Source organism: Ignavibacteriota bacterium (assembly GCA_016218045.1).
GTDB lineage: Bacteria > Bacteroidota > Ignavibacteria > SZUA-365 > SZUA-365 > JACRFB01.
Genome location: JACRFB010000045.1, coordinates 1 through 57,671 on the forward strand (window position 1 = coordinate 1; position 57,671 = coordinate 57,671).

A 57,671-nucleotide genomic window follows, 5' to 3' on the forward strand; every position below is an offset into this window, starting at 1 on the left:
CGGCTCTTCCATTTCTTCGGTCCGCCTGTGCGCGGTGTCTCAGAACGTTCACCACGTTCACCGCGGTAGCCGCCCGACGACGGTCGTGGTGAATCCTCGCGGCTCTTCCATTTCTTCGGTCCGCCTGTGCGCGGTGTCTCGCTGCGCTCGCCGCGCGGGCCTGCACCTTTTGGCCCGGCGGATTTTCTCGGAGCGGGTCTTTTACCGCGCTCTTTGTCTCCGCCTGTGCCGCCTCGTTGTTTCATCGGTTCCTCACTTCTTCGTCGGTATCTCGTCAGCCGCGCTGTATGCCGTCCTGATCGTCTCTTTGAACGGTTGTATCACCGCCACCATCCCGTTCATCGTTGTTTTTGGTCTCGCTTTCTTCATCGTCGTCATCATCTTCGTCATCGTCATCATCGTCATCATCGTCATCATCGTATTCGTCGTCGTCATCATCGTCATCATCATCGTCGTCGTCGTCATCGTCGTCGTCGTCTTCATCATCATCGTCGTCATCGTCATCGTCGTCATCATCGTCGCTGCTGTCATCATCGTCGTCGTCTTCATCATCGTCGTTGTCTTCATCGCCATGGATTACATCGACTGCATGGACTTCGCTGATGATGTCGTCGTCGGCATCGGCACCATCGACATCGTCTTCGTTGTTGTCATCGTCGTCGGTGTTGACTACATCTTCGGATAAACCGATCCCGAAATCCGATACGGAGAATTGCGTGTCGGGAATCACGGGTTCGTCTTCGAGGGTGCTGACGTGCTGCGTGTCGAAGATATGTTCCTCGTTGCCGCTGAGATGCTGGTAGTGATCGATCTCGTCGTCGGCGATTTCCTCGATGGATGGTGAAACGATGCCGTCTTCGTCGTGCATCAGATCGGCGATCTCGCGCGGCTTGGGTAGATCGTCGAGACTGCGCAGGCCGAAATGTTTGAGGAAGAATTTTGTGGTGCCATACAACAGGGGACGGCCGACACTGTTGTCGCGGCCCACGATGGCGATCAGATTGCGTTCAAGTAGCGACTTGATGACAAAGTCGGCGCTGACGCCGCGTATGGCTTCAATGGCGGGCTTGCTGATGGGCTGCTTGAACGCGATTATTGCGAGCGTCTCGAGCGCCGATTGTGTGAGGCGGCGCTTGCTGCGTTCGGCAAAGAGGCGGCCGACGTACAGGCCGAAGTCCGCCGAGGTCTGGAAGGTAAATCCGCCCGCGACCTCCACGATGCGGAAGGAGCGGCCCTGCGTCTGATACTCGCTGTTGAGCGATGCGGCGATGGCGGCGAGCACGTTCATTGTGAAGCGCGGCGCGCGGCGCCCGCGTCGGCGTCCGCGCGCGGGTGCGCCTGCATCGGCGTCGGCGGATTCGGGCTCGGGTGTGTCGGCACCGCGCTGCGGCGCGTCGCCAAAGAGTATGTCGCGGATCTGCTTGAATGTGATAGGCTCGTCGGAAGCGAATATCAGCGCCTCGACAGGCGAGCGGTATTCGTCAACAAGGGCGTTGATCGCCTCGGCGTCCACGTAGTCGGACTCTTCCGCATCGCTCGTGTCTGCGTCACTCGTCTCTGCGTCACCCGTCTCTGCGTCACCCGTATTGTCCGCCAATTCATCGTCGCTGTTCTCGACCGCCGTGTCGGCTGTTTCTGCGCTGCTGTCGAGATCCGCTTCCGATTTCAGATCGACCGCATCGGCGGAGTCGGTGGTCGCCGTTTCCACGTCGACGTCCGGAGTATCGACGGGCGTTTCGTCGTCGGATGAAGGCATCGCGTCAAGCATTTCGAAGCCGATATCCGCGGGTGTGTCCATCGACCCGTCGTCCGCGATCGGGTCCGCGTCGGCACGCGGTGTTTCGGATGCTGCGTCGGCGGTTGACGCGGTATCGTGATCCTGCATGTGTTCTGCCTCGGCGTGCGGTTGCTGTTCCGAGGTGGTGTCCTCTGACGTGGTGTGTGCCATTGAAGCCCGTGGAGAAGAAGCGTCAGCCGGCTGCGGCGACGCGGTGGATGACGAAGTCGTTGAAGTCGTCGTGGATCAGCACGCGCACGCGCTGTGCCTTGATGAGTTCGAGAAGCGCGATGAAGGTGACGACGATGTGCATCTTGTCACGCATGTCGTCGACGATCTCGAGAAAATTATATTCGTTGCGGCCCGCGAAGAAATCCATGAGGAAAATCCCCTGTTCCTCGATCGTGTACGGAATCGTGCGCACCTCGTGCACGATCTTCTTCGGGATGTTCTCGATCGCGCGCTGGAATGCGGTCACGAGGTGGTACAGCGTGACGTCGCGGAGAAACTGCCCGTCGTCCTCGGGGGCGCTGGTGCGGACGTCGAACTTGAACAGAGAACGGAAATACCGCTGGCGCTGCTCCATTTCCATCGACTGCAGGTGCTCGGCCGATTCCTTGAAGCGTTTGTACTCGATAAGGCGGCGCGTCAATTCCGCCCGCGGATCGATCTCCTCCTCTCCTTCCTCCATGGGCGACTGGGGAAGAAGCATACGCGCCTTGATCTGCATGAGCGTGGCGGCCATCACGATGAACTCGCCGGCAAGCTCGAGATCGAGCGCCTGCATCATCTGCACGTAGCTGAGAAACTCGCTCGTGATGTGCGCGATGGGGATGTCGTAAATGTCGAGCTCATCACGCTTGATGAAAAAGAGCAGGAGGTCGAGCGGCCCCTCAAAGTCGGGAACCTTGACGTTGTACACTGCCACGGATCACCCCAGCGACATGGCGCCGCGCACGGCATCCATCGTGGCTTCCGCCGCCGCACGGGCGCGCGTTTCGCCGTCGTGCAGAATGTCGACCACGAGATCGGTGTTGTTTTCGTATTGCGCCCGGCGCTCGCGATGCGGCGCGAGCCACGACGCGATGGAGGCGGAACAGCGCTGCTTGCATTCGACGCAACCCAGCGCGCCGGATTCACAGCCGGCACGGATCTCGCCGAGGGCTTCGGGCTGGAATTTCTGATGGTAGGTGAAGACGAGGCACACGTCGGGCCGGCCGGGATCGTTCTTGCGGAGTTTCTGCGGATCGGTCACGGCCTTGCGGAGCTTGCCTGTGATTTCTTCGGGCGTGTCGGCAAGCAGTATCGTATTGCCGAGCGATTTGCTCATTTTTTTATCGGCACCGTCGAGGCCCGGCAGCCGCTTGAAGACGGTGAGCTTGGGCTCCGGCTCGGGGAAGACCTCCGCAAATTCGCGGTTGAACCGGCGCGCGATCTCGCGCGTGATCTCGACGTTCGCGAGCTGGTCCTCGCCCACGGGCACGAGGTTCGCGCGGTAGAGAAGGATGTCCGCGGCCTGCAGCACGGGATAGCCGAGATGCCCGTACACGAGATTGTCACTCTCGATGTTCAGGTCCCGCACCTGTTCCTTCAGCGTCGGATTCCTCTCGAGACGATTTTTGGTGACAAGCATCGCAAAGAGAAGAAACAGCTCGGTGTGTTCCTTCACGCGGGATTGCCGGAATATCGGACTCTGCACGGGATCGATTCCGGCGGCCAGCCAGTCGATCACCATGTCGATGGTGTTCGGATAGATTGCCGCCGTGTCGAGATTGGTGGTCAGTGCGTGGTAATCGGCTATCAGATGGTAGTTCTGATACTCGCCCTGCAGTGCCACCCAGTTCTCGAGCGCACCCGTGTAATGACCGAGATGCAGCTTCCCGGTGGGACGCATCCCGCTCAGAATAATTTTCCTTGATCCTGTACTCATACCGCCCGGCCTTTGGAATCAGACATAGAAGCACAGTATACGAAGATTCCGCGAATGGAAGAAGCGCGGGCGGCGAGACGGGGTGGCGGCTAGACGCCGATGACGCTTATGCGCCTGCCCGGATTCGCGGCCTTTTCGATTTCATCGACAAACGCCGCCGCGTAATCCTCGACCGAAATGCTGCTCTCGCCCTTGTCGTTGGTCAGAAGCTGATCGCCGCCGCTGCGGTACCGGCCGCTGCGTGTGCCGGGAAGCACCATGATTGCCGGGCTGACCACGGTCCATGTCACGGGTGTTTCCGTCGCGCGGAACACTTCCAGCGCATCGGCCTGCGCCAGGGCCTCGGCCTTGTAATCCGCCGGAAATTGCGGTGTGTCGACCAGACGCATGCCTGGGGCGACCTCGAGACTTCCGGCGCCGCCCACCCAAACGAGGCGAGGCACGCCCGCCTGTCCGAGTCCGGCCAGCAGCGCCTGCGCGCTCGCAGGCACAACCTCGTGCTGCGCCGTGGCGCGTCCGCCTATCGCGGCCGCGGCGACTTCATGTCCGCGCGCTCCCGACGCAACGGATGCGGCATCGGCGCTGTCGCCGGCAGCGACGCTCAGACGCTCGTGCGTGAATGTGATTTTCGACGGGTCGCGTACGATCGCCGTCACCGAGTGTCCGCGCTCGAGTGCCTCGCGCAGTATCGTTCCGCCCACCCAGCCGCTTGCTCCAAACAATGCTATGTTCATGATGCCTGTATCCTCGGGAAAAATGGTGTTTGACAGACGCGACAGCATGGAAGCCCGGCGGACGCGGGGGAGCCGCGCAGCAAAGGAAATCGGATATCGCCTGTCGCAGTTGTGACGGGCAATGATACGTCCTTCCGCGGACTTCCCAAAATCCGCCGATCAGTGCCCGAGGAAGAGGTACGGTTTCCAGCGGTCGTCGAGCGCCGATACGGAATGGATGATAAAGGCGACGTGTGTCGGGCGGCGCGGCGTTGATCGCAGATGCAGGCCCGCTTTTTCGGGCGTGCGGTCGCCCTTCATGTTGTTGCAGCGCATGCAGGCGGCGACAAGGTTTTCCCAGGTGTCGGCCCCGCCCTGTGCACGCGGCACGATATGGTCGATCGTAATGGGCAGGGCGGTGGAGCCGCAGTACTGGCAGCGGTGCCCGTCGCGTCGCAGCACGTTTTTGCGCGAGAGGATGATGTTTTTGAACGGGACGCGTTTGTACTGACCGAGCCGGATCACGCTCGGAAAGGGGAACGAGGATGAGACGGAACGTATCACCTTGCCGTCGGCCGTGGCGACGATCTCGGCTTTTTCCAGATAGACAAGCACCACCGCCTTCTGCACACCGCAGACGCTGATGGGCTCGTAACTTTGATTCAGAACCAGGACGCGGCCGTGTATGCCCGTCCGTTCGTGCTGTGTGCCACCTTCGAAGACGGCCTCCTTTTTCGCAATGTTAGAAGCTATGCGCTTGTTTCGACAGATGCAAGGCCTGCGCCGGGCCCTTGGTAATTGCCCATCGGCTCGTTAAATTCTCCGAATTATGCACTGCTCCGCACAGCACATCTCCCCACACACGTACCTATGACACCCGAACTCACGCTGTCACGCCGCGCCGGCCTGATGCCGGCCTCCCCCATCCGCAAGCTCGTGCCACTCGGCGAAGCCGCAAAAAAACGCGGCACTATCGTGTATCACCTCAACATCGGGCAGCCCGATATCGAAACGCCACCCGAGTTTTTCGACGCTGTCCGCGCCTATCGCGAGAAAGTGATCGCCTACGGCAATTCGCAGGGCATGGCGATGTTCATCGACAGCATCGCACGGTACTACGACGGCATCGGTATTCCTCTCGAATCGAAGCAGATCCTCGTCACCACGGGCGGATCGGAGGCGATCACCTTCGCCATGATGGCCGTGGCCGAGCCGGGCGACGAGATCCTCGTCTTCGAACCTTTCTACACGAATTACAACGGCTTCGCCATCATGGGCGGCATCAATCTCGTGCCTCTGGCTACACAGGCAGAGGACGGCTATCACCTCCCGGCGGAGGACGAGATCGAACGCGCCATCACGCCGCGCACGCGCGCCATCATCGTCTGTAATCCGAATAATCCGACCGGCACGGTGCTCCGGCACGATGAAATCGACATGATCGCGCGTATCGCCGTCAAACACGGCCTCTATATATTGTCCGACGAAGTGTACCGCGAGTTCATCTACGAGGGTGAGACCAAGAGCATGCTCAGCGTGCCCGGACTCGAGCAGCACGTCGTGGTGATGGACAGTCTTTCGAAGCGCTACAGTCTCTGCGGCGGACGCATGGGCTGCATCATCAGCCGCAACCAGGCGCTGATGGATGTGTTTCTGCGCTTCGGCCAGGCCCGCCTCTGTACTGCCACGCTCGAGCAGATCGGTTCCGCCGCTCTCGTCGATGCCGGGGCGAAGTACTTCGATCCGATGATCGCCGAGTACCGCCTGCGCCGCGACGCCACGTACGATGAACTCATGGCCATCCCCGGCGTGGTCTGCCGTAAGCCGAGCGGCGCCTTCTACATCATGGCCCGGCTTCCGGTCGACGACGTCGACCGTTTCGCCGCATGGATGCTCACCGATTTTTCGCTCGACAACGCCACCACCATGATCGCGCCGGGAGCCGGCTTCTACGCGACGCCCGGACGCGGACGCGACGAGGCGCGTTTCGCCTATGTGCTCGACGCCGACTCGTGCCGCGCCGCCGTCCGCACCCTCGCGCGGGGCATCGAGGCCTACAACCGCGCCTGACGCGCACCTATCCTTCCAAAGGCAGTGAACGCATGATAACAGTCACCATCGACGGACGTACCATACAGACCGAACCCTCGAAAACCATCATCGAGGCGGCGTTTGAAAATGGCATTTATGTGCCGCACTTCTGCTGGCATCCCGCCATGTCCATTTCCGGCAACTGCCGCATGTGCCTTGTGGAAGTCGAAAAAATGCCCAAGCAGGTCATCGCCTGCTCGACACTCTGCATGGACGGCATGGTCGTGCACGTCAATTCCGACAAGGCCGTGAGCGCGCGCAACGCCGTGATGGAGTTCATTCTCATCAATCATCCCCTCGATTGTCCGATTTGTGACGAGGCGGGCGAGTGCAAGCTGCAGGATTATGCCTACCGCTTCAGCGCGGGCGAGAGCCGTTTCGACGAGGACAAGGTGCACAAGCGCAAGCGCGTCGAACTCGGCCCGCACGTCATGTTCGACGCCGAGCGCTGCATCTCGTGTTCGCGCTGCATCCGTTTCTGCGAGGACATCGTCAAGAATCCGCAGCTCACCTTCGTGCAGCGCGGCGACCGCGTCACCATCACCACGTTCCCCGGCAAGCAGCTCGACAATCCGTACTCGCTCAACGTCGTCGACGTGTGTCCCGTGGGCGCGTTGACAAGCCGCGATTTCCGTTTCAAGTCGCGCGTGTGGGACATGTCGCACACGCCCAGCGTCTGCCCTGGCTGCGCGCGCGGCTGCAGCATCGACGTGTGGGTGCGGCAGAACGAGATACTCCGCGTGACGCCGCGCGAGAATCAGGAAGTGAACGATTTCTGGATGTGTGATGAGGGCCGGCTCGAGAGCTGGCGTCATGTCAATGATGCGACACGATTCCGCCAGCCGCGTTTGCGTCGCGACGGTGAGCTGGTTGAAATCGGCTGGGACGAAGCGATCGCCGCGGTCGCGTCGGAATTGAAGAGCTACACAAAACATCAGATCGCGGTTCTCGGATCGGGGCACGACACGTGTGAGGACGCCTTCGTGCTCTCGCGTTTTGCGCGCGAGGTTCTGCACACGCCGTGGATCGACATGCTGCCGCACGTTGCGTCAGGCACGCAGGACGAATTTTTGATACGCGACGACAAATCACCGAATGCAGCGGGAGTCCGTCTCGCGGGCCTCGTCCCCGCCGATGCAGCGCACGGCCACGCGGCCATGCTTGAGGCCATCGCGAAAGGCGACATCAAAGCCGTCATCGTGACCGACCGCGCCGCGGCCGAAGTGCCCGGTCTGCTCGAGGCGCTGCGCGGCGCGGCGTATGTCGTGGCCGTGGTCAGTAACTCCTCCGAATTGTCCGACCGCGCCGACGCGGTGCTTGCCGCATCGGCCTTCGCCGAGAAGGGAGGCACCTTCGTGAATTTCGAACAGCAGATCCAGATACTGCATCCGGCCGTTGTGACCGCCGAACGCGAGCGATGGATGGGCGGATTCAGCGTCAGCCGGCTCGACGCCTTCGGCAGCGAGTTCGACCGCTGGGGCAAGATCTCGCGCCGCGACGCGCGTCCCGTGTGGCGTATTGCCGCAGCGCTTGCCCGCGTGCTCGGCGCGAAATGGAAATACGACAACGTCGACGACGTGTTCGAGGATTTTGCCGCCACCGTCCCGGCACTGAAGGGCCTGACGTACGATTCCATCGGTGCTTTCGGACTCCGCCTCTCGGGCGATGCCCCGCGGCATCTCCTCCCGTACACGTACAGCGACGTGACTCCCTAACTGCAGAAGAACGCATGGATGCTCTCGACATACTCCTGACTCTCATTAAAATCGTCGTGCTCTTCGGCGTCGTTCTTCTCACGGTGGCCGAACTCGTGTACACCGAACGCAAGATCAGCGCCTGGATACAGAACCGTATCGGACCGAACCGCGTGGGCTGGGCCGGGCTTCTGCAACCGTACGCCGATGTGGTGAAACTGCTGCTGAAGGAAGACATCGTTCCGACAGTCGCGAATCGTTTCATTCATACACTCGCACCTGTTATTTCCATCGGCGTCGCCTTCAGCACGCTTGCCGTGATCCCCATTGCGGGACACGCGATCACCGTGTTCGGCCGCGAGGTGTGGCTCGTCGTTGCGGACGTGAACGTGGGCATCCTGTACGTGCTCGCCCTCACCTCGATGGGCGTGTACGGTTTGACACTGAGCGGCTGGGCGTCGAACAACAAGTACTCGCTGCTGGGCGGACTCCGCTCGTCGGCGCAGATGATTTCGTACGAACTGTCGATGGGTTTGAGCATCATCGGCATTGTCATGATCACCGGTTCGCTGCAGGTCTCATCGATCGTGGCGCATCAGGCGGACTGGATGTGGAATCTCGTCCTCCAGCCGATCGGCTTCATCACCTTCCTTGTCGCCTCCTTCGCCGAGACCAACCGTGCGCCGTTTGATTTACCGGAAGCGGAACCGGAACTGGTCGGCGGATATCACACCGAGTACAGCAGCTTCAAGTTTGCGCTCTTCTTCCTTGCGGAATATGCGAACATGATCACCTCGTGCGCCGTCATCACAACCCTGTATCTCGGCGGCTGGCAGGTTCCGTATCTCCATGTGCTCGGCCTTCCCTCTGGATTGGAAGTGGTGGCGCAGATCGTCGCCTTCATGGCCAAGGTCGCCTTCCTGCTGTTTTTCTTCCAGTGGGTGCGGTGGAGCCTGCCTCGTTTCCGCTACGATCAGCTCATGAATCTGGGCTGGAAGGTGATGCTGCCGCTGGCGCTGCTCAACATCGTGATCACCGGGATCGTGTTACTGCTGATCTGAGTCCGGTTCGCGGGATGCGGCGTGCAGCCGCGCCGTCCGCGCGTTCCGGTTTTGTAGAGAAAGGAAATTTTTCATGACGTCCACCGACCGCAGCAAGAAATACACACTCACGTTCTGGGAAAAAATCTACATTCCCGAAATCGTGAAGGGCATGAAAGTGACGCTTGGGCAGATGCTCAAGAAGAAGGACACGCGGCAGTATCCCGAGGAGCGCTGGACGCCGCCGCCCTCGTTCCGCGGCGCGCCCGTGCTGGTGCTGGAACAGAACGGTGTCGAGCGCTGCGTCGCGTGCGGCCTGTGTTCGCGCGTGTGTCCCGCGCTCGCGATCGAGGTGCAGGCGGCCGAGACCGAGGATCAGAAGGAACGGTATCCGGAGCGTTTCGAGATCAACATGCTGCGCTGCATCTTCTGCGGTTTCTGCGAGGAGGTCTGTCCCGAGGAGGCGATCGTCATGAGCGACCGCTACGAGCTGGCCTTCACGCGGTATGAAGACGCGATTTTCGGGAAGGACCGTCTGCTGACGCCTGTCGAAAAACTCCGTCCGCGTCTGGAGTATCTCCGCGCGCACAGGTGAGCGGAGGGTGTTCCGGCGATGCATCTCCGCGCGACGCGCGGGCGTTTTTACCGCCCTCGCGCTGACCGCCGTGCTCTGCAGCGGCTGCCTCGCGACAATCCACGCGATCACCGCGCCGACGATGGTGACGGCCGACGAGAACTTCGTCGTCGCGATCGACGGCAGCGTGTCGGGCTCCGCGCCCGGCGCGGCGGGGCTCGTGGTGCAGGTGCCCGACAGTTTTGAATATGTGCGCGCGTCGTTTGTTGCGTCGACGGGAAGGAAACGCCTGCGCCTGCAGCCCGCTCTTGCGGGTTTGTTCACTCCCGAGCCGGGTCACAGGGTGATCGCGCTCGCGGACTCGTCCGCCTTCGCGCGCGTGCAGGGCGACGACATCCGCGTTCTCCTCACGCTGCGCGCGAAGGAGACGGGCACGTTCTCGTTGAAGTGTGTCGCGGCCGCGCAGCAGGAATCCGGCGTGTGGCGCACGGGCGACGGTGCTCCGCGCGATTTCAACCGCATCGTGGCGTCCGACAAAATCGTCACGCTCACCGTCGTCGAGCCCGAGCGCAACGGCACCAGCGCCGTGTCCTTCGCCGGCGACCGTGAGCACCTGGTTCTGCCCGACACGGGACTGTTCACCTTCTCGCGTGAACAGGATTTCTCGCTGGAGCTATGGCTCGCGAGCACGGCACGCGACGCCGCCATCGTCAGCACACGCGGCGACGACGTGCTCGGCGCCTTTCCATTCGAACTCGGCATCGACGAGCGCGGTTCGCTCGCCTTGTCGACCTGCGACGGCTCGGTGCTGGCGCGAACACGCTCGGCCGCCTTCATCGCCGACGGGAGCTGGCATCATGTGGCCGTGGTGTACACCTCCTCGACGCGCTCGTTCGAATTGTACATGGACTCGCGCTTCGTCGAAGCGCTCACCGCCGGCTCCGGTGAGGGCGTGGTTCCGTCGGCAGGAGTGATGGTCGGCGGCCGTCCGTCGAGAAAAAAATGGTTCTCGGGAGTCATCGACGAGTTCCGCGTGTGGTCAATTCCCAGAACACAGGACGAAATTATCTTTTATCGAAACACGGCGCTGTCGGGGTACGAAAAAAATCTCTACGCCCTGTTCAGTTTCGAGCGCGCGCAGAACGGCCGCATTTCGAGCACCGCCGCGGTCGAGGGTGTCGAGGCCGTGGCGTACAACAAGCCGAAGCTTGTGCCCTCCACGGCGCCGCTGCGTGTCGAGCTTATCTCGTTCAGCGTGATACAGGAAGGTGCCGATGTGACGATGTCGTGGGATTCCTACGACGAGTCGAAGGTGCGCGCCTATCAGATCGAGAAGCGGACCGAGGAGGGCAAATACTCGGTGCTGCTCACGTTCGAGTCCAGCACGGCCGAAGGGAATCACCGCAGTTTCCGTGCAAACGACACATGGACCGAGAAGAGCGTCGTGTATTACCGGCTGAAAAAGATCAATCTCGACGGCAGCATAGTGCTTTCGGACGAGGTGCCGATAGGCGCGGGTGAAATCATGAATTTTACACTCGGCGACAATGCGCCGAATCCATTTCTCTCTGTGACAGAGATTCCGTACACTTTGTCGGAAACAGCGAACGTAACGTTGAGAGTGTATGATATCACAGGCAGGGAAGTGCGCGAACTGGTGAGCGATCGCCAGAAAGCCGGCAGTTACTCCGTCACATTTGACGGCTCGGATCTTCCCGCGGGCGCATATTTCTACAAATTGCGGACGCCCGCAGGCGCACAGACCAAAAAGATGTTCCTCGGCCGCTGAAAAAAAAAAGATGGTCTACACCGAAAAAAAGTGGTTCGTTTCCCATTGGGAACGTATTTTTACCCCGATGCTTCAACTTGACATTCCGAGGAGGGTTCATTAACTTGACCTCCGATAGCTTGAAAATTGCCTCTTTGGCTCAATCCTGTGCCTGGCAGTAACGCCACCTCAACCACTTGATTACTCGTGTTCTCCCCGCGTGAGAGCGGTCACGACCCGCTCACGCCCAAGTTCATTTTCCGAAACAGACCAATACATAGATAAACCACACGTGTTCAATCTTTCCCAAACTGCTTGGAGGTTTTTTATGAGGAAGTTGACTCTTCTTTCTGCTCTCCTCCTTGTGGGAGTGCTGCTGACGACGACGACGTCGTGGGCGCAGTCCTACAAGTTCAAGAGCACTCCGCATGCCGCGATCACGAGTTCGCAGACGGTAGTAGACCAGATCTACGTCCCGACGAACACCAAGGTCACGAACGTGCGCGTCGGCATTTATGCGAAGACCCATTGGTACAGCAGCCTTCGCATCGTGCTCACATCGCCCACGGGCTATCAGGTCGTGCTCAAGAGTGAGACCGCCTACGGCACGAACTACAACGGTTCACTCGGAAGCGAGCGTTCTTACGCACTCTTCCAGGATGGCGGGGCCACAAACATCACCAACAGCCCCGTGTCGCAGCCCAACGATCGTCCGATCGCGCCGGCCACGATGCTCGCGAGCCTGAACGGCAAGCCGTCGCAGGGTTGGTGGACGTTGCAGGTCATAGATATCCGCAACAGCACGGTGCCCGCGCAGAACGGCTTCCTTGAGGGCTGGTACCTCGTGTTCAACTCCGTGCTGAAAGAGCCGGAAATCGTGCTCTGGGAACAGATCAAGACGGGTTCGCAGCTTGTCGGCCAGCTCAACGGCGTGATCCAGACCGTGCCGAACGAAACACCGTCCAGCGCAGCCAACCCGATGTGCGGCGCGGGTGCAAACCCGAACGTCGTGCCCGGCCTCAATGGCGAAGCATATCCGTTCATCATTTCGAATCTCGGTTACCCCGGTCTTCTGATCGGCCAGCCGGTTCCGGGCTACAGCACGGGCGGCCGCTTCAAGATCACCGTCAACATCGCGACAAACGTTCCGCCTCCGGGCAACCCGTCGCCCGCACTTACGGGTGACATTGCCGTGTACTTCGGCCGCAGCGCATCCTACACCGCGCCGCTTGCGAGCCCGCCCTCGCCGCCGAATACGGCAGGTATCTCCGCGCAGTGGCCGACTGGTCCCGCGACAACGACGAACACGCTGCTCGGCGGCAACCCGATTCAGGGTGGCGTGCGCCTCACGGCGTGTAACAGCGAGCAGGCCACCCCGTGGGGCCTCTCCGGTGGTGACATGGGCGGTTATATCGACTGCGCCTTTGACGATCTCGCCCTCTCCTCGATCGAGACCGCGGAAACCTGCGGCTTCGGCGACGGTGTGTGTGGTCTGTACAAGCCGGAAACGCCGCTCACCGCTCTGAACGGCAATCCCGTCGAGGGCCTGTATTACGTGACCGTGTACGACACCTACGGTGATCGTCCGTTCAACGCCTACGGCCACGTCCGTGTTATCTCCATCCTCGTCCAGTATCTCGCCGGCGGCGGCGAGGTTGCGAATCCGAACATGCACGAAGGTATTGCCGGTCCGCTTCTTGGTGTACCGATACCTGGTGCCATCACCGGTTCGCCGCTCGGCTATCTGCCGGACGTCATCTCGACGATTCCGCCCTACTCGATCCACGCGAAGGATCAGGATCCCATGCTCCTCTTCTGGGGCGTTCAGAAAATGGGTCCCCGCAGCACGATCGGTTGGGAGAATGTCGAAGCCCGCAATGGTACAAACCGCACAGCCCTCGTGGGCGACGGTCCCTATGCCTATCCGGGTTCGCTTGATGCCAATCCCGCCAAGGCAGGCCTGACGGTGAATGCTGATCTCGCCATGCTTCCGATTGGTTCCTACTATCTGCGTTCGATCCTCTCGCAGCAGCGCGCGGACGACGACAATACCGACAACGTGTTCGAGACGATGGCTCCGGTGCAGGTCACCAACACCACACTCTCGTATATTGGCGACCGAGTCAACCAGTGGAACGGTTACAATGCCGGCTCGCAGTCTGGTCTGTTCGCTTCCTTCCCGCTGCAGGCCAACACCGCCAACGGTTCCGGCTTTGGCATCACGTTTACAGTGACCAAGAACCCCGTCACAACAGTGACGAGCCTTGATTACAAGCTCGATCGTGGTCTGGGCCAGGCGTTGTCGATCACATGGCGTACGCCGCTCCGTATCTCGGTGTGGCGCTGCTCCAATGGCTACACTGGTGGACCCGTCGGTCCGCCGGTTGCAAAGTCGCCGACCATCAATGCCGACGAGTGGATGCCGGGCAACTGGCGCACCTTCCCGCTCTATGCGTGTGACGCGCAGGGCAACATCACGACGAATCCCACTGTGAATCTTGCACCCGGCACGTACGCCGTCATGCTCGATAACATGGGTACAGCCAATGCACTCATCTACCCGTACACCTGGGGTATGCTGCCGTTCCTGAACGACCGTTACTGGGACTTCAAGTTCAACGAGAATTTCGGTCCTCTCGGTCCCTTCTCCACACTCGGCACCCGCTTCATGTACACGTACACCTCGAGCGGCACTGCCGCCCCGAGCGCGGGTGTTTCCGCTCTCAGCGCAACAGACACCTGGGGCAACTGGACACTTCCGATGCGCCTCAACATGACGACCCTCAACGACTTTGCGATTGACTATCTCAGCATCAACGGCACGAAGGGCACCGAGTCGGTGTCCATCACCAACGCGCCGTTTGCGCTGAACACGATTGTCACCGCAAACTCGACACAGGGCGGCGCAACGAAGGACTTCAACGCACGCGTCCAGATCTACGATCAGGGCAACAATCGTGTGTATATCAGCGACATCAACTACGGTCCGCAGGGCAATCCCGCATATCCCGGCGTCAACGGCTATCAGTCGGTCTCCGTCCCGATGGCGCAGTGGACTCCCGCAAACGGCGGTCTGTACAAGGTCGTTGCCGACTTCTCACGCAAGCCGAGCGACCAGAACGCGGTGAATGACACGCACGAGTTCATGCTGTATGTGAGCAACACGCGCGCCATCCTCGCCACCGGCAGCACCGCATCGACCTCCGACATCAATTCCGCCGTCTCCGCTCTGCGCGAGAAGGGTGTGAACGTCGAAGTCATGAACGCCTCCGACAGCCGCATCGCGACCGCGAAGAACACGGACATCTACCTCGTCGGCAACGTGTCCGACAAGGCCGTGATCTCGCAGTCCATCGAGAACGGCAACAACGTTGCGTTTGTGTACAACCGCAAGGACAACTTCGGCAAGCTGCTTCAGGTTGTCGACAACGTGTACAGCATCGAGCGTCCGGGCGCCAACTACGACAAGATGACCCTGTTCCCCGACATGAAGGAATTCCAGGCGACCAAGTCGTCGGCTCCGGCCTCCGTGCCGACCTTCACATCGAAGGAAGAACTCGCGTCGTACATTAAGGCGAATCGCCCCGGCATCGAGCCGGTCGAGAGCAGCCCTGCTCGCGAAATTGACGCTGCCACACTTGAGACGATGGTTCCTGTCGAAACTGTCACACCGTACGGCGAGATCCAGTCGGTCGATGTGGAAGTCGGTTCCACCGGCATTCTCTACACCGTTCCGCAGAACCGCAAGGCGGGTCGCAGCACTGTCGATCAGACCGTGCCGGCCGGCTTCGCGCTCGACCAGAACTATCCGAACCCGTTCAATCCTTCGACCTCCATCAGCTACTCGCTGCCGCAGAGCAGCTTCGTGACACTGCGCGTGCTTGACATGCTCGGTCGCGAAGTCATGACCCTCGTCAGCGATGCGCAGGAAGCCGGTCGCTACAACATCTCCTGGAAGGGTATGAACAACGTCGGTGAACTCGTTGCCAGCGGTCAGTACATCTGCCGCATCGACGCGACCCCGCTTCAGGGCGGCGCGGCGTTCAGCAGCCAGATCAAGATGACGCTGTCGAAGTAATCCCGGGGGATTCCCCCGGCGCTTTACAGCGCCTGAGTCACGGCGGGCGCTCCGAGAAATCGGAGCGTCCGCTCTTTTTTTTATGACGCGGTCTTTGCAGCCGTTGTACCGCACTGCTCCACGACGTCCTCCACCAAACATTTGATGGTGTGTCCGGGCTTTGTATCTTTTCCTTTCATGCATTCCCACCCAGACATTCCGAACGCCGCAATGAAAAAGATCCTCCTCGGTGTCTTTGCGCTCTCACTCATCGCATCCAGCTCAGTCCTGGCGCAGGTTCCGTGTGACCCACTGATGTACTTCAACTCCGGCGGTCAGGACCTCGTCCACACGATGAACCTCCCGACTGTGTGGTGGGGCGTGAAGATGACTCCCGAGCCCTATCTGGCCACGGTCGATTCGGCCTATATCTGTTTCGGTATCGAGAAGAACACGGCCATCACGATCTATGACTCGCTCGAGGTGCGCATTCTGCTGGATACACTGCCGCGCATCGATGTGCTCGACTATTACAAATCGGCCATACCCGCCGGATTTGGAGGAAGCATCCCCGACAATTATTGGGTGGTGGAACTCGATTTCGATCAGACCATGGCTCAGATCCCCGTGGGAAGAAATTTCTGGCTGACATGGCGGCTCAAGGGACCTTCCGGCGATGTGGGCCGCACGATCATGAAACTCGATGCGATAAACAAAGAACGTTCGATCGTACTGAATAACAATGGGTCGTACCAGACGGTCACGCAGTACTTGACCACGGCATCCTTCCGCGATTCCGTGGACTTGTGGGCCGAGGCGCACGTCTGCTACATCAACGGAAAACCGGTGGAGCTTGTCTCATTTACCGCGGCATACAGGGACGGAGCCGGTGTGCTTTCGTGGCGCACGGAAACCGAGACGAATAATTACGGCTTCGAAATAGAGCGGCTCGCGGAGCGTTCGGAGAACGGGGCTTTTTCGCTGTGGCAGAAAATCGGTTTTGTGCCCGGCGCGGGAAGCTCCGCTCATCCACGGACCTACGAGTTTGTTGATGACAATCCTCGTCTCGTGATGAACGGCCAGGGCGTTGTGCGGTATCGTCTCCGCCAGGTCGACATCGACGGAACCACCACAGCCTCACCGGTGGCTGAACTCCGCATCCCCTTCGCGACGGATGGCCTTGTGCTGGAGCAGAACTATCCGAATCCCTTTACAAGGGCCGCGGGATTTACATCCATCCGATTCACGACGCAGGAAACCCGCGTTCTGACACTCGCCCTGTTTGACGCAATGGGACGGCACGTGCGCACTCTCGCCGAGGACGCGTTCCCGGCCGGCACAAACGACATGCGCATCGATGCGGCAGGGCTCACGGCGGGAGTGTACTTTCTGGTGCTCAGTGATGGCGATGTGCGCGTCGCGCGCAGAATTTCGCTGCTCGATTAAACGCGCTCCGCGCGGTCCGGATGTGATATGAGTGCAGCCCGCGAAGCGCGGTCGAAGTCCGCGCGGCGTGTCTCGGCGCGCGATGACAGGCGCGTTTCCACGGCCGCCGCGCAGTGGTATGCTGTGGCGACGGCGGCGCTGGGTTTGCGCCTGTTCTTTCTGTACCAATTTGCGGATACACCGTTTTACACGGAACACGTATCAGACTCGAAGATCTACCTGGCGCTTGCCGAAGCGATCCGCAACGGAGCGCTGCCGGCGAAGGCCTGGTTCATGTCGCCCCTGTATCCCTATCTCCTTGCCCTCCTCGGCGGTGCGGGAGATCCGAACCTTCTGGCGCGGCTCGTGCAGTGTCTGCTGGGCGCCGCGACTGCTGTCATGACGGGGATGATCGCTGCGAGGTTGTGGAATACACGTGCCGGGCTTGCCGCGGGACTGCTTGTCGCCGTGTCGCCCGAATTGTTGTTCTACGACACCATGCTGCTCACCGAGTCGCTGCTCGCCTTTTCTCTCACCGCACATCTGGCCGTGCTGCTGCGGCTCGAAAAATACGGCCGGCCACGGGACGCGGTTGTGTCGGGCCTTGCTCTCGGCGTTGCGCTGGTGACACGTTTCTCGTTGATCCTGTATCCGGTACTGCTGGCCGCGGTGTACATGCGCGGACGTACCCGCGGCACTGCTCCGGCATTGCGTCTGCAGGGCCTGCTCGCGGCCTCCGCGCTGCTTGTCATAATACCGTTCACGATACGCAACGCGCTTGTCGAGGGTGTGTTTGTGCCCGTCACAAGCGCGGGTGGATACAACTTCCATGCAGGGAACAACGGGTCCGCCCAGGGCTGGTACAATGTGCCTGAAGGGGTCGATATTGCGAAGGATCCGAACGGCGAACTCGAGGCCGAACGCGCCCTCGGCCGCGCCCTCACATCCTCCGAAACCTCGTCGTATTGGTTCTCGGTTGCGGGCCGCTGGATATCGGATAATCCGGTCCGATTTATGGGGCTGCTCGGCCGCAAGGTTTTGCTGTTTTTCCATCCGGCGGATATAGAGCAGACCGGTCTCAGCATGGGCTTCATCCGGCGCGAGTACGGTACGCTTCTCGATCTGCCATTGCCGCCGTTCCTCGTGCTTCTCGGTTTTGCCATCACGGGCTATGTTTTCGTTCTGCGGGCACGTCGGGGGGCGGTGGTTCCGCCCGTTCTTTTTGCGGCATTTGTTCTCTCGACCGCTCTGTTCTTCATCGCGGGCCGCTTCCGTGTTCCGCTGATCCCGGTTCTTGCGGTGTACGGCGGCATCGCGGCGCAGGAGGCGCTGTGCGCGGTACGCGAGAAACGTTTCATGCCGCTCATGCAAAGCGCAGGAATCGGGCTGGGCACCGTCCTGCTCCTTGTTGTGGCGCAGCCGTCTTTCACCGAAGTGTACGAGAGAGAATACCAGACACTCGGCGACATGGCATTCCGCAACCGCGAGTACACGAAGGCCGAGCTGTTGTTCACACGTTCGCTGGCCGAACGTCCGACACCCGACGTGTACGTGAACCGCGGCAATGCGCTCGCGGCGACGGGGCGGATCGCCGAAGCTCTGCCGATGTACGACAGCGCGCTCGCGCTGCGGCCGCGGCACACACTCGCGCTTTTTAACCGCGGGAACGCCCTGATGCAGGCCGAACGGCCCGAGCAGGCCTATCAGGCATGGTTCGAAGCGGCGCGCAGTGATCCGAATTTCGGACCCGCGCATCGGAATATGGGAATACTCCTGCTCCGGGCGGGCCGTGCCGCGGAGGCCGCCGCGGCGCTCGAACGCGCGGCCTCGCACGAGCAGGATGCTGCCGTGCGGGAGACGATACTGCGCGATGCCGCCACGGCGAGAGCCCTGGCACAGGCGCCGCGCAAGTAGCCGTTACTCGAGCGAGCCGTCTGCCCCGGGAATTTCCGTGTCGGGACTCATCGCCTGATGCGGCGGAAGGTTCAGCACCTCGTCGGCGAAGTGCTGCACGAAGTACGCGACGATGTCCTTCACCGACACCACGCCGACCGGTTCGAAATTCCTGTTCACGACGGGAATGTGGCGGTAGCCGCCCAGATCCATGAAGTTCATCGCGTACGCGATCGTATCGTCCTCGTAGAGGGACTGCGGATTGACGGTCATCACTTCCGTGAGCGGTGTCGTTTTCAGATCGAAGGAGACACCGAGGATCTTTTTCAGCACATCACGTTCGGTGAAAATACCGAGCAGCTTCCCCCTGCTCGTGACAAGCACACAGCCGATGCGTTTCGTCTGCATCAGAAATATTGCCTGACTGATCGGCGTGTCTATTGCGCACGTGATGGCCGGCTTCATGATGGTCTTCAACGAGCGCCGCAACACGGTCGCGTCGATGGCGGGAATCTGGTGTTCCGACGATGCTCCATCGAGCGGCGATTGCAACTGATCGGTCATACCTGCCTCGGACTGTGAAACGATTGCGGATGATGCGCTGAGCTCAGCGATAGAGAGTCTACAAAAGTACGGAGCGGAAATGTGTAATCCAATGACGGTGCCTCGTTCTTTGCAGATCAAGACAAAAACAGCTACTTTTCGGGGTAATACCCGGTTGAAACCTGCCGCGCGGATCAGCACAGGCATGCGGACGTGTACACGGAAGTCGCGCATACCGATCCGTGCGGACGGCGGGATTGGGGCTTGATCACAGCACCAAGTCCCTGTGCGGAACCACGCCCGGCACATTCCCGTTTTACCTGTAGAAACACACATTCATGACTGCACCCGGAGCATCGACCGAATGAGCACACCCGCATCGCCGCAATCCGACGTCTCGATCAGCGCGGGCATTCAGCCCCTGCAGATTCCCGAGGATATTCCGTTCTCGGCCGAGGATCTGCGCGAAGTGCTGCGCCTGATGATGGTTGCGCGGCGGCTGGATCAGAAGATGCTGACCCTGCTCAAGCAGGGGAAGAGCTTTTTCCATATCGGCGGATCGGGGCATGAAGCCGCGCAGCTTGCCGCGGCCCGCGCGCTGACAGTAGGGAAAGACTGGGGATATCCGTATTACCGCGACCTCTCGTTTATGCTGGGCATGGGCATGACGGCGGAAATGGTGCTCGACAACTTTCTTGCCCGCGCCTGCGACGTCAACTCGGGCGGGCGGCAGATGCCCCAGCACTACGGCATGCGCAGCGCGCGCATCGTGTCACAATCCTCGCCCACGGGTACGCAGTACCTCCACTCCGTCGGCACCGCGCTCGGTGCAAGACTCGACGGCCTCGACGAGGTTGTGTACGTCTCTTCGGGGGAAGGCACCACCAGCCAGGGCGATTTTCACGAGGCGCTGAACTGGGCGAGCCGCGAAAAACTGCCCGTGATATTCTGCGTGCAGGACAACAAGTACGCGATCTCCGTGCACCTCTCGCAGCAGACGGGCGGCAGCGTGTACGACATGGTCAACGGCTATGTCAACCTCGACCGCATCGAGGTCGACGGCACAAACTTCTTCGAAACCTATCAGGCCTTCCGCAAGGCCGTTGCGCGCGCGCGACGTGGTGACGGTCCGACGGTGGTTGTCACCGATGTTGTGCGCCTGCTCGCGCATTCCTCGTCCGACGACCAGACCAAATACCGCAGCAAACAGGAATTGGAACTCGACCGGCTCCGCGACCCGATAGTGCGCCTGCGCGAGGCGCTCGTGCACGCGGGCATGCTCACACACGAGGAGGCCGACGCGATGCAGGCCACGGTGGCGCGCGACATCGACGAGACCGCCGATCGTGTCGAGGCCAAGGAGCTGCCGGAGCCGTCCACCGCCACGCACTACCTGTTCTCGCCGGATCCGCCCGCGCTCGCGTATGAAAACTCGAAACCCGCGGGGAATAAAACAGTGCTCGTGGATGCGATCAATCATGCGCTGCACGAGGAAATGGAGTTGAACGACCGCATCGTGGTGTTCGGTCAGGATGTCGAGGACGGCAAGGGCGGCGTGTTCACCGCCACGAAGGGCCTGTCGACGCGATTCGGACGCAGGCGTTGCTTCAACTCGCCGCTGGCCGAGTCCAGCATAGTCGGAACTTCGGTGGGCCTTGCAGTGCGCGGTTTCAAGCCCGTGGTCGAAATCCAATTCGGCGACTACATCTGGACGGCGATGATGCACATCCGCAACGAAGTTGCCACGATGCGTTATCGTTCGAACAACGACTGGAGCGCCCCCGTTGTCCTGCGTGTACCCGTGGGCGGGTACATACACGGCGCGCTTTACCACAGCCAGAGCATCGACGCCTATTTCGCGCATATCCCCGGCCTGCACATTGTGTACCCGTCCAACGCGGCCGACGCCAAGGGCCTGCTCAAGACCGCGTGCCGCATCGACGATCCGGTGCTGTTTCTCGAGCACAAGGGCATATATCGACAGGGCCACGCTGCCGCTCTCGAACCCGATGCCGATTACCTGATCCCCTTCGGAAAAGCGTCCGTCAGGCGCGAGGGCCGCGACGTGACCGTCGTGTGCTGGGGAGCGCTCGTGAGCAAGGCGTTGGAAGCGGCGCGCGTACTCGACAAGGAGGGGATCTCGCTCGAGGTCATCGACATCCGCACACTGCTGCCGCTCGATATGGACACCATACTCGCGTCGCTCCGGAAAACGGGCAAGTTGTTCATTGCGCACGAGGACAATCTCACGAACGGTTTCGGCGCCGAGATCGCCGCGCGTGCAGCGGCCCGCGCTTTCGAATTCCTCGACGCGCCCATCCGGCGTGTCGGCGCGGTGGACTGTCACGTGCCGTACTCCTGGACGCTCGAGAGCGAGATATTGCCGCAGGACCGCGACGTCATCAACGCGGCGCGTGAACTGGCACATTACTGAACCGCACATACGAATCACGAAGGAATACATGCATGAGAGTTGACGTGCTGATGCCCAAGATGGGCGAGAGCATCACAGAGGGTCGCATTCTGAAATGGGTGAAGAAACCCGGCGATGCTGTGGACAAGGATGAATCGATTCTGGAAATCGCGACCGACAAGGTCGATACCGAGGTACCGTCGCCCGCTTCGGGCATCCTGGTGGAAATGTTCGCCTCGGAAGGTGAAACCCGCGACGTGGGCGCCGTGCTCGCAGTGATCGAAACCGACGCCGCCGCGGCAGTTGTGGTCGAGTCGGTCTCCGCCGCTCCCGCATCCGCTGCATCGTCCGCCGCCCCCGTGGAGACAGCGGCGCCGCAGCCCGCATCCGCCCCCGCACCCGTTGTATCGACATCCGAGGCGCCCGCCGTAAAGAGCGAGAAGGGCGCGCGCTTCTACTCGCCTGTTGTCATGCGTATCGCGGCCGAGAACAATCTCGATTCGGCGGAGCTCGAGTCGATACACGGCAGCGGCGCCGGCGGCCGCGTGACCAAGTCCGACATACTTGCGTGGCTCGAGCAGCGCGGCAGCGCGCCCGCGGCGGGTCTGTCTCCGTCTCCGGCCGCATCCGCCCCGCAGCCGCGCCCCGCGCCGGTTCCGGGCAGCGGCGTTGAGGTGCTGCCCATGAGCAACATGCAGCGTCTCATGGCCGAACACATGGTGGAGAGCAAGCGTATTTCCCCGCACGTGGCACTCGCGGTGGACGTCGACATGACGGCCGTGGTGCGCTTCCGCGATGCAAACGCCGCCGCGTTCAAACAGCGCGAAGGGATTTCACTCACCTTCATGCCGTTTGTCGCGGAGGCCGCCATTCAGGCGCTCAAGGAACATCCGCTCGTGAACGCGTCGGTCGATGGCGCATCGATTCTGATCAAACGATTCGTGAATCTCGGCATCGCCGTGGCTCTCGACGACGGCGGACTCATCGTGCCCGTGGTCAAACATGCGGATGCGTTAAACACTGTCGGACTGGCTCGTTCCATCGCCGACGTCGCCTCGCGTGCGCGGAAAAAACGCCTGCAGCCGGAGGAGATACAGGACGGCACATTCACGATCACCAACTTTGGCGTCTTCGGATCCACTTGGGGTATTCCCATCATCAACCAGCCCCAGGTTGCGATTCTCGGAGTCGGCACCATGCAGAAGAAACCCGTCGTGCTCGAACGCGACGGAGAGGATGTGATTGCGGTGCGGTCGATGATGACTCTCACGCTGTCGTTCGATCATCGCATCGTCGACGGCGCGCTGGGGGGCAAGTATCTCGAGAGCCTGAAACGGATTCTCGAGTCCTTCGAACCCGCCGCTATCTGAGAGTGCCCGGGTGCCGGCGAGCCTGCGGAGAACACTAAAAATCAGCATCGGGATCGTGACGGTCCCGGTGCTGATAGTCGGGTCGCTGATTCTCTACGACGGGCTTCAGCACTATATCGACGACGACCTCCCCGCCGACACCGGTGGCGCCTTCGCCACCACACTGCTGGGTCTCACAATCGTATCATTTCCACTCACCACGTTTTTTGGATACAAGACAAGCAAGAGTTTACAGCGGCAGCGGTCGCAGTACGATCAGCCCGACGTTCCACTCAAATTCGTCTCGCTGATCATCGTCACCTCGATGCTTGTCTTTGTCACATTTCTCTGCTTGACGCTCTACATCGTCACGATCACCTCGTGACGTGCGGGCGGCGGAAAGGCCTGCATGGACATCCCCTCTGACTCACCCGCGCGCACGCCGCGGCCCTCGTGGCTCAAGGTGCGCGTGCCTCTCGGCACCTCCTACAGCGAACTGCGTCATATCATCGACGGACAGCGCTTGAACACCGTCTGCGAGGACGCACGCTGCCCAAACATGGCCGAGTGCTGGAATCACGGCACCGCCACCTTCATGATACTTGGTGACGTGTGCACACGGAGCTGCGGTTTTTGTGCCGTAAAAACCGGACGTCCTCCCTCGTTGGATCTCGACGAACCGCGCCGCGTGGCGGAGGCCGTCGTGGCGATGCGGCTGCGCTATGCCGTAGTCACCTCCGTCAACCGCGACGAACTTCCCGACGGCGGCGCATCCGTGTTCGCGGCGACCATCCGTGCGATACGCGACCGCCTGCCCGCCTGCCGTGTCGAGGTTCTCATACCCGATTTTCAAGGCGATACCGCCGCCGTGGATGCCGTGCTCGACGCGGATCCCGACGTGCTCAACCACAACGTCGAAACCGTGCCGCGGCTGTACAGATCGGTGCGTCCGCAGGCGAAATTCGACCGCAGTCTCGCCGTCCTTCGCCGCGCCCACGCGCGCGGCATCACGGCAAAGACCGGCTTCATGCTCGGCCTCGGTGAGACGCGCGACGAGGTGCGGTCGCTGCTTGCCGCCGTGCGCGACGCGGGCGTCGATATCGTGACGATTGGGCAGTATCTGCAGCCGAGCAAGGAACACCTGCCGGTGGACCGCTACGTGCCGCCCGACGAATTCGCCGCATGGCGGGAGGAAGGGTTGACGCTGGGATTTTCGCATGTGGAATCCGGGCCGCTCGTGCGTTCGAGTTATCACGCGGCGGAACAGGTCCTGCCCTGAGCACGGGCATTTTGCAGTTATTTCCCGGGCTCGTATATTAGAAAGATTCGACTACGAGGAGTATTCAATGTACACGATCATCATTCTTGTCATTCTCATCATCAGCGCTCTGATGACGGTTGTGATTCTGATGCAGAGCAGCAAAGGTCAGGGTCTTTCCGGCGCCTTCGGCGGAGCCGGCGGTGTCGGCACCATGCTCGGCGTGCGCCGCGCGGCCGATGTGCTCTCGAACGCAACGTGGATTCTCGCGGCCGCGTTTGTGGTTCTCATCTTCGCGGTGAACATGTTTTTCCTCCCGACGCAGGGATCGCAGGATTCCATCTTCATCGAGCAGGTGCCGATGAATGCCGCGCAGCGCCAGATGCAGCAGCCCGCGCCGCAGCAGCAGCAGGCGGCCCCGCAGCAGCAGCCCGCGCCGCAGCAGCCCCCGCAGCCCAACCCGCAGCCCGCGCCCGCAGGCAACTAATTTTCGCGCAGTTCGCGCGACGCGCGCCCGGAATAGACGAGACACGCTTCACCCGTGTCACGCCTGTTCCGGGCGCGGTCTCGTTCTCGTGCCGCCCTCTACGCCTCAACGTATGGGATAAACCTCGGGGCGTGATACGCCGGGTATGGGATAACCTCGCGGCGAGGTTCGCCGGTCGCGTTGTGTGCGCCGCCACAACGGCCGTGTTGTTTAAGCGGCGGGGAGTTTGATGCGGAACGTGGTTCCGCGCCCGGGATCACTGGCCAGCACAAAGAGACGGCCCTTGTGATAATTCTCGACGATGCGGCGGGCGAGACTGAGACCGAGTCCCCATCCGCGTTTTTTTGTGCTGTAGCCGGGTCTGAAAATATCCTTGCGCCGGCGCTTCTCGATGCCCTTGCCTGTGTCCGCGACATCGATGACAGCCGTGCGTCCACTGCGGCCCACGGTGAATGTGATGCGTCCGCTCGAGCTTTCTATCGCGTCGAGCGCATTCTTGATCAGGTTCTCGAACACCCACTCGATGAGTTCCGCATTGCAGCGCACGAGCACGGGCTCCGCTTGCCGCACGGTGAACTCCACCGTTTTCCCCAGGCGCGGGATGCGTTTTTTGTAGTACTCGACCGACTTGCGCACCGTGTCGCCGATGTCCTGCTCGTGCAGCTCCGGCTGCGATCCGATCTTGGAAAAACGGAGCGCGATGCGTTCGAGCCGCTGCACGTCGTTCTCCATTTCGTCCACAAGCGCCAGTGCGGGCGGCGGCATTGCCTGCTGTTCGCGCAGCAGCGCGATCCAACCCATGATGCTCGACAGCGGCGTGCCGAGCTGATGCGCGGTTTCCTTCGACATCCCCACCCAGATGTTGGCCTGCTCGCTGCGCTTGATATAACTGAAGCTGATGTAGCCGATGAAGATGAACAACGTGGCGACAGCGATTTCAATGTACGGCAGGGCGCGCAACTGTTTGACCGTGTCGGATTCGTCGTAATAGACGTACTGTGTGACGATGGTGTCCTGATACAGCAGCGCCAGCGGGGGATTGTGCGCGGCCATCGCGTCGCGCTCCTTCTCGAGGAAACGGATCACCTCGTCGGGTGAGAGCGTCGAATCGATTGTGATGTTCTTCGACCCTGAAGGGCGCCTGTCGGGAGCGGCGATGATGATCGGGAAATCGATTTTGTTGATGATCTCTTCCGTGATCAGCGTGAGATCCGCATTCGAGGCGCTTTCGCTGCCGATGTATTCGAGCGCCTTGACGTACAGATCCGCGTACCTGTGCTCGCGTTCCTGCAGCTTGCGGACAATCGTCTGCGTGTGCAGCAGCAGCGCAACAACGATGCCCAGCGCGAGTACAACAAGAACGATTTTGAGATTGGCGGAGACGGGACTGCGTGACATGTGATCTCTTGCAGGACTCGTGCTGGTACTATGGGGATAATCGTGGGCGAGATAACGACACAGTGCGGAAAATACGGAATCGCGCGGCCTGCGGGCTACAGAAAAATCGATGCGTGCATCAGCCCGTCCCGGACCGCTCCCGCTGATCCGCACAGCGGCTGTCGGGTGTATCCCGGTGATAGACGTAGGTCGGAAAATCGACACGCAGCACCACCGCGCGGCGCTTCAGAGCTGCGAGAAGTGCGGCGTCCTCCGCATAGCCGCCGGTCCATCGCAGGCCGGATTCCAGCAGACGGCGGCGGAGAAAAAACGTGCCGCCCACGGCACATGCGTCTATGTGTATAAGGCGCGACGGATCAGTCGCATCGGGCACAAGCGGATCACCGTCGGCCACGAGCACGCCGCCATGCAGGGCATCAACCCCGGATTGTGTGTCGAGCATTTGCGCGCGAAGCAGAAGGTGATCGGTCAGGTATTCGTCGTCGGAGTCGAGAAAGGCGATGTACGCCCCGCGTGCCAGCACGAAACCCGCGTTCCGAGCCGCGGCTGGTCCGGCATTCTCCTGCCGAAACGCGCGGATGCGGCCGTCCATGGCCTGATAACGGGCGAGGACGGCGGGAGTGTCGTCGGTGCCTCCGTCGTCCACCACGATGAGTTCCCAGTCGGTCAGCGACTGTCCCCGCACGGAATCGATGGCGCGCGGGAGCAAGGCGGCACGGTTATACGTCGGGAGAATGACCGAGACGAGAGGGGGCATGGATGCACAGGAAATTATTGCAAAATTAGCGAGACTTCCGTACATTTAAAATTCTGGTTAGAAATCAGCACAGGCGTGACGATGCTCATAAGCATGACGGGATATGGAAACGGGACGGCGGTGGCCGGGGGCGTGAGCGCCACTGCGGAACTGCGGAGCGTGAACAACCGTTTCTACGAATTTTCCGCGCGTCTCCCGAAGTCGCTGCAGCCGCGCGAGAACGAGCTGAAGGAGCTTGTGCGCGCCAAGGCGGGCAGGGGCAAGGTCACGCTGTCGGTCTCGATCGATCGGGGCGCCGGCACCGCCATCGCGCTGTCGGTGAATGCCGACATCGCGCGCGGCTACAAGGAACTTCTCACCGCGCTCCGCGACACGCTCGGGATCGAGGGTGACGTCACGCTCGACCACATGCTCCGTTTCTCCGACGTTTTTACGGCCGATGATACGGTCTCGGCGAATGAGGACGAGTGGACCGCGGTGACGGCGGCGGTGACGGCCGCGGCCGAGATGCTGTCGGATATGCGCGGCAAGGAGGGCGGGGAGCTGGCGCGTGACCTCGCGGGGCGCCTCGATGCAATGGAAACAGCGCTGGTCCGCATTCAGGAACTCTCCGCGGGCAGGTCCGAGATCGAACGCGCGCGTTTGCGAGAGCGAGTCGAACAGGTGCTCGCACCCGGCACGGTGGACGCCCAGCGGCTGGAGATGGAAATCGTGATGCTCGCCGACAAAATGGACATCACGGAGGAATTGGTCCGTTTCCGCAGTCACTTGAAATTTTTCCGCGACGCGATCGCCTCGCCCGAATCGGAAGGAAGGAAGATGACGTTCCTTCTGCAGGAAATAAATCGCGAGGCCAACACGATCGGATCAAAATCCTACGACGCCGATATCGCGTACCTCGTCGTCGGCATCAAGGAAGAACTCGAACGCATCCGCGAACAGTTGCAGAACGTGGAGTAAGCCGCGATGCTTTTTGTGCTTTCAGCTCCGAGCGGTTCGGGGAAGACGACCATCGCGCGTCGTATTCTGCCGATGTTCGAAGCGCTCTCGTTTTCGGTGTCGGCCACCACGCGGCCGCGGCGCCCGAACGAGCGTGAAGGCGCGGATTATTACTTCCTCACGGCCGACGAGTTCCAGAGCCGCATCGACGGCGGGCTCTTCGTGGAATGGGAGGAGGTGTTCGGGAACAGGTACGGTACACCGGTCTCCGAAGTGGAACGCGCCGACAGGGAAGGGCGCCATCTGCTTTTTGATGTCGATGTGAAGGGCGCGCTCTCGATAAAGGCGGCCTTCGGTGATGCAGCGGTGCTCATTTTTATTGAGCCGCCGGATCTGGAGACGCTGCGCCGCCGCCTCGAACACCGCGGTTCGGAATCACCCGAGGTGATAGAGAGGCGCATCGCGCGCGCAAAATGGGAGATGGAACAGGCGCCGCGATTCGACTATCGCGTCGTCAACGACGATCTGTCGCGGTCAGTCCCCGCCGTTGCGGCCATCGTGGCCGAGCGGAGCGGCATGCCCGCGCGGCAGCAAGGACGATCATCATGATACACATACACAGGAGAGCAGCATGTCTCTGAATCCGCTCGAATTGAAAGCGCTCGACAGCCACGCCGAAAACGTCTATGAGGCGATTGTCGTGTTGTCGAAACGCGCGCGCCAGATCAACGAAGAGATGAAAATCCGGCTCAACCAGGAGCTGGAAATGTTCGCGACACGCATCGATTCCGAAGAGGAAATCGAAACGAATCCCGAACAGATGCGCATCAGCATCGAATTCGAAAAGCTGCCGAAGCCGACGCAGCAGGCGATCGAGAATCTTCTCGACGGCCAGCTCAGCTACCGCTACAAGGAAGAATGAGCATGCTCGGCGGCCGGCGCGTCCTGCTCGGCGTCACCGGGAGCATCGCGGCGTATAAGACGCCGCAGCTTGTGCGCGAATTGACCCGCGCCGGAGCCGAGGTCCGCGTTGTGATGACACCCGCGGCGGCGGAGTTCGTCTCGCCCCTCGCTCTCGCCACGGTGTCGCGCGCGGAGGTCGTCCGCGACATGTTCCCTGCCGAGCCGTCGCAGGGCACATGGCATATCGATCTCGGCATGTGGGCCGAGGTGATGCTCATCGCGCCCGCATCCGCGGGAACAATCGCCAAACTCGCGCACGGTTTTGCCGACAACGCCCTCACGGCCCTGGTGCTGGCGCTGCGCGCGCCTCTTGTGGTGGCGCCCGCGATGGACACCGACATGTACACTCATCAGGCGACGCAGGAGAATCTCGACATCCTCCGCAGGCGTGGCGTCGTGATCGTGCCTCCCGACGAGGGGGACCTTGCCAGCGGTCTTGTGGGCCCGGGACGACTTCCCGATCCGCCCGTGTTGATCGAAGTGTTGGAGGATGTCGTGTGGCCTGGCCGCCGCGATCTGACGGGCACCGGTGTGCTTGTGACGGCGGGACCGACACACGAGGCGCTTGATCCGGTCCGTTTTCTCGGCAATCACAGCTCGGGCAAAATGGGCTTTGCGATTGCCGCCGCGGCAGCGCGACGCGGTGCCGATGTGACACTTGTTGCGGGTCCGGTGCATCTCGCCACTCCCCGGGGTGTGCGGCGTGTGGACGTGACCACGGCGCAGGAGATGCGCGACGCCGTGATGGGCAACATGGACGGTGTGCGCGTGGCGGTGCTGGCAGCGGCCGTTGCGGATTTCCGTCCGGCGACCGTGTCCGCGCACAAGATCAAGAAGGAAGACCTCGGCGACGAGGGCTTGACGCTGGTACTCGAGCGGAATCCCGACATCCTTGCGGAACTCGGCACGCGTGACCGCGGCGGTGTTCTTGTGGGTTTCGCGCTCGAAACCGACGACGCGGTGCGGAATGCGCGCGAGAAACTCGAGCGCAAACGCGCCGACATGATCGTGCTCAACAATCCCCTCGAGCAGGGAGCCGCCTTCGGCGGTGATACAAATGTCGCAACCTTCCTCTTTGCCGATGGCAGTACCGAGGAGCTGGGGCTGATGCCGAAGTCGGATCTTGCGCACGCGCTCCTCGATCGCGCCGTCTATCTTCTTTCCTCGCGCAGCGGCGCCTGAGCGTACCACCAAAGTCCGGCTCGAAGGCACGTGGTGCCGCCATGGCGCAGGTCCTGCCTTGACCGTTCCCGCGCCGCGCAGTAGATTTCCCATTCACTCCCCGATGCAAACACAGCAGGCCCGTTTCTTGTGCACGATCTTCACCGCTACCTCCGCCAAATGCGCGACATCTACGGCGACGCAATCGTCCTGCCGCCGCGCACCGCGTCGGAAGAGGACGGCAGCGTGACGGGGACCGACGGCTGGCAGCGCACGCGGTCGCTCGAGGGATTCCGCGAGCGCATTCACACATGTACAAGCTGTTCGCTCGGACACACGCGCAAGAGTTTTGTTTTCGGCGTGGGGAATCCCGATGCCGACATCGTGCTCATCGGCGAGGCGCCGGGAGCGGAGGAAGACGCGCGTGGCGAACCCTTTGTGGGACGTGCGGGACAGTTGCTCAACGACATTCTCAAGGCCATCAATCTGACACGCGAGGAAGTCTACATCTGCAACATCCTCAAGTGCCGCCCGCCCAACAATCGCGATCCGCTGCCGACCGAAGTGGAACAGTGTGAACCGTATCTCCATCATCAGATCGCGCTCATCAAGCCGCGCATCATGCTGGCGCTGGGACGCATCGCGGCGCAGACGCTGCTCCGCACCACCGACTCACTGACACGGCTCCGCGAAGTGGAGCACACGTATCAGGGCGTCCCGCTGCATGTCACATACCATCCGGCCGCGCTGCTGCGGAATCCGAACTGGAAGCGGCCGACCTGGGACGACGTGCAGCGTTTCCGCGCGCGCTACGACGCGCTCAAGAAGCAGGCCTGAGGACCAGATGCAGCCGTCCTTCCCGCATGAACCGGCAGAACCGCGCTTTCAGCAAGCCGCGGACCGCTCGGCCGGGCATCTTCCGCCGCAGGCGGTGGACGTGGAGATGGCCGTGCTCGGCGCGATGCTGCTGCAGCCGGATCCGACCGTCTCCGCCGTCGTCTCGCTCGTCACCGTCGACGCGTTTTATAAGGAAACGCACCGTCTCATCTTTGACGCGATCGGCGCCCTGTACGCGCGCCATCAACCCGTGGACATCATTACCGTCGGTGACGAGCTGCGCAGGCGCGGGCAGCTCGAACAGATCGGCTCGATGTTCTATCTGACACAACTGACGAGTGAAGTGGTCGCTCCCGCGCATATCGAGCACCACTGCCGCATCATTCTCGAGAAGGCGCTGAAGCGGCAGATGATCGAGGTCAACACCGCGATCATCACAGAATGTTACGTCGACTCGTCCGACGCCTTCGAACTGATCGACAGCGCCGAGACGAAGCTGTTCCACCTCTCCGAACAGCACATCAAAAAGAGCTACGTGGATCTCAACGCCGTCGTGCGTCCACTGCTCGAGAAGATCGGAAAGATCACGCAGGAGCACACCGGCGTCACCGGAGTGCCGTCGGGTTACGATATGCTCGACAGCAAGACCGGCGGCTGGCAGGACACCGACCTCATCATTCTCGCCGCGCGTCCCTCGATGGGAAAGACGGCGCTCGCCTTGTCGATGGCCCGCAACGCGTGCATCGATCACGACATGCCCGTCGGCATCTTCAGTCTCGAAATGTCGAAGGAGCAGCTCGCGCTGCGTCTGCTCTGCGCCGAAGCACGTGTCAACATGCAGCTCGTCCGCACGGGCCGCATCAAGGAGAGCGACTACGGAAAGCTGGCCACCTATGTCGGCAAGCTCGAGCGCGCGAAGATGTTCATCGACGACACGCCGGGAATCTCGATACTGGAACTGCGCGCCAAGGCCCGCCGCATGGTGGACGAGCAGGGCGTGCGCCTGCTCATCATCGACTACCTGCAGCTCATGACCGCGCCCAATGTGCGCGAGAGCCGCGAGCGGGAAATCGCCACCATCAGCCGCTCGCTGAAGGGCCTTGCCAAGGATCTCAGCATTCCCATCATCGCGCTGTCGCAGCTCAACCGCGCGGTCGAGCAGCGTTCCGGCGGCAAACCTATGCTCGCGGATCTGCGCGAGTCGGGCTCGATCGAACAGGATGCCGACGTGGTGCTCTTTGTGCACCGCAACCGCGAACTCGAGGGACTCCCGCCCGAGGAGGAGAACAAGGCCCTCATCATCATCGGCAAGCAGCGCAACGGTGAAACGGGCGAAGTGCCCCTCGCATGGGTGCCGCAGTACGCGAAGTTCGAGAATCTCGAGGTGCGGCTTCCGAGCAACATTCACTACATCGCCGACGGTGACACCGATGACGCGCCATTCTGATACGCCGGCATTCCCGGTGCGCCTTTCCACCCTTCTCATCCTTCTCTGTCTGTTACCCGCAGCGGTTCCCGCGCAGGAACAGAGCGTCGCCCTTGACCGGCACATGCTCCGTCTCGACATGACGGGCAGCCTCGAACCCGTGCCGGAGGCACCCGCGGCATGGAGCGAGGGCGCGGCGCAGGGCTCGCGCCGCTCACCGCTGCTCGCGGGCGCGTTGTCGCTGGCACTGCCGGGCGCGGGCGAGGTGTACGCCGGATCGTATATTCTTGCGGGACTCTTTTTCGGCGCCGAAGTCACGGGATGGTATTTTGCGAATTCATACGACACGAAGGGCGACGACCAGACGCTGCTGTTCCAGAACTACGCCGACGCGCACTGGAGCGCGGTGAAATATGCGCGCTGGCTGAACGAGAACGCGAAGTCGTTCCCCGGCGGAGAAAACACAAAACCGATCGACATCTCGTCCGATGAATCGCTGCCGCACTGGGAACGGGTCAACTGGACGCAGATGAACGAAGTGGAAATGGCGATACCCGTGTTCTCGCACCGCCTGCCGCGGCACGGACATCAACAGTACTTCGAACTGATCGGCAAATACGACCAGTACTCCTTCGGCTGGGACGACAAGAGCGACGGCGGCTACCGCGAGATCTCGACACGCTTCCGGCAGTACGCCGACATGCGCGGCGAGGCGAACGATTTCTATACGGTGTCCGAAAGAATCGTGAGTCTCGTGATCATCAATCACGTGCTGAGCGCGGTCGATGCCGCCTGGGCCGCGGCACGCTTCAACTCCGTGGCCGAGCTGCATTCGTCCGTCAAAGTCCGGCCGCTTCCGTCGGGCATGGCCGAACTCGTCCCCGAGGCCACGTTCCGCATCCGCCTGTGAGGAGAGGCGGGACAGTGCGTGTGACGACAATTGCGCGTGCAGCGGGATTTCTCCTGCTGTTCGCGATGTTTGCACACGCGCAGAATCCGCCACCGCCGGCCCCCATCGTCACCGGCATCGCGGTATTCGGCAACAGGATTACAAAGACCGACATCATCCTGCGCGAAATGACCGTGCGGCAGGGGGACACCGTGGACGCGGAGGCCCTCGCCTATTGCCAGGAGCGCGTGTACAGTCTCGGCCTCTTCAACCGCGTCACCATCAGCTATCCGCCGCTCGACAGCACCATCCTTCTCGTCGAGGTCGACGAGCGCTGGTACCTGTACCCCGTGCCGCTGCTCGGCGTGGTGGACCGCGACATCGGCCACTGGTATTACGGACTCGGGATCAAACACGAAAATTTCCGCGGCTGGAACGAAAAGATATTTGCGGGCTTCGCCCTCGGATACGATCCGTGGGTCAGTCTGTACTACGCGAATCCGTGGATATTCGGATCCGAACAGCTTTTTTTTGAAAGCAACGCGTCCTTCGCGCGTACCGCCAACAAGAGCGCGCTCGCGCGGGGAAGCGGCAACAACTTCGACGAGAACCGCTACGGTCTCGGCGCCACACTCGGGAAACGTTTCGATCCCTTCCGTAGCATCGCGCTCACACTTGCGTACCGGCACTACGAGGTGTCGGAGTACGCGCCCGGACGCACAGCATCGCCACGCGGCGTCGACCGCTATCTCGAGGCGGGGATTTCGGCGCGGCACGACACCCGGAATCTGCGCGAGTATGCCACGGAGGGAATGTTCGGCAGCGCGGGAGTGACAAAAAAAGGACTCGGGGGTCCTTTTGATTTCACCGTGTACTCCATGGATCTTCGCGGCTACATCCCTTTTGCGCGCGGCACGGCCCTGGCGCTGCGCGGATTCACGCGTGTGAGCGCGGGCGCGTCCATACCCCTGTATGAACATCAGTACTTCGGCTTCAGCGAACGGATCCGCGGCCATTTCGAGGAGGAGCGCGAAGCCGAGAGCATCGCAGGTCTTTCAGCCGAGCTGCGTCTGCCGCTCGTGTATCCCTTTTACCTCAACGTGCCCGGCATGCCGATGAAGGAATTCGCCCTCTGGCGCCTGGGCCTCTACGCGGCACTGTTCGCGGACGCGGGCACGCTGTGGAACCGTGACGGCGCGCCGTGGAAGGGCACGGTGCCCGGCGGCTACGGGTGCGGACTTCATCTGCTCCTGCCGTACAGTTTTGTGCTGCGCACCGAGCGCGCGTGGAACGAGACGGGGCGGGGCGAATGGGTGTTCGAAATCGGAGCGGCATTCTGATGGAAGTCTTTCACGCGCGACCCGCGGACGTGGCAGGCCGAACACTGCTGCTCGTCGGCGACGAGCACCATCACCTCGCGCGTGTCATGCGCCTGCGCGAAGGCGACGCATTGTTGGTCGCGGATGGATGCGGCACGATGTACCGGTGCACCGTGCGCGCATCGGGCAGGGACAGCACCGAGTGCGCGGTACACGAGCGCATCGAGGCGATGAATGAACCGCGCCGCGACATCATCCTGGCGCAGGCGGTGTTGAAGCAGCCCGCACGCATGGACTGGGTCATGGAGAAAGCCGTGGAACTTGGCGTGTCGCGCATTCTGCCCCTGCGCAGCAGCCGCGTCGTTGCGGTCGGAGAGAAACGCGCGCGGTGGAGCGAATTGACACGCGCGGCGATGAAACAGTCGATGCGCTGCCTGTGGCCGCCGGTGGACGAGGTGGCGGACTTCCGGGACGCGCTGCGCCTCTGCGAGGATGCGGCCGTATTTCTCTGCCACGAGAGCGCGTCGCCGGAACATACACTCGCAGCGGCACTGGCCGCATTGGACGCCACGCGCGCGGTCGCGATCTTTATCGGACCCGAAGGCGGCTTCACCGATGACGAGATCTCATACGCCCGCGAGCGGGGCGCATCGATCGTGTCGCTCGGACCGCGGCGCCTGCGCAGCGAGACCGCCGCCATCGCGGCACTCGCGATTGTGAACTCGTAGAGGATGCCATGTCATACAGCCAGATTTTCCGCCGCGTCCATCGCCTGCTCAAGACCGTCGTGAACGACGCCGTTGATGCGTTGAGCCCCGAAGAACAGGAACTAGCCGATTTCGACGAGGCACTGCGCGGCGCGGCACAGGATGCCGGACCCTCCGCTCGCACACGCCCCGCGGGTCCATCCGCGGGCGGATCGACGCGTGCGCGACAGTCATCGACCGGACAGACGGGCGGATCGTCCGCGGACCCTGGCGCGCGGAACACGCGCGAGCAGGGGCAGGGTGGGGCACGCGGCGCGGCCGGAGCCGGCGCAAAACGCAAGCCGGGCGAGAAGGACGACGCGTATTATTATGCCGTGCTCGGACTCACACCGTCCGCAACCGTCGAAGACGTGAAGCGCGCGTACAAGATGCTGATGCGCAGGTACCATCCCGACCGCGTCGCAACGCTTTCGGCGGCGCAGCAGCGCGCCGCGACCGTGAAGGCCCAGAGCATCACCGAGGCGTATCACATCATCAGCAGGCGGAAGGGCTTCTCGTGACCGCTGCGCGCCGAGCCGTCCGATGTGCGGCATAAGCGGCATCGTCGGCAGGGTGGACGAGCACGAACTGCGCCGCATGACGCAGTTCCTGTACCATCGCGGACCCGACGACGGCGCGGTGTGGCTTTCGCCCTCCGGAACGGCAGGTCTCGGACACAGGCGCCTGCGCATCATCGACCTGACGGACGCCGCGCGGCAGCCGATGCGCTCGCAGGACGGGCGCCACACACTCGTCTACAACGGCGAGATCTTCAACTTCCAGGAATTGCGTCACGATCTCGAAGGGCGCGGCCATACTTTCCGCACCCGGTCCGATTCGGAAGTGCTTCTTGCCGCATGGGTGCAGTGGGGCGATGGCCTGCTGCAGCGCCTCGTGGGACAGTTTGCCTTCGCCGTGTGGGACGAAACCGAGCGCGAACTGTTTGCCGCGCGGGATCATCTCGGGGTGAAGCCGCTGTACTACACGCGCGAGAACGACGGCCTGCTCTTCGCATCGGAAATCAAGGCGCTGCTGGCCGCGCGGCCCGCGCTACGGACAGTGCGTCATGATGCGCTCCCGGGCTATCTTGCCTATCTCTGGAATGCGGGCGACGAGACCTTTTTCCCGGGCGTGTACCGGCTCGCGCCGGGCTGCTGGCTGCGCTACCGCGACGGCGAGCTGCACACGGGCGAGTATTGGAATCCCGCCGACGCAGCGCGGCGAAGCGTGCAGGGGAACGACACACAGCGGGCGGCAGAATTCCGCGCGCGTTTCGGCGACGTGGTTGTGTCGCAACTGGCCAGTGACGTCCCGCTCGGCCTGCTGCTGAGCGGCGGACTCGATTCCACCGCACTTCTCGCGGCGATACACGCCGCCGGGAGCACCGTACGCGCGCTTACGGCCACATACACCCCCGAGTCGCGCGCCCGCGACGTTTTCGACGATGACCTGCCTTTCGCGCGCGAGGCGGCCGTCCGTTTCGACACGCCCCTCGATGTGCGCGCGCTGGACGCCGACGTCCCCGCGCTGCTCGCGCGCGCCGTCTGGCATCTCGACGAACCGCTTGCCGATCCCACCGTCGTCACCAATCTCGCGTTGACCGCCGTCGCAAAATCGGATATGACGGTCCTATTATCCGGCATGGGCGCCGACGAAATACTGGCGGGCTATCCGCGGTATCCCGCCGCGATGCTCGCGGGCAGGATTCCAGGAGCGGGTCCCGTGCTGCGCGGCGCCGCGCGTGCCGCGGCCGCACTCGAGAAACGCGGCGGTCTGTCGGCCGGCACCGCGCGGCGCGCGCAATTCCTGGCAGCCCATGCCGACAAGCCGTTCTTCGAGCGTTTCCTCGGGTATTCCACGTACTGGGACGCCGCCGGCCAGAACGAACTGTTCGCGCGCGACCTTGCCGTGACCGATCAGGACCTGAGCGCGACGCACCGCCGCATATTCGATCACCACGCCGATCTGTCGCCTCTTACAAGACTGTTGATCGTGGATCTCCGGCTCTTCCTGCCGCATCTGAATCTCGAAAACATGGACAAAACCTCGATGGCCAACGCCGTCGAAATGCGCGTGCCGTTTCTCGACCACCGGCTTGTGGAGTTTGCGCTGGCGCTGCCCGACGGCGACAAGCTGCGAGGCACGACACGCAAACACGTGTTGCGACGCGCCTTCCGCGCAGAAATTCCGCAATCGATTCTGCACCGGCGCAAGACCGGGTACAGCCCGCCCGTCCGTTCATGGGTGCGCACAACCTTGCGCGAGGAAATGCGCGACATGCTGTTTTCGGCACAGGCGCGCGGCCGCGGACTGTGGAATGCGCCTGTACTCGAGCGCTGCTTCCGCGAGAACGACGAGGGAACACAGGACCATTCGATGAAGCTCTGGCAGCTCTACGTGCTGGAACACTGGTTCCGCACATTCATCGACACATTTCCCGCGGCGCCGCGGCACGACGTCGCGTCACTCGTGCGTGTCGACTGAGCCCCGCACTATCCGTCGTATATTTGCATATGAAACGTGCCGAGATTCTGGGAATTTACTTCTGGTCCGTCTGGTACCTCCGTCCCGGCATGATCATCCGCCGTGTGATACGCGCGATAAAGGGCCGCATCACACTACTGGTCGCGCGGTCGCGCTTTGCGGACCGCGTCTTCCGCGTTACGCGCGAATCCGTGCCCGTGTACCGGGCACCGCTTCTCCCGACCCGCATCACACATGAAGCCATCAACCTGCATGCGCGCACTTTCACGTTTCTGAACGACCGCGCCACGTTGTCCGCGGACAGGGACGAGCGACGGCGCGCCGTGCAGGCGAAACCGCTGCTCTGGCAGTTTCATTACGGCTATCACGACTACCTGCCCGGACTGCTGGCCGAGGGCGCCGTAACATCGGAGGAAGTGATCCGATATTTGGAGGAATGGTCCGGCGATTATCCCGCCGCGCACCCCGGCGCGCGAGCCGCGGCATGGCATCCGTATGTGCTGTCCCTGCGAATTGAAAGCTGGATACGGCTGCACCGGCTGCTTGCGGACAGCGGCGGGACGACTTCGCGGCATGTGGGCGGCATGGATCTGCTCGCGCGCGGTGTGGAGGACATGACCCGCGCCCTGCTGCACAACTTGGAATTCGCCACGATGGCGAACCATCTCCTGAAAAACATCAAGGCGCTGGTGCTGGCGGGATGTTTCCTCGACACGCGCACGGGTGTGCGCGCAGGCACACGCGGTCGTCGGCTGTTGCTGCGCGAGCTGCGCGAACAGGTGCTCGACGACGGCATGCACTTCGAGCGCTCGCCCATGTATCACCTCGCCATGACCGCCGACGTGCTCGATCTCGCCGCCGCACTGCGCGACGACGACACCGGCACGCTGGAGGCGGTGGAGTCGGCCGCGTTGCGCATGTGCGCATGTACACGGCGCACACTGCATCCCGACGGACGTGTACCCCTGTTCAACGATTCGGTGGAACATGGAGCCCTCGACGCGGCCGATGTGCTGCGCGCGGGCGAGGCCCTGCTCGGCACGACGGGGGAGACTGCCCTGACTGATCCGTCGGAGCAGGACGGAGACCTCGATCCAGTACGTGTATCCGGCCTGCTTACGCACAGACGCGACTCCCTCTTTGTGATCTTCGACGGAGGTCTCGTGGGCCCCGATTACCAGCCGGGCCACGCGCATTGCGACACACTCTCGTACGAGGTGTCGTGGCATGGCGGGCGTTTTATCACCGACACCGGCGTGTTCCACTACAAGGAGTCGCCGGAGAGGCGCTACGCGCGGTCCACCGCCGCGCACAATACCGTGCGGCTCGATACGCGGGAACAGTCGGACGTGTGGAAAAGCTTCCGCGTGGGCAGGCGCGCGCGTGTGACGGGTCTGCACAGAAGAGTTGAGCAGGGCTGCTCGATATTTCAAGCTGCACATGACGGGTACGGACGTGTTGCGCGCGGACTCATCCACGAGCGCAGTTTCGTGATTCGAGAGGCCGAGTGGATCTGCGTCATCGATTATATTCATGGGGACGGAAGCCGGCTCATCGAAAATGTGGTGCACTTCCATCCGGATGTGCAGTTGCAGCGCGACGCGACGGGAATGCGCGCATCCGCACACGGGCATGCCTGTTCTCTGCGCGCACTAAGCGAATTGCATGTGCGCGTGCACGAAACCGAGTACTATCCGGCCTTCGGCGTGCGCCGTCCGAGAAAGACGCTTGTATTTCACGGCACGCAAGCGCTCCCGCTTGTCACCGGATACGTGATCCATTTTGACGGAACCGCGCCGCAGATCACGCTGGATCAGACCGGGTTGTATGCAACCATCGACCATGAGGGCGGGACACTCTCGATTGGGTCGCGTCTGTAACTTCGGGATCCCCGGCACGGTCTTTTATCAGTACGCACGCCTTACTCCATTCCTGGTGAATCGCGGCGCCAACGGCGTCCGACACGCGTCACATCGCGCTTTCGGCCCGGCCGGACTGCCTTCCGGCTTGATTCACATTCAGGAAAAATGCAGATTTCATTTTGCTTTCCTTGGAACCGGCCCTGCCGGTATTAGCCGTGCATATACTGTACATCTGCCAATATTTTCCACCCGAAATGGGAGCCCCGGCGGCCCGTGCCTACGAATTCAGCAGACGCTGGGTGCGGATGGGCCACAAGGTATCGGTCATCTGCGGCATACCGAATCATCCTGTGGGAAAGGTGTATCCCGGCTACGAAAAGCGGCTTCTGCATCACGAAGTGATCGACGGAATCGACGTGTACAGGACCTGGGTCTTTGTCACGCCGAACGCGCGGAAAGTGCGCCGCAGCATCAACTACCTGTCCTTCGGCTTTTCCGCCGCACTTGCCAGCGAGACGATCCGCGACGCCGACGTGTGCATTGCAACAACGCCGCAGTTTTTTTCGGGTGTGAGCGGCACCTTTGTGAAGAGCTTGCGCCGCGTCCCGCTCGTGCTGGAGGTGCGCGACCTTTGGCCCGATTCCATCGAGGCCGTGCGTATCGACACCAACAAACGATTCCTCACGATGTTGCGCGGCGTGGAGCGCTACATGTACGGCCGTGCCGATCGTATCGTGATCGTGAGCGACGCGTTCCGCGATCATCTGCTGCGCAAGGGTGTGCCCGCGGACAAGATCGACGTCATCACCAACGGCGTGAGCCGCGACCTCTTCGACCGCCGGTCGCGGCATCGCACACATTTCAACGGCCCGATGAAGGACAAGTTCCTCGTCGCGTACTTCGGCACGCACGGCCTGGCGCACGGGCTCGAGACGATGATCGACGCCGCGCGCAGTTTCGAGAACGATCCGTCGGTGCAGTTTGTGCTCGTGGGTGAGGGCGCCGCGAAGCAGTCGCTGATGCACTACGCAAACGGCCTGCCGAATGTGCTCTTTGTGAACCGCCAACCGCGCGCGGTTATCTCGGAGATGCTGAATGAAATCGATCTCTCTCTGGTGATGCTGCGGCGCGCGGACCTCTTCGAAACCGTCATCCCGTCGAAGATGTTCGAGATCATGGGATCGGGAAAACCCATCGTGCTCGGTGTGCGTGGCGAGGCCTGCCGCATACTCGAGCGCGCAAACGCGGGCATCCCCGTCGAGCCGCAGAATGCGGATGCACTTGTCAGCGCCATCCGGCGCCTGCGCGGCGACGAGGAGCTGCGCGCCGCCTACGGCGACAATGCCTACCAGTACGTCCGCGCGCATTACGATCTCGACACCCTTGCCGTCCGCTATCTCGACGTGCTTCAAAAGGCCGTGTGATCGTCGTCGTGCGTATTCGTTTCACATGGTGCAGTGTCCGGTCATGAAACGCGCCCGATTGTTTCCGTTGCTGCTGCTCGCAGCGCTGTGGCAGGCGCAGGCGCAGGTGCCCGGCCCCATCGTGCAGCCGCCGCGCTGGTTCGCGAGCGCGGAGACCATGCTGAAAATCCGCACCATCGAAAGCGGTGTGTACCGGCTGACGCGCGACGATCTCGCGGACGCTGGAGTGCCCGTCTCGTCCATCGATCCGCGCAGCTTCCGTCTGTTTCTCGGCGGTCTCGAACAGCCACTGCTTGTGCGCGGCGAGGACGACGGCAGCTTGGAATCGGATGACGAGATCCTTTTTTATGCGCCGCGACTGGACGGCGGCGAATTCGGCTATTACGATTTCTGGGAAACGCGCAACGCGCTGTTTCTGCGCTGGGGCGGTGATCCCGGATTGCGGTACAGGCCCGGGGACGCGACCCCTCCGTCGGAACCGGCGCTGTCGTCGCTCACCGTCGATCTGCGCCTCGAGGAGGATCATGCCTTTCACTTCGGCGATCACGACAACACCGACGGCAACACGAGCGACTACCTGCCGGGTAAAACCTGGATGTGGCAGTACCTCTTCAAGAAGGACACCCTCCGTATACCGTTCACGTTGCGCGGATATACGGGCGGTGCGGCTGAACTGCTGCTGCGGGTGAAACACTCCTCGCGCGATCCCGTGCGGGTTCGTGTTGTCGCGCGCGGCACGCAGCTCGACGAATACGACCTGAGCGACAACGAAATCCGCGACCGCGTCATCACCGTTCCCGCGGGCCTGCTGCGTGTTTCCGACACGCTGCTTGTCATCAACGCGCAGATTGTCGAATGCCCGCCGCAGAATCCGACCTGCACCATCGAGCGCATGTATGTGGATTGGGCGCGCCTGCGTTACGACGCCGCCGCGACCGTCGCCGGCGGATACGCGGCCGTCCGTTCCGTTACCGACACAAGCACCGCCATACGCCGCGTCACCATCGGCGGATTCGGGGACAGCGCGATTACCGGACTCAATTACACCCGCGGCACCCTCCTGCAGGGATTCGACAGTACGGGCACGCCGCCCGATGTGCGTGTGAGCGCCGGGCTGCGTGCGTCCGATCTGTCTATCTTTTTCACGCGCGAGGGCACGAGGAAACCCGCGGCGATGAGACTGGTCACCCCGCCGAATCTCCCGGCCCTGAGTGTCGGAGCCGACTACATCGTGGTCACACACGGGTCCCTGCGTGCCGAGGCCGAGCGGCTCGCGTCCTACCGCCGCACTGCCGACGGATACAGCACCCTGGTCGCCGATGTGGACGACATCTACGACGTCTATAATTTCGGACGCAAACATCCGAAAGCAATACGCGCGTACCTGGCCAACGTCCATGCGCTGTCGGGCGGACTCGCACCGCGCTTTGTGCTGCTGCTGGGCGACGCGAGCTGGGACGCGCGCGCGCAGCTCGAGAATTCCGCGAGCAGCGACCTCGTGCCCGCCTGGGGCAATCCTGTCAGCGACAATTACTACGTCGCCTTCGGTGTCGACTCCGGCGACTACGCTCCGTACTCCTCCATCGCGCGCATCCCGGCGCAGACCGTCGACGAAGCGGCGGCCGTCGTGGACAAGGTGCTCGAATACGAGGCCCTGCCGCCGCAGCAGTGGTTCAACCGTTTCCTGTTCAGCGTGGGCGGGAAAAGTGTGCTCGAGCAGGAATTCTACCTCAAACCTCCCGTGACGTCGATCATGGCGGAATGGATGCAGCCCTACTGCCTCGACGGACGGGTCATGGTCAAGACCCGGCCCGATCTGCCTGTCAGTTACAACGACCTCGACACACTCATCTCCGAGGCGAACCGCGGCGTCAATTGGTTCTACTTCATCGGCCACGGCGGTACACGCATCATCGACGTCGGTGTCGAACGGCCCGATGTGTTCTCCCTGAAAGGGAAGTACCCCTTCTTCCTCACCATGTCGTGCAACACCGCGCACTTCGCCGAACCATTCGAGACAGGCCTCAACGAACGCTTCATCCTCTCGCGCGAAAACGGCGCCATAGCGACCTACGGCACCTCCGGGCTCGGCGAGATCGGGCACGACAACGTGTTGAGCGACGGCCTCTTCGACGGTATGTTGAAAAAGGGCGTCCGCACATACGGCGAGCTGTCGAGGTTCGCGAAGAACTATCTCATCGCATGGTCGAAACCCCGCGGCAACGACGAAATAACACGCAGCACCGTCGATCAGTATGCACTCTTCGGGGATCCCGCAACACGTCTCCCGCTTGCACCCGGACCCGATCTCGCGGTCGACGCCTCCGACGTCTCGGTGTCGCCCGCCGGCCTGATGCAGTTCGAGCCCACACGCATCACGGCCGTCGTCCGCAACCTCGGGCGTTGCCTGACCGACAGCGTCGACGTGCGCCTCACGATCAGCCGCGATGGGAACACGGTATTTGAGCACACGCGCCGCATCGCGCCTCCGCGCTTGCGCGACTCGGTGACATGGGCGTATGATTTCCGCGATGTGGTGGGACCAGTACGCATCGACATTGCCGTCGATCCGTCGTTGCGGCTCAGCGAATTCACAACGACAAACAACACCGCCTCGATACAGCGCACCGTGTTGCCGCGCGGCGTGGCGCCCGTATTCCCCGCCGCATACGACGTGGTCCGCCGGGGCAGTAGCGACACCGTGCGGCTGCTCGTCGCGAATCCGTCGCGTGTGCCCGTGCCCGCCTTGTCGCCGCGCATCGAAGTCGAGATTGCGGAAGAACCGCTGTTCTCGAATCCGGCGCTGCGGCTCAGGAAGTCGGCTGAGCCGGTCTTCACACACTTCGACGCGGTGCTGCCCCCGGGCGCGGCGGTACGCCGCTGGTTCTGGCGCGCGCGGCTTGTGTCGGATGCGGTCGCACAGCAGTGGTCGTCGACACTCGTGTTTTACACTGCGGACGGACCTGCGGAGCAGCAGCACATGTGGAGGCAGGACGATTCGCTCGGTTTCGCGACCAATGATCGTGTCGCCCTCCGTGTGCGCGAGGATGGTGCGGTTGCGCCCGGTTCGCGTCCGTTGCGACTCGAGGCATTCAGCGCGGCCGCAAATCAGGTGGAAATCATCACGGCGGTGTTGCGTGTGGATGGAAAGGACGTCTCCCCGAACCGCCGTGGATTTAATGTGGCCGTGATCGACACCACGACGGGCACCGTGTCGGATACGCTCGTCTTCGATACGTACGCGGGCACCACCGTGGCCGATGCGATGGAACGCTTCCTGCGCGATCTGCCCGCCGACCGCATCCTGCTTGTCGCGGTGAAGGACGACGCAAACGGCTGGCCTCCCGTCTCCCCGAACGGCAGCAACATCACACCACAACTGCGCGCCGCCCTGAAGCTGTTCGGTGCGCAGCTCATCGATAGCGTGGGTTTTCAGGACTCCTACGCGCTGATCGGACGCAAGTCCGACCCTGCATCCGCCCGCGACCTTTGGATGCGTTACGGATCGGCTCTCGCAGTCGACACGATCGAGATTCCCTCCCGGCAGGGGACGATGAGATCGCCGGTGATCGGTCCGGCAACCGTGTGGTCCACCGCGCGTCTCACCGGCATACTCACGGGGAGCAGCCGCATCGATCTGTCGCTCTTCGCAACCGGCTCCTCCGGTGACACGCTGCTCGCGCAATATCCGTCGCTCGACCTGTCGCAGGATCTCGACATCTCGGCCATCCCCGCATCGCTACATCCCACCCTGCGTCTCGAGGCCACGTTGCGCGGCACCGGCACCGACGTACTGATGAGCGCATGGGATGCGCGTTTTGAATCGCGCTTCCCGGAACTCGGCATCACCAGCCAGGTGGTCCGCGCGGAATCGTCGGAACTGCAGGAAGGCGATCCGTACCGTGTGCGTGTCGATGTGTACAACGCGGGCACGTCCGATGCGGACAGTGTGGAGGTGGCGATCCGCCTTCCGGGTGACGCCGCGGGACGCAGTGTTTCGACGATGTTGCAGCGTGTGCCCGCCGGCCGCGGATCGTTCGGCACAGCCGAACTGTCGCTTCCGACCGCCGGCTTGCGCGGCGAGATCGCCTACGACATCACCGTCGGCAGCACGAACAGACGGGTGGAATACTACAGGGGCAACAACACCTACTCCGATCATTTCAACACCGCGAAAGATGCCGACAGGCCGGTACTGGAGGTCCTCTTCGACGACGTGACAATCGCGAACAACGACTATGTGTCGCCGCGTCCGCGCATCACGATGACACTGCGCGACGACGGTCCGCTGCCCGTCACCGACACTTCGAGCGTGCAGATTTTCCTCGACGGATCACGCGTCTGGTTGAATGCCAATCCCGTGCTCCGCTACGAATTCCCGTCGTCCGGCTCCGAGAAGGCGCTGATCGTGTTCACGCCCGACCTCATGCCGGCGGGAACAAATCCGCGCGCGCACACACTGGCGGTGAGCGGACGCGACGCAAGCGGCAACGCGGCCGACACGATTCCGTACCAGGTGCGATTCTACGTGAGTTCGGTGCAGGGGATCGACAATGTCTATCCCTTCCCGAGTCCGACCGCGGGTCCGATGGACTTCACCTTCCGCGTCACCGGCACACGCGCTCCCGAACGCGCGCGTGTGAAAATCTACACCGTGGCCGGCCGTCTCATCCGCGAGATCGAGGCCGAGGCGGGTTCGGTCCATATCGGATTTAACCGCGTGTCATGGGACGGTCGTGATGGCGACGGCGCGGACCTCGCAAACGGCGTGTACTTCTTCAAGCTGCTGCTCGATTTCGGTACCGACACCAAGGAGCAGGTCGGCAAATTCTCCGTACTGAAGTAGGCATGCGGGCCGGCCTGCACATACACGCGGCATGAACTCCGAGCATCTCATCCCGCCCGAGGCGCGGCGTTTTTACGATGCCGTGTACGAGATGGGCACCGAACCCGATGCCGCGCGCGAGGAGGGCAGGGAATCGTGGGAGCGCGACGTTGTCGAGGCATTTCTCCGCGAATATTGTCCCGCCGGCACACCGCTGCTCGAAGTCGGTTGCGGCCACGCGCCGTATCAGGACCGTGTCGAGGAGTATACGGGAATCGACATCAGTCCGCGCTGCGGCGCGTATCTGCGCAGACCCTACGCGACGGCTTCCGCCACGGCGCTGCCGTTTGCCGCATCCACGTTCGGCGCGGTGATGACGCTGCACACACTCGAGCACGTCCACGCGCCGCAGCGCATGCTCGAGGAAATCCTCCGCGTGCTCAGGCCCGGCGGCGCCGCGCTGCTGCTGCCTTCGTGGTACGTCCGTTTCTGGGCGCCGATGGGCATTGCGGCGCGCTCGTATCGCGAGCTTCCGACACGCTGGCGCATCGTGAAATTTTTCCTGCCACTGCTCGACGCGCCGCTGCTGCGCGCGCCGGGTGTGCTGCTGCGCCGCCTCGCCGCGCTCGCCGCGTACACACTGCGCGCAAAACCCACACAGTTGCGCTATCGCGGCGTGCGCGCCAATTACGCGCGCTTCCTCGACTCCGACTCCGACGCCTGCGCCTCCATCGATCCCTTCCAGGTGATGCTCTATTATCACTCGCGCGGCTGCAGCATCGCACAGTATCCGTCGTGGGCATCGCGCCTCCTCTTTCGTACCGGACCGCTGGTTATCGTGAAACGGTGAGTCGCTCTCCCGCTCTCCCGCTGATCCATAATAGTTTGTTGCGCAAAGAAAAAAGCACACAGGAGGAACGGAGGAAAGGAGATTTTTTCTTGCGGCCTTCGGCCGCTCTCCCGCTGTCCTGCTGTCCCGCTGTCCCGCTGTCCTGCTGTCCCGCTGTCCCGCTGTCCTGCTGTCCCGCTGTCCCGCTGTCCTGCTGTCCCGCTGTCCTGCTGTCCCGCTGTCCCGCTGTCCCGCTGTCCCGCTGTCCCGCTGTCCTTGAAAACTTGCTTTTTTAGAAAAATACTCGTAGAATTGTGGGCCAGATACAATTGCCCCTTGGTGTAATTGGCAACACGTCTGACTCTGGATCAGAAAAGTCTAGGTTCGAGCCCTAGAGGGGCAGCTCGGTACAAGTCGGATTTCGACCTCAACGCGGAATCCGATCATTTTTTCGGCGCGTTCGTCTAGCGGCTAGGACGTGGCCCTCTCAAGGCCGAAACACGGGTTCGATTCCCGTACGCGCTACCCCCACTGCCCGGTCTCATGCCGGGCATTTTTCTTTTCCCGCCGAAACACGACATTAGACGCTTCGGCACGTCCCTCACTCAATTCCGGCATCCCCATGTCCCTTCTGAAACGTTTCACGATGTTCGCGGCGATCCTGCCTTTCGCGGCCGGATTGATGTTCGGGCAGGTGCCCGAAAAGGTCGAGCTGCGCATCCTGCACTACAATGATTTTCACTCGCAGAACATCGTCTCGAAGATCACCAAGACCGACAGCGCGGGAGGCAAGAGGACCATAGAGGTCGGAGGCACGGCCGTGCTGAAGGCGTATGTCGACCGCGCGCGCGCCGAGAAACCCAACACGCTGCTGCTGCACGCCGGCGACGACTTCCAGGGTTCGCCGGTCTGCGCCGTGACGCGCGGCGGCTCGCAGATCGAACTGCTCGAACTCATGCAGCCCGATGTCATGACACTCGGCAATCACGAATTCGATTACGGCGCTGATACACTGCGCGTGCTCCTGAAACACTGCACGTTTCCGATCGTGTCCGCAAACTTGTGGGACAAGAGCATCGGCGCGCCCTTTGTGCCGCGCTACCGCGTCCTCGAGCGCGGAGGACTGCGCATCGGTGTCATCGGACTCGCGCCGCCCGAACTCAAGACCCTCTCGCTGCGCGACAACGTGCGCGACATCGAGGTGCTGGAGACCGACATGACCGTGCGCCAGGCGATCGCGGAACTGCGCGCAAATTTTGGCACGGAATTCATCGTCCTCCTCAGCCACATGGGTGTGGAGGAGGACACGGCCATCGCGCGCAGGGTGCAGGGCATCAACGTGATCGTCGGCGGACATTCACACACGGCGCTGTTTAAGCCGCTGCGCGTGGGCGACACGTGGATCGTGCAGGCGGGCGCCAAGGGCCGCTGGCTCGGCGTGCTGGATCTGGTCGTGAACCGCGCGCAGAAGCGTATCGAGTCCGGCTGGGGTTCGCTCGTCGAAACCCGCGCCGCCGATGTGACACCCGACCCCGTCATCGCGCGCGCCGTCGCGGCGCAGGAGGCGAGGATCGACGCCGGTTTCCGCGAAGTGCTCGGCCGGCTCGAAACCGATTGGACGCGCTCGCACGGTCCGCGCGAGAGCAATATCGGAAGCTGGCAGGCCGACGCCCTGCGCGCGTTCGCGAAAACCGACATTGCGTTCCAGAACAGCGGCGGCATACGCAAGGATCTGCCCGCCGGACCCATCACCGTGCGTGATCTGTGGGAAATCAGTCCCTTCGGCAACGAGATCGTGACCTTCGAACTGACAGGCGCGCAATTGCGCACGGCGCTCGAAATGCAGGGCGGAAAACAGCGCGAGTTCTGCCAGGTCAGCGGCCTGCGCTACACGTACGACCGCTCGAAGGCGCCTTCGGACGCCCTGCAGGCCGAGGTGAACGGCGCTCCCATCGATGCGGCGCGCCGGTACACGGTGGCGACAAACAGTTTTGTGGGCGGACATCTGCACGACTTCTTCAATCTGCCCGAGAAGGACATTCTCGTGTCGCCCGCCATGCCCGCATTATCGGACAGGGATGTCTTTATTGAAGCGGTGCGCGCACAGAAAACGATTCGCGCCGCGACCGACGGCCGCATCAGGGTGCTGGGCATCGGGGAGGACGAATGAGACGTTTCCTTCTTCCAGGCCTGCTCGTGCTGTTCCTCGCCGCGGCTGCCTCGCTGTCGTCGTGCGACGGAACCACCAATCCCGACACCGACATCGTGTTTCCCGATTCCGGCGTGAGCTACATCCGCCACGTGCAGCCCTTTTTTACGCTGCGCTGCGCGGTGGGCGGCTGCCACGACGATCAGTCGCGCGCCTCGAATCTGAGTCTGACCACCTACATCAACACCACCGCGCGGCCGGGCATCGTTGTGCCGGGCAACAGCGGCGCGAGCCTGCTGATGCAGCGCATCGACGGACGGCTGCCGCATCCGATCAACGTGCCGATCATCGTGAATGCCGCGCAGCTCAAGGGCATACGCACGTGGATTGACGAAGGCGCGCGGAACAACTGAGGCCGACGTCTCGCATGCGCGCGCACCCTCCGCTTCCGAAACGCCTCCGGGCCTCCGCACAGCAGCTCAAGCAGAAAAAACACCGCGAGGACACGGGCTGTGTGCTGCTCGAGGGCGCGCGGCTCGTGAGTGACGCGCTCGCGACACGCGGACTCGAGTACTGCGTGGTCGACGCCGAAAAACTGGAGCGTCACCGCGCCCTGCTGCGCGACATCGAAACACGCGGCGTACCGGTGTACCTGGCCTCCGCGTCCGACATCGCGCATGTGTCCGACACCGTGCACGCGCAGGGACTCGTCGCGGTGGCGCGCTTCCGGCCCTTGCGGACGGAGGACGTCTTGCGGCCCGCAGCACCTGCGGGTGTGTACGCCGCGCTCGACGGCGTGGCCGATCCGGGCAATCTCGGCACCATCATCCGCACCTGCGATTGGTTCGGTGTCGCCGGACTTCTCCTCTCGGCCACCAGCGTCGATCCGACAAATCCCAAAGTCGTGCGCGCAACCATGGGGTCGCTCTTCCGCGTGCCCATCGCGATGTACGAGAGCGAGAGCGCGCTGTTCGAGGTGGCACACAGCGCGGGCTGCACCATCGCGGGCACATCCGCTTCGACCGATGCAGTCGACATAGCGCGCTGGCAGGCGCCGGAGTCCGTCCTTCTCCTCTTCGGCAACGAGGCGCATGGCCTGCGGCAGGCCACACTCGCGCGCTGCGACGCCGTGCTCACGATACCGCGCCGCGGGGCGGCCGAGTCGCTGAACCTCGCGATTGCACACGGCATTTTTCTTTCCCATCTTGCCGCGTCATGAACACCATGGACGCACCGTTTCTCCTTCGATCGAACCTCCGCGGACCGCGCCTCTTCGGTATTTTGGCCGCCGGCACCGTCGCCACCGCGGCACTCCAGTACCTGTGGCTGCATGCGGATACGCCGCTGGCATTTCGCCTTGTGGGTTTTGCGCTGTTCCCCGTGTATCTGCTGCCGCTGCCGCTGCTCTTTTTTATGTACCGCGCGGATCTCGCATCGCTGCGCCGCCTGCGTGCCGTGCCCGGCCGCCCCGCCGCGTGGTTTGTCGCGGCCGTGCTGCTCGTCGCGATCTTCGGCGGAGTTGCGGCCCTGCATCATCTCTCCGGCGGACAGTTCGATCCGGCGTGGAAATGGACCACGCTCGCCTTAAGCGGCGCGCTCGACCTTCCGCTCGTGACGGTGCAACTGCTGCCGATGATGCTGGTACAAGACCTCTTTTTCCGGCAGTCGGTGGAACAGGGCCTTGCGCCTCGTTCATCCGTCGTGTCTATGCTCGTGAGTTTGCTGTTCTGGACCCTCGCCAATGCGGTGCTGATCGTCCACATTCTTCAGACACATGACGGAGTGTTTGGAATAACACTGGCGCTCGTTTTTCCCGCCACGGCCGCCTTTGTGTACGCGGCACAGCGCGGATCGGCCTTTCTGCTTTCGGCCTGTGTGCTGACCTTTATCGCCACCGCCACCTGCCTGCTCTTCGGCTGCGATATTCCCGAATTGAATCATATGTTTTTTGGTCTCGACGTGGAAACCATGGACGGCCTCTTCCCCGACTCGATGAAGGGCAGGGAAGGATATGCAGGGGCCATCGCCGCCCTTTTGTTCCTCGCAAGTTTTATCATGCCTGCAGCCCGAAAAACACTCCGACGCTAAGTTTTGCGTCCGAAATTTCAATTTGTTGTTGCAAAAGGTGCATGGTTTTCCGTGCGCCTTTTTGTGCATTTTGCGCAATTTCTGCAAATACGCCCAAATAATGAGGAAAACGGTTACAACGGAGTGAATCGGCAATTACTGCACTAGTTGGCCCGGTTGTTGAATTTGCAAGATCAAACGTGTTGAATTTTGCAAGAGGCGAGAATGAAAAGGGCCATCTTTATCGTCATTGTGCTGATCGGGCATTGTGCTTCGGCACAAACACTCCTGGAATACAATGGTCGACCACGCTATCCGGGCGGCTTGTTGTCGCTCAAAGCAGGCACGGGGTACACCAAGTACCTCGGAGAATTCACGGACGGACTCGTGGGCAGTCACTACGTTCTTGGAGCCGAATACTCGATACTCCCGGAGATTTCACTGGGAATAGGCGCTGACGCCGGTAGTGTGCAGTATGACCGACGATGGAGGCGCATGCTCGGGAACGTGTACGAGTATCAGTTTGGCCAGGAGAACTACGTGCGGCGCAGCACCTGGTACTCCACCTTCACTCTCGAGGCACGGCTTCACTTCTTCCCCCGCCAGGTGGTCGACGGGTATTTTCTGGTGGGTGGGGGTGTCACATTCTTTAATCCCGACGATTATGCACAGGAGCGGGTCGTGGCGCGGCCGCTGTCGGATTATCTCGGATCGATGACAATACCCGTGGGGCTGGGAGCGGACCTGTTCCTGACGCGATCACTCTCGCTCAACGCAGAATGGCGATTGAACTTTATGTTCAGCGACGATTTCGACGCCTTCAACACGAACCTCATCCGATCGCAGGCCATGGATCAGAACTCGGAGCAGCTCTCGGTCACCGATGAATCGAGCGACAGTTATTCCGTCCTGACTTTCGGCATCAAGTACTTCCTCTTTGAAGACGGGGACATGGATGGCGACCTCATCCCGAACACGGAGGAGGAATCCATAGGCAGCAATCCGTACGACGCGGATACCGACGGGGACGGGCTCTCGGATTACGAGGAAGTACGCGTGCACCGGAGCAATCCACTGCTCAAGGACAGCGACCGCGACGGCCTGAACGATTATGTCGAGGCGGTGAAATACCGCACCTCGCCCCTCGAAGCAGACACCGACAGCGACGGCCTGTCGGATGTGGAGGAAATTCAGACGCACAAGTCCGATGCTCTCGCCAAAGACACCGACGGCGACGGACTCACCGACGCCGAGGAGTTGTTCGCGCGCACCAACATGCGGGAGATCGATACGGATCGCGACAACCTGAACGATTTTTCGGAACTCCGAAAACACGCCACCGATCCGTTGGTGCCCGATTCGGACGGGGATGGCCTTACCGATTACGACGAAGTGGTGACCTATCACACGGCCGCCCTGAATCCCGACAGTGATGGTGACGGTCTCACCGACTACGACGAGGTTGCCACTGCGCGCACGAATCCGCTGTTGACCGACAGCGACGGCGACGGACTCGGCGACGGCGAGGAAGCACGTGTCACCGCCACCAGCCCCATCAGCCGCGACACCGACGGCGACGGGTATGCCGACAATGTCGACCGCTGTCCGCTTCTGGCGGAAACCTTCAACGGCAGTGACGACGCCGACGGATGCCCCGACGGCGCGAGTGGCGGCGGCTTTGCCGAAGCACCGCGTGTGCCGGCGCAGACTGTGCGTCAATCCGGCATGATGCTGCGCATCGACACACTCGTGATACGCGAGGGCGGACTCCTCACACTTTTCGGCGTGAATTTTGAGCCGGACCGCGACGTGATCAGGCCCGAGTCCTTCCCCATTCTCGAGGAAAACGCGCGGCTCTTCGAGGCCTATCCCGATTTGACCGTCGAAATCCGCGGCCACACCGATTCCGATGGAAGCGAAGAACATAACGCCGATCTCTCGCTCCGCCGCGCGAAGGCCGTTCAGCGTGTCATGCAGGAACATGGCGTGCGGGCCGAGCGATTGACCGTGTCGGGATTGGGCGAGAGCCGCCCGGTGGCGTCGAATACCACGGCCTTCGGGAAGGCGCGCAACAGGCGCATCGAATTCTACATCGTCAAACGCGGAGAGTCGAAGGAGGTCGATACACGCCTGCTCACCGGCGAGCCGCGCCTGTTCGAGGAGGCGCCCGATATACCAAAGGAGGAATAGGGCTCGCGGCGCGTGATACCGCAAAACCGATCGAAGATAGACGCGGGATCGTGCAAACGATCCCGCGTTTTTGTATTTTGAGATATAATACACAGAAGAACACGTATTTTGGGAAGGCGGAATGAAAGGCCTGTGCCTTGTAGTTGGTATTTTTATCACCGGGATCGTTGCTCACGCACAAACGGCGCTGGAGTATCCGGGAAGGCCCAGATATCCCGACGGGCTGCTTTCCTTATCCGCGGGCTACGGGCTTTCCAAATACAGCGGCGATTTTTCGGACGGACTCGTCGATCGTGCGGCCGTTTTCCGCGGGGCTTTCGCGGTGCTGCCGGAACTCTCGGTCGGATTGGGCGCACAGGTCGGATCCCTGTCCTACACGCGGCGAAGCCGCAGGAACATGGAGGCCACATACGCGTATCAGTTCGGCACGGAGAACCTGATACGGCGCAGTTCCTCCTTCAGCGGTTTCCATGTGCTGCTGCAGTTCAACCTCTTCCCGCGCGGGTATCTGAACGGATACGTGCAGACGGGAGGCGGGGTCAGCTTCTACAAACCCGACGATTACGCGCAGGAACGCGTACGGCACCGCCCGAAAAAGGAAACGTTTGCGGCGTTGTCGATTCCCGCCGGATTCGGTGTGGACGTCTTTGTGTTCCGCAACATCGCGGCCAATCTCGAGTTCAGCTACCACTTCCTGTTCGACGATAATCTCGACGCCTTCTCGCCGGATGAGCTGCGCGACGCGCATCTGCGCGAGGTGGGCACGCAGCTCGGCGCTGCCGAGGAGTCCGAAGGAAATGACGGATATTTCACCTTGACACTCGGCGCAAAAGTCTTCCTCTTCGAAAACGACGACATCGACGGCGATCACCTCGTGAACGTCGAGGAGGAACGGCGGGGGACGAATCCGTACGATTCCGACACCGACGGCGACGGATTGACCGACTACGACGAGATCCTGAAACACGCCACGAATCCGCTCGACAAGGACAGCGACGGTGACGGACTCACGGACTATGTCGAAGTCGTAAAATATCGGACATCCGCATCCGAAAAAGATTCCGACGCCGACGGCGTCGAGGATGCCGAGGAAGTGCAGACGCTGCTCACCAATCCTCTCAACCGCGACAGCGACAGCGACAGTCTGAGCGACGGCAGGGAAGTGCTGCTGGCGACCAATCCGAATCTGCTCGACAGCGACCGCGACGGACTCGACGACTTCACCGAGGTGGAGCGCGCGCACACCGATCCGAAACTGCCCGACACCGACGGCGACGGGCTGCCCGACTTCGTCGAATACCGCGCGCATCACACGGATCCCCTGCGCCCGGATACCGATAACGACCTTCTGAACGACTTCGACGAAATCGTCAAACACCATACGAATCCGCTCGCGCCCGACACCGACGGCGACACGCTCGACGACTTCCAGGAAATCGCGTCGCGAAACACCGATCCGCTCAAGCGCGACACCGATGGTGACGGCATGACCGACGAGCGCGACGTGTGTCCGCGCGATCCCGAGACCTACAACGGTTTCCAGGACACCGACGGCTGTCCTGACACGGGTCCGAAGGACGCGAATCTCGCGCTCTCGTCAGGGCCCGGGGCACGGACACCTGAACGGGTGATCCGCGCGAGGTCGGCATCGGACACGATCCGTATCACCGAAGGGCAGATCATCACCCTCTTCGGCGTCAACTTCGAAGTGGACAAGGATATCATCCGTCCCGAATCGTATCCCATCCTCGAGGAGAATGCAAAACTCTTCACCGTGTTCCCGGAACTCGAGGTCGAGATCCGCGGGCATACCGATTCCGACGCCAGCGACGAATACAATCTCGATCTGTCCGACCGGCGCTCCATCTCGGTGAAGAATTTCCTCACCCGCCTCGGCGTCGATCCGTCGCGCATGCGCACACGCGGCTTCGGCGAGAGTTTGCCGCTCGTGCCCAACACCGACGCGTTCGGCAAGGCGCGCAACAGGCGTATCGAGTTTTACATACTGAGGTCGGGTCCGCGATCCCCCGACGCCGAGCGTCTGGTGCCCATCGATACAACACGCCAGATCAGCACGCCGCGATAAATCCCGCGCACCGAGGTTGTGAGTCTCATCTCACCGGAGGCGGGAATATCAGGGCCGGGAACCGTATTCCGTGTTGATCCGTGTGCTCAGCGGGACAATTTTTACGCACCCCACGGGCTCCGGCAATCCGCCAAGTCCCCATGTAAAACGGTAACGCGCGCGCCCGCCACCCCCCGGGGAGGCGCGCGCGTTTTAATGGACCATGAAGCGGCTCTGCGCAGAACCGCTGTTCGTCATGGCCTCGATAAAGTACACGCCCGGACGCATCGCCGCGCGTTCCAGCGGGAAGAGATGCGAGCCCGCGGTCAAAACGGCGTTGTCGAGCAGGACGGCGACAAGCCGTCCGTTCGTGTCGTATATCGTGAGTGTCACGGTCGCATCCGATACAAGCAGCACACGAACCGTCGCGTTGCCGCGCAGGACCGTGGGTGTGACATCCACCGCGTTGCCGGCGCTCGGCTTTGCAGCCACGGTCACAATGGGTGAGTAGTGCGCCGATCCGTCGCGGTCGATCTGGCGCAGACGGTAGCGCAGATCCAGGGCCCGCAACGAGAAGGGGAGCATCTCGACAAACGTGTACGAACGCGGGGAATTCGACGTGCCCGCCGCCTCGACGTTTCCGATCGCCGTCCAGTCCATCGCCGTGTTTGCGATCCGCTGCACCTCGAAGCCCAGACTGTTGCTCTCGGTGGCGGTGCGCCACGAGAGGTACACGGCATCGTTGCGGCGCTGCGCCGAGAAGGCGACAAGCTCGACGGGCAGCGGGGCCTCGAAGAAGAACTGGTTGCTCTTCCACGATCCCGCCACCGCGCTGGTGGTGGCATCAAAACGGAAGTAGCCGAGTGACTGGCTGTACACGCGCAGTCCGGAATACACGGCGTACGCGTCGAGGTCGAGTGTCACCGTCAGTAGACCCGTGGCATAGGACGCGGGATCGTAGGGGTTGAGTGTTTCGGCCGGATCGAGCGTCAGTGTGACCGTGGCACCGGGGATGTACACGGGATTCTCCCACACATCACGCAACTGCAGCATCGGCTGTATGGCAAGCGGCTGCCACATGTAATAATCGCCGGCGGGCTGTCGCGTCCACGTAAGGTGGTCGGGACCGCAGGCGGCGATGGTAAAGGCGTTTGTGACCGCCGTCGCGTAGCCCGTGGCCGCTCCCTCCAGCAGGTACACGCCGGTCTCCCGGATGTGGCGTCCCTCGAGAATCGCGACACCGTTCTCGAAGCCGGCGCCGACATCGATGAGTGTGTCGACAAAGCCGTTGCCCGGTGTCGGATCAGCGGTGAACGTCACGGGCAGTGAGGCGGGAAGGCCCACGGTGGTCGGATTACCCGCGCAGTCGACGGTCTTGAGCACGGGTTCGAAGTCGTCACATGCGGTGCGATCCTCGATGGGCGACATAAACGCGAGGTAGCCGCCGCTGCCGAAATCGCCCGGCGTGATTGTGAGAGACCCGAAGCTCGTGGTGTTTTCGACGATGCCGTTCAACACACCCGTGCCGGGATTGGTGGAAAGGCGCAGCATGTGCCGCGTCGAGCCGCCCGCGGAAATCACTCCCGTCGTCGGCCGCGCCTCGATGTTGCAGAAATAGATGTCGTCGGACTTGTTCGTGTTGGTGTTCGAGCTGAACGTCAGCACGATGGCCGTGGTTGTGACAACAAGGGCGCTGCTCATCGGAAGATTGATGTCGCCGGAATTGTCGAGATACACATACGACGGCTTTGCGACATTCGAACGGAACTCCCATCCCTGCGGCGCACTGATGATCAGTGTCACATCATTCTGATCGGCCGGGATGTCGTACTTGTTGGTCTCCGACAGCACAAAGGAAATGTAATTGCCCGCGGGCGGGACGTACGCGCGGTTCCCCGTGGGGACAATGGGCGCGTGTAATTCCGACCAGGTTCCGTTGCACCCGTAGGTCGCCGGAACAGTGAGCGATCCCGGATACACAATACACTCCTGGGCGGATGCGGCTATCGTCCATATATAAAACAGGCAGATACCAATCGTGGCTCTCATGATGTACTCCGTGACGCTGTGAACGGGACGGGCAATAGTTCACCGTCGCGCGGCGCGAGCCGCGTGGTGTTCCCGCCGCGACGGGCGGGAGGCATGACATTGCAGACCGAGGGTTGTGGGCACTCCGCAATCACGAACATTGCACGGCACATGTGCTGGGCGGGAGCAGACACACGCAAGCGCCCCCCCATTGGGAGCTTACGTACGTCGTGAGTGCAGTATTGGGATTGCGAGCACGAAGAATATATGGTGGTGAAATTGAAAAAGCAAGGAAAAAATC

General features: G+C 62.0%; 43 protein-coding genes and 2 tRNA genes. 36 read left to right on the forward strand and 9 right to left on the reverse strand.

Features of this window, described 5'->3' with window-relative positions:
- Window positions 1-274: 274 nt before the first annotated feature.
- The 5 genes from scpB to HY962_11710 form a co-directional block, all read right to left on the reverse strand.
- A complete protein-coding gene (scpB, locus tag HY962_11690; protein MBI5647584.1) occupies window positions 275-1,885 on the reverse strand; it encodes an SMC-Scp complex subunit ScpB in 1,611 nt (536 codons plus the stop codon).
- 85 nt (window positions 1,886-1,970) lie between these two features.
- Complete coding sequence (locus HY962_11695) at window positions 1,971-2,699, reverse strand: segregation/condensation protein A (protein MBI5647585.1); 729 nt, start codon at window positions 2,697-2,699, stop codon at window positions 1,971-1,973.
- A gap of 9 nt (window positions 2,700-2,708) precedes the next feature.
- Complete coding sequence (gene trpS, locus HY962_11700) at window positions 2,709-3,707, reverse strand: tryptophan--tRNA ligase (GenBank protein MBI5647586.1); 999 nt, start codon at window positions 3,705-3,707, stop codon at window positions 2,709-2,711.
- Window positions 3,708-3,796: 89 nt separating this feature from the next.
- On the reverse strand, window positions 3,797-4,441 hold the full coding sequence (locus tag HY962_11705) for an NAD(P)-dependent oxidoreductase (GenBank protein ID MBI5647587.1): 645 nt from the start codon (window positions 4,439-4,441) through the stop codon (window positions 3,797-3,799).
- Window positions 4,442-4,600: 159 nt separating this feature from the next.
- Entirely contained in the window at window positions 4,601-5,107 is a 507-nt protein-coding gene (locus tag HY962_11710; protein MBI5647588.1) for an HNH endonuclease, read from the reverse strand.
- A gap of 183 nt (window positions 5,108-5,290) precedes the next feature.
- On the opposite strand from HY962_11710, the gene HY962_11715 reads away from it, so the two are divergent.
- The 8 genes from HY962_11715 (at window position 5,291) to HY962_11750 (ending at window position 18,983) form a co-directional block, all read left to right on the forward strand.
- Window positions 5,291-6,490 (forward strand): pyridoxal phosphate-dependent aminotransferase, encoded by a 1,200-nt coding sequence (locus HY962_11715; GenBank protein ID MBI5647589.1) that lies wholly within the window; start codon window positions 5,291-5,293, stop codon window positions 6,488-6,490.
- A 32-nt stretch (window positions 6,491-6,522) separates the two neighbouring features.
- Window positions 6,523-8,226 carry a (2Fe-2S)-binding protein gene (locus tag HY962_11720; GenBank protein ID MBI5647590.1) on the forward strand — a complete coding sequence of 568 codons (1,704 nt, stop codon included), beginning with the start codon at window positions 6,523-6,525 and terminating at the stop codon, window positions 8,224-8,226.
- A gap of 14 nt (window positions 8,227-8,240) precedes the next feature.
- A complete protein-coding gene (gene nuoH, locus HY962_11725; GenBank protein MBI5647591.1) occupies window positions 8,241-9,266 on the forward strand; it encodes an NADH-quinone oxidoreductase subunit NuoH in 1,026 nt (341 codons plus the stop codon).
- A 73-nt stretch (window positions 9,267-9,339) separates the two neighbouring features.
- Window positions 9,340-9,840, forward strand: a complete 501-nt coding sequence (gene nuoI / locus HY962_11730) for an NADH-quinone oxidoreductase subunit NuoI (protein ID MBI5647592.1) — start codon at window positions 9,340-9,342, stop codon at window positions 9,838-9,840.
- A gap of 7 nt (window positions 9,841-9,847) precedes the next feature.
- Window positions 9,848-11,608, forward strand: a complete 1,761-nt coding sequence (locus tag HY962_11735) for a T9SS type A sorting domain-containing protein (protein MBI5647593.1) — start codon at window positions 9,848-9,850, stop codon at window positions 11,606-11,608.
- A 307-nt stretch (window positions 11,609-11,915) separates the two neighbouring features.
- Window positions 11,916-15,665, forward strand: coding sequence for a proprotein convertase P-domain-containing protein (locus tag HY962_11740; GenBank protein ID MBI5647594.1), 3,750 nt, complete (start codon window positions 11,916-11,918; stop codon window positions 15,663-15,665).
- A 210-nt stretch (window positions 15,666-15,875) separates the two neighbouring features.
- Window positions 15,876-17,090: a T9SS type A sorting domain-containing protein gene (locus tag HY962_11745; protein MBI5647595.1), complete on the forward strand. Its 1,215-nt coding sequence runs from the start codon at window positions 15,876-15,878 to the stop codon at window positions 17,088-17,090.
- Window positions 17,091-17,117: 27 nt separating this feature from the next.
- Window positions 17,118-18,983 (forward strand): glycosyltransferase family 39 protein, encoded by a 1,866-nt coding sequence (locus HY962_11750; GenBank protein ID MBI5647596.1) that lies wholly within the window; start codon window positions 17,118-17,120, stop codon window positions 18,981-18,983.
- 3 nt (window positions 18,984-18,986) lie between these two features.
- Here HY962_11750 and HY962_11755 read toward each other — a convergent pair whose 3' ends face one another.
- Complete coding sequence (locus HY962_11755; GenBank protein MBI5647597.1) at window positions 18,987-19,526, reverse strand: CBS domain-containing protein; 540 nt, start codon at window positions 19,524-19,526, stop codon at window positions 18,987-18,989.
- A 343-nt stretch (window positions 19,527-19,869) separates the two neighbouring features.
- Here HY962_11755 and HY962_11760 point away from each other — a divergent pair, with 343 nt between their 5' ends.
- The 5 genes from HY962_11760 (at window position 19,870) to secG (ending at window position 25,012) form a co-directional block, all read left to right on the forward strand.
- A complete protein-coding gene (locus HY962_11760) occupies window positions 19,870-21,939 on the forward strand; it encodes a tungsten formylmethanofuran dehydrogenase (protein MBI5647598.1) in 2,070 nt (689 codons plus the stop codon).
- A gap of 32 nt (window positions 21,940-21,971) precedes the next feature.
- Entirely contained in the window at window positions 21,972-23,288 is a 1,317-nt protein-coding gene (locus HY962_11765; protein ID MBI5647599.1) for a 2-oxo acid dehydrogenase subunit E2, read from the forward strand.
- Window positions 23,289-23,343: 55 nt separating this feature from the next.
- On the forward strand, window positions 23,344-23,652 hold the full coding sequence (locus HY962_11770; GenBank protein MBI5647600.1) for a hypothetical protein: 309 nt from the start codon (window positions 23,344-23,346) through the stop codon (window positions 23,650-23,652).
- A 24-nt stretch (window positions 23,653-23,676) separates the two neighbouring features.
- The gene (gene lipA, locus HY962_11775; protein ID MBI5647601.1) at window positions 23,677-24,546 is read left to right on the forward strand and encodes a lipoyl synthase; all 870 of its coding nucleotides are present in this window, start codon (window positions 23,677-23,679) and stop codon (window positions 24,544-24,546) included.
- Between the two features lie 67 nt (window positions 24,547-24,613).
- Complete coding sequence (gene secG / locus HY962_11780; GenBank protein ID MBI5647602.1) at window positions 24,614-25,012, forward strand: preprotein translocase subunit SecG; 399 nt, start codon at window positions 24,614-24,616, stop codon at window positions 25,010-25,012.
- A gap of 210 nt (window positions 25,013-25,222) precedes the next feature.
- On the opposite strand, the gene HY962_11785 is transcribed toward secG, so the two are convergent.
- On the reverse strand, window positions 25,223-26,410 hold the full coding sequence (locus HY962_11785; GenBank protein ID MBI5647603.1) for a HAMP domain-containing histidine kinase: 1,188 nt from the start codon (window positions 26,408-26,410) through the stop codon (window positions 25,223-25,225).
- 118 nt (window positions 26,411-26,528) lie between these two features.
- Window positions 26,529-27,167 (reverse strand): glycosyltransferase family 2 protein, encoded by a 639-nt coding sequence (locus HY962_11790; protein MBI5647604.1) that lies wholly within the window; start codon window positions 27,165-27,167, stop codon window positions 26,529-26,531.
- Between the two features lie 75 nt (window positions 27,168-27,242).
- On the opposite strand from HY962_11790, the gene HY962_11795 reads away from it, so the two are divergent.
- The 23 genes from HY962_11795 to HY962_11905 all read left to right on the forward strand — a co-directional run bounded on the left by HY962_11795 (window position 27,243) and on the right by HY962_11905 (window position 55,363).
- Entirely contained in the window at window positions 27,243-28,127 is an 885-nt protein-coding gene (locus HY962_11795) for a YicC family protein (GenBank protein ID MBI5647605.1), read from the forward strand.
- Between the two features lie 6 nt (window positions 28,128-28,133).
- Window positions 28,134-28,715 (forward strand): guanylate kinase, encoded by a 582-nt coding sequence (gmk, locus tag HY962_11800; protein ID MBI5647606.1) that lies wholly within the window; start codon window positions 28,134-28,136, stop codon window positions 28,713-28,715.
- 22 nt (window positions 28,716-28,737) lie between these two features.
- Window positions 28,738-29,028 carry a DNA-directed RNA polymerase subunit omega gene (locus HY962_11805; GenBank protein MBI5647607.1) on the forward strand — a complete coding sequence of 97 codons (291 nt, stop codon included), beginning with the start codon at window positions 28,738-28,740 and terminating at the stop codon, window positions 29,026-29,028.
- Window positions 29,025-30,251 carry a bifunctional phosphopantothenoylcysteine decarboxylase/phosphopantothenate--cysteine ligase CoaBC gene (gene coaBC, locus HY962_11810; protein MBI5647608.1) on the forward strand — a complete coding sequence of 409 codons (1,227 nt, stop codon included), beginning with the start codon at window positions 29,025-29,027 and terminating at the stop codon, window positions 30,249-30,251. The genes HY962_11805 and coaBC overlap by 4 nt, the downstream gene beginning before the upstream one ends.
- Window positions 30,252-30,410: 159 nt before the next feature.
- Entirely contained in the window at window positions 30,411-31,067 is a 657-nt protein-coding gene (locus HY962_11815) for a uracil-DNA glycosylase (protein ID MBI5647609.1), read from the forward strand.
- A gap of 7 nt (window positions 31,068-31,074) precedes the next feature.
- Window positions 31,075-32,514, forward strand: a complete 1,440-nt coding sequence (gene dnaB / locus HY962_11820) for a replicative DNA helicase (GenBank protein MBI5647610.1) — start codon at window positions 31,075-31,077, stop codon at window positions 32,512-32,514.
- Entirely contained in the window at window positions 32,498-33,403 is a 906-nt protein-coding gene (locus HY962_11825) for a hypothetical protein (GenBank protein MBI5647611.1), read from the forward strand. The genes dnaB and HY962_11825 overlap by 17 nt, the downstream gene beginning before the upstream one ends.
- 14 nt (window positions 33,404-33,417) lie before the next feature.
- Window positions 33,418-34,722 (forward strand): BamA/TamA family outer membrane protein, encoded by a 1,305-nt coding sequence (locus HY962_11830; protein ID MBI5647612.1) that lies wholly within the window; start codon window positions 33,418-33,420, stop codon window positions 34,720-34,722.
- Entirely contained in the window at window positions 34,722-35,429 is a 708-nt protein-coding gene (locus tag HY962_11835) for a 16S rRNA (uracil(1498)-N(3))-methyltransferase (protein MBI5647613.1), read from the forward strand. The genes HY962_11830 and HY962_11835 overlap by 1 nt, the downstream gene beginning before the upstream one ends.
- Window positions 35,430-35,437: 8 nt before the next feature.
- Window positions 35,438-35,968 carry a J domain-containing protein gene (locus HY962_11840; GenBank protein ID MBI5647614.1) on the forward strand — a complete coding sequence of 177 codons (531 nt, stop codon included), beginning with the start codon at window positions 35,438-35,440 and terminating at the stop codon, window positions 35,966-35,968.
- 22 nt (window positions 35,969-35,990) lie between these two features.
- On the forward strand, window positions 35,991-37,931 hold the full coding sequence (gene asnB, locus HY962_11845; GenBank protein MBI5647615.1) for an asparagine synthase (glutamine-hydrolyzing): 1,941 nt from the start codon (window positions 35,991-35,993) through the stop codon (window positions 37,929-37,931).
- A gap of 29 nt (window positions 37,932-37,960) precedes the next feature.
- Window positions 37,961-39,811 carry an alginate lyase family protein gene (locus HY962_11850; GenBank protein MBI5647616.1) on the forward strand — a complete coding sequence of 617 codons (1,851 nt, stop codon included), beginning with the start codon at window positions 37,961-37,963 and terminating at the stop codon, window positions 39,809-39,811.
- 287 nt (window positions 39,812-40,098) lie between these two features.
- Window positions 40,099-41,217 carry a glycosyltransferase family 4 protein gene (locus HY962_11855; protein ID MBI5647617.1) on the forward strand — a complete coding sequence of 373 codons (1,119 nt, stop codon included), beginning with the start codon at window positions 40,099-40,101 and terminating at the stop codon, window positions 41,215-41,217.
- Between the two features lie 43 nt (window positions 41,218-41,260).
- Entirely contained in the window at window positions 41,261-46,063 is a 4,803-nt protein-coding gene (locus HY962_11860) for a hypothetical protein (protein ID MBI5647618.1), read from the forward strand.
- 31 nt (window positions 46,064-46,094) lie between these two features.
- On the forward strand, window positions 46,095-46,892 hold the full coding sequence (locus HY962_11865) for a class I SAM-dependent methyltransferase (protein MBI5647619.1): 798 nt from the start codon (window positions 46,095-46,097) through the stop codon (window positions 46,890-46,892).
- Window positions 46,893-47,201: 309 nt separating this feature from the next.
- Window positions 47,202-47,274, forward strand: a tRNA-Gln gene (locus HY962_11870).
- 50 nt (window positions 47,275-47,324) lie between these two features.
- Window positions 47,325-47,396, forward strand: a tRNA-Glu gene (locus HY962_11875).
- A gap of 97 nt (window positions 47,397-47,493) precedes the next feature.
- Complete coding sequence (locus HY962_11880; GenBank protein MBI5647620.1) at window positions 47,494-49,041, forward strand: bifunctional metallophosphatase/5'-nucleotidase; 1,548 nt, start codon at window positions 47,494-47,496, stop codon at window positions 49,039-49,041.
- Window positions 49,038-49,433, forward strand: coding sequence for a hypothetical protein (locus tag HY962_11885; protein ID MBI5647621.1), 396 nt, complete (start codon window positions 49,038-49,040; stop codon window positions 49,431-49,433). Before HY962_11880 ends, HY962_11885 begins: the two co-directional genes overlap by 4 nt.
- 14 nt (window positions 49,434-49,447) lie before the next feature.
- A complete protein-coding gene (locus HY962_11890) occupies window positions 49,448-50,239 on the forward strand; it encodes an RNA methyltransferase (protein MBI5647622.1) in 792 nt (263 codons plus the stop codon).
- A gap of 5 nt (window positions 50,240-50,244) precedes the next feature.
- Entirely contained in the window at window positions 50,245-51,108 is an 864-nt protein-coding gene (locus HY962_11895; GenBank protein ID MBI5647623.1) for a hypothetical protein, read from the forward strand.
- Between the two features lie 204 nt (window positions 51,109-51,312).
- On the forward strand, window positions 51,313-53,277 hold the full coding sequence (locus HY962_11900; protein ID MBI5647624.1) for an OmpA family protein: 1,965 nt from the start codon (window positions 51,313-51,315) through the stop codon (window positions 53,275-53,277).
- A 121-nt stretch (window positions 53,278-53,398) separates the two neighbouring features.
- Window positions 53,399-55,363 carry an OmpA family protein gene (locus HY962_11905; GenBank protein ID MBI5647625.1) on the forward strand — a complete coding sequence of 655 codons (1,965 nt, stop codon included), beginning with the start codon at window positions 53,399-53,401 and terminating at the stop codon, window positions 55,361-55,363.
- Window positions 55,364-55,555: 192 nt separating this feature from the next.
- On the opposite strand, the gene HY962_11910 is transcribed toward HY962_11905, so the two are convergent.
- Entirely contained in the window at window positions 55,556-57,391 is a 1,836-nt protein-coding gene (locus HY962_11910) for a T9SS type A sorting domain-containing protein (GenBank protein ID MBI5647626.1), read from the reverse strand.
- Window positions 57,392-57,671: the final 280 nt, after the last annotated feature.

What these genes read in the sequence shown, in the direction of transcription:
- HY962_11835 (MBI5647613.1), top strand. Translation starts at nt 34,722, where the DNA reads ATGGAAGTCTTTCACGCGCGACCCGCGGACGTGGCAGGCCGAACACTG.
- nuoI (MBI5647592.1), top strand. Translation starts at nt 9,340, where the DNA reads ATGACGTCCACCGACCGCAGCAAGAAATACACACTCACGTTCTGGGAA.
- HY962_11790 (MBI5647604.1), bottom strand. Translation starts at nt 27,167, where the DNA reads ATGCCCCCTCTCGTCTCGGTCATTCTCCCGACGTATAACCGTGCCGCC.
- lipA (MBI5647601.1), top strand. Translation starts at nt 23,677, where the DNA reads ATGGACATCCCCTCTGACTCACCCGCGCGCACGCCGCGGCCCTCGTGG.
- trpS (MBI5647586.1), bottom strand. Translation starts at nt 3,707, where the DNA reads ATGAGTACAGGATCAAGGAAAATTATTCTGAGCGGGATGCGTCCCACC.
- HY962_11825 (MBI5647611.1), top strand. Translation starts at nt 32,498, where the DNA reads ATGACGCGCCATTCTGATACGCCGGCATTCCCGGTGCGCCTTTCCACC.
- HY962_11865 (MBI5647619.1), top strand. Translation starts at nt 46,095, where the DNA reads ATGAACTCCGAGCATCTCATCCCGCCCGAGGCGCGGCGTTTTTACGAT.
- HY962_11765 (MBI5647599.1), top strand. Translation starts at nt 21,972, where the DNA reads ATGAGAGTTGACGTGCTGATGCCCAAGATGGGCGAGAGCATCACAGAG.
- HY962_11755 (MBI5647597.1), bottom strand. Translation starts at nt 19,526, where the DNA reads ATGACCGATCAGTTGCAATCGCCGCTCGATGGAGCATCGTCGGAACAC.
- scpB (MBI5647584.1), bottom strand. Translation starts at nt 1,885, where the DNA reads ATGCAGGATCACGATACCGCGTCAACCGCCGACGCAGCATCCGAAACA.
- HY962_11705 (MBI5647587.1), bottom strand. Translation starts at nt 4,441, where the DNA reads ATGAACATAGCATTGTTTGGAGCAAGCGGCTGGGTGGGCGGAACGATA.
- HY962_11905 (MBI5647625.1), top strand. Translation starts at nt 53,399, where the DNA reads ATGAAAGGCCTGTGCCTTGTAGTTGGTATTTTTATCACCGGGATCGTT.
- HY962_11860 (MBI5647618.1), top strand. Translation starts at nt 41,261, where the DNA reads ATGAAACGCGCCCGATTGTTTCCGTTGCTGCTGCTCGCAGCGCTGTGG.
- HY962_11815 (MBI5647609.1), top strand. Translation starts at nt 30,411, where the DNA reads ATGCGCGACATCTACGGCGACGCAATCGTCCTGCCGCCGCGCACCGCG.
- asnB (MBI5647615.1), top strand. Translation starts at nt 35,991, where the DNA reads ATGTGCGGCATAAGCGGCATCGTCGGCAGGGTGGACGAGCACGAACTG.
- HY962_11840 (MBI5647614.1), top strand. Translation starts at nt 35,438, where the DNA reads ATGTCATACAGCCAGATTTTCCGCCGCGTCCATCGCCTGCTCAAGACC.
- dnaB (MBI5647610.1), top strand. Translation starts at nt 31,075, where the DNA reads ATGCAGCCGTCCTTCCCGCATGAACCGGCAGAACCGCGCTTTCAGCAA.
- HY962_11745 (MBI5647595.1), top strand. Translation starts at nt 15,876, where the DNA reads ATGAAAAAGATCCTCCTCGGTGTCTTTGCGCTCTCACTCATCGCATCC.
- HY962_11850 (MBI5647616.1), top strand. Translation starts at nt 37,961, where the DNA reads ATGAAACGTGCCGAGATTCTGGGAATTTACTTCTGGTCCGTCTGGTAC.
- HY962_11900 (MBI5647624.1), top strand. Translation starts at nt 51,313, where the DNA reads ATGAAAAGGGCCATCTTTATCGTCATTGTGCTGATCGGGCATTGTGCT.
- HY962_11760 (MBI5647598.1), top strand. Translation starts at nt 19,870, where the DNA reads ATGAGCACACCCGCATCGCCGCAATCCGACGTCTCGATCAGCGCGGGC.
- HY962_11805 (MBI5647607.1), top strand. Translation starts at nt 28,738, where the DNA reads ATGTCTCTGAATCCGCTCGAATTGAAAGCGCTCGACAGCCACGCCGAA.
- HY962_11720 (MBI5647590.1), top strand. Translation starts at nt 6,523, where the DNA reads ATGATAACAGTCACCATCGACGGACGTACCATACAGACCGAACCCTCG.
- HY962_11715 (MBI5647589.1), top strand. Translation starts at nt 5,291, where the DNA reads ATGACACCCGAACTCACGCTGTCACGCCGCGCCGGCCTGATGCCGGCC.
- HY962_11895 (MBI5647623.1), top strand. Translation starts at nt 50,245, where the DNA reads ATGGACGCACCGTTTCTCCTTCGATCGAACCTCCGCGGACCGCGCCTC.
- secG (MBI5647602.1), top strand. Translation starts at nt 24,614, where the DNA reads ATGTACACGATCATCATTCTTGTCATTCTCATCATCAGCGCTCTGATG.
- HY962_11855 (MBI5647617.1), top strand. Translation starts at nt 40,099, where the DNA reads ATGGGCCACAAGGTATCGGTCATCTGCGGCATACCGAATCATCCTGTG.
- nuoH (MBI5647591.1), top strand. Translation starts at nt 8,241, where the DNA reads ATGGATGCTCTCGACATACTCCTGACTCTCATTAAAATCGTCGTGCTC.
- HY962_11880 (MBI5647620.1), top strand. Translation starts at nt 47,494, where the DNA reads ATGTCCCTTCTGAAACGTTTCACGATGTTCGCGGCGATCCTGCCTTTC.
- HY962_11750 (MBI5647596.1), top strand. Translation starts at nt 17,118, where the DNA reads ATGAGTGCAGCCCGCGAAGCGCGGTCGAAGTCCGCGCGGCGTGTCTCG.
- HY962_11910 (MBI5647626.1), bottom strand. Translation starts at nt 57,391, where the DNA reads ATGAGAGCCACGATTGGTATCTGCCTGTTTTATATATGGACGATAGCC.
- HY962_11885 (MBI5647621.1), top strand. Translation starts at nt 49,038, where the DNA reads ATGAGACGTTTCCTTCTTCCAGGCCTGCTCGTGCTGTTCCTCGCCGCG.
- gmk (MBI5647606.1), top strand. Translation starts at nt 28,134, where the DNA reads ATGCTTTTTGTGCTTTCAGCTCCGAGCGGTTCGGGGAAGACGACCATC.
- HY962_11890 (MBI5647622.1), top strand. Translation starts at nt 49,448, where the DNA reads ATGCGCGCGCACCCTCCGCTTCCGAAACGCCTCCGGGCCTCCGCACAG.
- HY962_11785 (MBI5647603.1), bottom strand. Translation starts at nt 26,410, where the DNA reads ATGTCACGCAGTCCCGTCTCCGCCAATCTCAAAATCGTTCTTGTTGTA.
- HY962_11740 (MBI5647594.1), top strand. Translation starts at nt 11,916, where the DNA reads ATGAGGAAGTTGACTCTTCTTTCTGCTCTCCTCCTTGTGGGAGTGCTG.
- coaBC (MBI5647608.1), top strand. Translation starts at nt 29,025, where the DNA reads ATGAGCATGCTCGGCGGCCGGCGCGTCCTGCTCGGCGTCACCGGGAGC.